This window comes from Micromonospora sp. NPDC049044 (assembly GCF_040649215.1).
Classification (GTDB): Bacteria; Actinomycetota; Actinomycetes; order Mycobacteriales; family Micromonosporaceae; genus Micromonospora.
The window spans coordinates 1-57006 of the sequence record NZ_JBEZFA010000033.1 but is presented as its reverse complement, the minus strand read 5'-3'; the positions used below and the strand labels follow the sequence as shown (position 1 = coordinate 57006).

Here is a 57006-nt window from a genome sequence, read left to right as displayed (position 1 = left end):
GGTATCGGGGCGACCGGGACAGCCCGACTTCCGGGAAGCCGAGTGGATCAGGTCAGGCCGAGTCGATCAGGTCAAGCCGGGTGGGTCAGGTTCAGAAAACACTTCAGGGGCGGCGAACCGCCGCCCCTGAAAGGGTGTCTGCCCGGCCGGTGAACCACCGGTTGGTCGGGCTACCGGCGAACCGCCGGTGTTTGCCGGTGCATCACCGGCGAGCGGAACAGTGCCCGCTAGAAACGATCGACAAACTGTGAGTCAAGCCACTCCCGGAAGCGCTGCACCCAGTCGCCGTCGGTGGTCGGCCAGTCGAACTGCCCGGTCATCGCGAGCACTCCGATCACCACTGCGGCCAGCCCGATCAGCACGCCGAAGAGCGCGTCGGTCTTGCCGGCGACGTGCCGCCGGCGGGTGGCCATCAGGCCGAGCACCGCGAGCACCGCGCCGAAGGCGCCGAGCCCGATGCCGTACCCGGCCAGGGTGCCGGTCAGCACGAACATCGCGCCGGCGACGGAGACGATCAGCCCGAGGGTGGCGAGCAGGCTGGCCCGTGGCTTCGGGCCGCGGGTCACCGACGGCTCGGGCGTGGTCACGCCCGGGGTCGGGTCGACCGGGCGGTCGGTGGTGACCCGGTTTGTCGGGTCGACCGGGCGGTCGGTGGTGACCCGGTCTGTCGGGTCGGGCCGCGTGGTGGTGTTGTCGAGGTCGGCGTCCCGCTCGGTGGTGCGCGCCAGGGTGGGGGCGGTGCCGGCGCGGGACTCGGTCGCCACCGGGGTGGCGGTCCGGGAGTCCGTCTCGACCGGGCCGGCGGTGTCGGTCCGGGTCTCGCTCGTCACCGGGCGGGCGGTGCCGGTCCGGGTCTCGCTCTCGACCGGGCGGGCGGTGGCGGCTCGGGCCACCGCGGCGCGATCGGCGGCCCGCCGCTCGGCCTCGCCGGTCTGCCCGCCGGGCGTGGCGGCGCTGCGGTACGTCGTCTGGTCGGCGTCCCGGTCGGTGACCGTCGGTCGGCCGGCGACATCGTCGGACCGGCCCGGGTCGCTGGCCGCCGTGCTGTCCCGGTCGGCGATCTGGGTGTCGCGGCCGTCAACGCGGCCGTCGAGGTTCTCGTCCCGCGTCGGTGCCGGCTCGGACCGGCGGGACAGCGAAGGAATCCTGACCACTACACACCTCCTGATAAATGCGTGGTGGCCGATGAAGGGGGTGGCACCCACGCGGTTCTGCCCTGAAATACCCACCTGGGCGTTTCCTGACACCAATCCCGGGTACGGGGTCGGGCTCCGATCAACGGCGGGCCGGACCGACCTGCCTGGTGGGCTTTCTCGACCTGCCCGTCGTGGGCGCGGACCTGGGCGTGGGTGTGGGCGCGGCGGGGAGCAACAGCACCCCGGCCTGCTGCACGAACACCTCCCGCTTGTCGACGGCCCGGCCCTTGCCATCGAGTACGTAGCCCGTCAGCCAGACCCATCCCTGGTACGTCGGGCGCGGGTCCACGCTCACCAGCCGGAGGTGGAGCGCCCGCTCACCGGCGAACTGCACCGAGCACGCCGCGCCGATCAGCAGTAGGTCACCGGGTTTCCACTCGGTCATGTCGGCCAGTGGTCGCGTTGATCGGGATGCGGTGGCGGGCCCGGCAGGGCAGGTCGCCGCCGCAGCGGCACACGGTGCGCCAGCGCACCCAACTCCACACCGGTCGGTGCCGGCGGGCGAGGGTCAGCGCGGTGACCAAGAGATATTCGTTGTACGACACGCGCATGGCGGTGTCCTTCCGAGCAATGGTGTTCCGCCGGCCTTGTGCTGACGCTATTCCCGAAATTGTTTTCTGGGAGGGGCCAGCGCGTGACAGCATGTTCCATCCTGGCCCCCTTGTGCAATCCGCACCACCGCCCTAATGTCAGGCCACATTGACGCACGATGAATGGAATGGAATTGCGTGCGGGGCGAAACATTCGGTGTTGCAGGAGGGACGCGGTGATGTTGCATGACGGATGAAACAAGCGGTTCCACGGTCCCTCGGCGGCAGCTCGGACGGCTGCTCACGCAGCTCCGCGTGGATGCCTCGGTCTCGCTGGACGCCGCGGCCGAAGCGCTCGACTGCTCCCGGCAGAAGGTGTGGCGCATCGAGAAGGGCTTGGTCCCGGTGCGGGTGGTGGACGCCCGAGCGATGTGTGCCCTCTATCGGGTGCCCGACGCCATGGGCGAGATCGTGGCCGGGTTGGCGAAGGAGACCCGCGCCAGAGGTTGGTGGCACTCGTACGGCGATGTCGTCCCGTCGTGGTTCTCGCTGTATGTCGGCCTGGAATCCGCCGCAACGCTGATTCGCCGATATGACTCGGAACTGATCCCCGGGCTCCTGCAAACCCGGGAGTACGCAAGCGAGCTGTTCCGTCGGAAGAACCCGACGATGCGCGCGGAGGATCGGGAGAAGCTGGTCGAGGTCCGCCTGCAACGGCAGGGCATCCTCGTGCGCCGGCTGCCCACCGCACCCACCCTGCGGGTCGTCCTGAGCGAGGCGGTGCTGCGACGCACCATCCCCGATCGCCGGGCGATGGCTCAGCAGCTACGGCACCTGCTCGACGTTGCCGCACTGCCGACGGTGAGTTTGCGGGTCCTGCCGCTCGCCGCCGGTCCGCCGTTGGCGAGCGAGACCGGCACCTTCGTCCTCCTGGACTTCCCGCAGGCCTTCGGGAGGGCGTCCACCGAGCCGACCACCGTCTACGTGGAGAACATCACCGGGGCGCTCTATCTGGACAAGCCGGCCGAGGTGGCCGCCTACGAACATGTCTGGTCGGACCTGGAAGCCCTTGCCCCGGGTGAGGCAGAATCAGAGAAATTGATCACTACGATCATCGAGGAGCATCATGACTGACCTTGCCGGTGCGACCTGGCGCAAGAGCACCCGCAGCGGCGGGAGCGGCGGTGACTGCGTCGAGGTGGCCGACAAGCTGCCCGGCGTGGTGGGCGTACGGGACAGCAAGGACCCGGCCGGTCCGGCGCTGACCTTCGCGCCCGCCGCCTGGGCCGCGTTCCTGGTAGACGTCCCGCGCCACCGCCAGGGCTGACCGTCGCGCGGCTCACTCGGCCCGGGCTGGGCGGCTGACTATCCTTGGCACCCGTGCCAGAGGGACACACGATCCACCGCCTGGCGGCCCGGCACGCCGAGTTGTTCGCCGGGGACAAGGTGCACGCCACCAGCCCGCAGGGTCGCTTTGCCGACGGTGCCGCCCGGCTCTCCGGCACCCTGTTGGAGGGCACCGAGGCGTACGGGAAGCACCTGCTGCACCACTACGCCGGTGAACTGACCCTGCACGTGCACCTCGGCTTGTACGGCAAGGTCACCGACGGGCCGGGGGAGCCGCCCGAGCCGGTCGGTCAGGTGCGGCTGCGCCTGGCCAGCGACCGACACTGGCTGGACCTGCGCGGACCCACCGCCTGCGAGCTGCTCACCCCACCCGAGGTGGCCGCACTGCGGGACCGCCTCGGGCCGGATCCGCTGCGGGCCGACGCCGACCCGGAGCGGGCGTACCGGCGGATCTCCCGCAGCCCGACGCCCCTCGCGGCGCTGCTGCTGGACCAGTCGGTGGTGGCCGGCACCGGGCTGATCTTCGTGACCGAGGCGTTGTTCCGGGCCGGGCTGCCGCCGACGATGCCCGGCCGGCGGCTCGGCCGTGCCGGCTGGGACGCGCTCTGGGCCGACCTTGTCGCGCTGATGCGGCTCGCGGTCGAGCACGGCCGGATCGACACCGTGCGGGACGCGCACCTGCCGGAGGCGATGGGCCGGGCGGCGCGGGTGGACCGGCACGGTGGCGAGGTGTACGTCTACCGCCGCCCCGGAGCGCCCTGCCACGTCTGCGGCACCGAGGTCAGCCGCGGTGAGCTGGCCGGGCGCAACCTCTACTGGTGTGGTAGTTGCCAGGCCGGCTGATCCACCGCGGCGGGTGTCCACGCCGTGCCTGATCCCACCGAGGTGGGCGTCCACGCCGTGCCTGATCCCACCGAGGTGGGCGTCCACGCCGGGCTTGATCGTGCTCGATCGTGGTTGTTGTGGTGTTGGGGTGGGTTGGAGGGGACTCGAACCTGGATCGGGCGTGATCATGGGAGGGGCGGCCAGGTCGGTGAGCAGGTCGAGCGCCGCGTCCAGTGCCAGGTCCATCGGCAGTTCGTGCAGGGGCTGCCGGGTCGGCAGCGCTCCACCAGCAGGGCGCGGCGTTCCGGGTCGTGGGCGAGCAGCCGGATCGCGCCGTCGCCGTCCCAGTGGGCCAGCGCGTCTGCTTCGCGTCGGCTGTCGTCGTCCGGGTACTGGAGCTTCAGCACCGCCGCCGTGCCGTCCGGCAGGCCTGCCGGCAGCGCCAGCGAGGCGTAGGCCTGCGGGAAGGGCGGGCCGAGCCGCAGCGACCGCTGCTCGGCGCACTCCGCCAGCCACCCCGGGAGAGTGGCCAGCCAGGCTCGGCCGGTAGATCATGGTGTTCACATGTCGATCCACAGTGGTTAGCGTGGGGACGTGCAGATCGGCGTGAACGTCCCGAACTTCGGCCCGGGCACCGACCCCGACGTGCTGCGACGGTGGGCGCTGACGATCGAGGGTCTCGGGTTCGACCTGCTGATGGTCTCCGACCACATCGCGATCACCCCGGACGTGGCCGAGCAGTATCCTGCGCCGTTCTACGAGCCGTTCACCACGTTGTCCTGGCTGGCCGGGGCGACCCACCGGGTCAAGCTGGGCACCACCGTGCTCATCGTCCCGTACCGGCACCCGCTGCTCACCGCCCGGATGGCGGCGAACCTCAACCGGCTCAGCGGCGGCCGGCTCGTCCTCGGGGTCGGGGTCGGCTGGGCCCGGCAGGAGTTCGAGGCGCTTGGCGTGCCGTTCCAGCGGCGCGGCGCGCTGACCGACGAGTACCTGCGCGTGATGCGCGACGCCTGGCACCACACCGACGACTACGACAGCCCGGCGATCCCGCTCTGGGTCGGCGGCAACAGTGACGCCGGCATGCGGCGCGCGGTCCGACTCGGCGACGCCTGGCACCCGCTGCGGTTCACGCCCGGGAAGCTCACGGAGGCGGTCGGCCGGCTCGGCGCCGTCGCCGACGAACTGGGCCGCCCCAAACCGGCGGTGACGCCGCGCATCGCGCTCCAGGAAACCCGCGAACCGGTCACCGACCCGGACCGGCCAGCCGGTGTCGGCACCATCGACCAGATCATCGCCGACCTTGAGCAGATCCGGCTGCTCGGCGCGGAGGCGGTGGTGCTCGACCCGTTCAACGACGACCTGACCGAGATCCGCCAACCTGAGCGCGCCTGGCGGACCCTCGCGGCCGTTGCCGCCTACGCCAAGACCCAGGAGGTCCGATGACACCAGACGACGAGAGGTTTCTCCGCCGCGCCGTGGAGATCGCCAGCCGGGCCGGTGCGTCAGGCGAACGGCCGTTCGGGTCGCTGCTTGTCGGGGCGGACGGCACCGTGCTGATCGAGGACCACAACACTGTGGTCTCCGACTCGGACATCACCGCGCATCCGGAGCTCAAGCTGGCCCGCTGGGCCGCCCGGGAACTCGCCCCGGAGGTGGCCGCGGGCACCACCATGTTCACAAGCTGCCAGCCCTGCCCGATGTGCGCGACAGCGATCGACCGCTCCGGTCTCGGCCGGGTGGTGTACGCCCTGTCCAGCGAGCAGTTCGAGGAGGTCAAGCCGGCCACCCCGGCGCTGCCTCCGGTCCGCTACGAGGGGCCGGCGTTGTTCGACGAGGCGCGTCAGCCGATCGACAACTACTACTGACCGGGGCGGTGGGGACGGCCGTCGGCCTCTGTCGGCGGCTCAGTCGGGCTTCAATCGGGAACGCAGCCGGGCCGGCCGGACGTGGCTGAGGTCGCGTCAGCGGGGGGATCACCTCAGGCTCGCCTCCTGAGATTGCGGTGTGACGCAAGCGAAATTGACAGTCGACCGCAGCCGGAGCAGGGTTGAGAGGTGACAACGATGTCAACGGGCAAACAGGAGGAAACGCACCGCGTTCCTCCGGTGTGGCTGCGGCCCCACGCCGTACCGTTGACGGTTTTGCGGCGCAGACCCGGTCCGTCCGCCGATCCTGGCCGTATGTCCCTTTCCCCATCCGACGGTGACCAGCTGAAATGAGCGACGTGCCCCGATCCGACGCCACCACCACCCCCGCGCCCGCAGGGTCGCCCGACCTGCCCGACCTGGACGACTTCCTCGCCGGCCAGGCCCGCACACTGCTCGACACGGCTCGTCGCGCGGTCCGGGCCGAGGGCGGCTTCTGGTGGTTGACCGACGACCGCACTCCGGACCGTGGCGAACCGGTGTACACCTGGATCACCTGCCGGATGACCCACGTCGCCGCCCTCGCCCACCGCAACGGCGACCCGGACGCCGCCGCCCTGGTCGACCACGGAATCGCCGCGCTCAGCACCCTGCTGCGGGACAGCCGGTTCGGCGGTTGGTTCAGCGCGGTGGACCAGCAGGGCACGCCCGTCGACGACCACAAGGCCGGCTACGACCACGCGTTCGTGCTGCTCGCCGCGTCCAGCGCCGCCCGCGCCGGGCGGCCCGGCGCGCAGGAGTTGCTCGCCGACGTGCTGAGCGTGGTGCGGGACCGGTTCTGGGACGACGAGGCGGGCGCGGTCCGCGAATCGTGGAACCGGGACTGGACGGTCACCGAGGACTACCGGGGCGCGAACAGCAGCATGCACATGGTCGAGGCGTTCCTCGCCGCTGCCGCCGCCACCGGCGACACCAACTGGACCGACCGCGCCCTGCGGATCGCCCACCACCTGGTGCACACCGAGGCCGCCCGGCACGACTGGCGGCTGCCCGAGCACTTCACCGCCGACTGGGCGCCGCTGCTCGACTACAACCGGGACCAGCCCGCCGACCAGTTCCGGCCGTACGGCTCGACAATGGGCCACTGGCTGGAGTGGGCCCGGCTGCTGCTGGAGTTGGAGGCGGTCCTCCCGCAGCCGCCACGCTGGCTGCTCGCCGACGCCCGTCAGCTGTTCGCCGCCGCCGTACGCCGGGGTTGGGCGGTGGACGGCGCGGACGGCTTCGTCTACACGATCGACTGGGACGACCGGCCGGTGGTGCGCTCCCGGATGCACTGGGTGCTCGCCGAAGCCGTCGGTGCGGCGGTGACCCTGCACCGGCGCACCGGCGACGACGCCTACGCCGACTGGTACCGGGTCTTCTGGGCGTACGCGCGTCGCTACCTGGTCGACGCCACCGGCTGGCGGCACGAGTTGGACCCACAGAACCTGCCCGCCGACACGGTCTGGCACGGTCGGCCGGACGTCTACCACGCATACCAGGCGGTGCTGCTGTCCCGCTCGGCCAACGGGCTCGGTGGCCCCGGCCCGCTCGCGCCGGGCGAGGTGGCCGCATGATCGTGGTCGCGGGTGAGGCGCTCATCGACCTGGTGGTCAGCGCCGACGGGCAGCGCGCCGTGCCGGGTGGGTCCCCGGCCAACGTGGCGGTCACCCTGGCCCGGCTGGACCAGCGGGTACGGCTGCTGGCCCGCTTCGGCGACGACGAGTACGGCCGGCAGCTCGCCGAGCACCTGAGCGCCAACCAGGTGGAGCTGGACTGGGCGGTCCACGCCCCGGAGCCCACCTCGGTGGCGGTGGCCACGTTGGACGCCGCCGGTCAGGCCAGCTACGAGTTCCGGCTGACTGGCACGGCGGACTGGCAGTGGACGCCGGGGGAGTTGCCCGACCTGGCCGGTACGCCGGCGACCGCGCTGCACACCGGGTCCCTCGCGCTCGCGCTGGCGCCCGGGGCGCGGGTGCTGACGGACCTGCTCGCCCGGGAACGCCGCCGCGACGGGCTCACCGTCTCGATCGACCTCAACCTTCGGCCGAGCATCGTCACCGACCGGGCGGCCGAGCAGGCCAGGGTACGACGCCAGGTGCCCCTCGCGAACCTGGTGAAGGCCAGCGACGAGGACCTGGCATGGCTCTACCCGGGCCGCCCGGTGGGTGACGTGCTGGCCGAGTGGCACGACGCCGGGGTGTCCTGCGCTGTGGTGACCCGGGGTGGTGAGGGCGCCTGGCTGCTCGCTCCGAACGGATCGCTGCACGAGCAGCCGGCGGTACGCACCACTGTTGTCGACACCGTCGGGGCCGGTGACTCGTTCACCGGAGGCCTGCTGGCGGCGCTCGCCGACCTCGACGCGCTCGGCGACCGGCCGGCCGACCGGCTCGCCGAGGTCACCGAGCAGCAGTGGGACGCGGTGCTCCGGCAAGCCGCCACGGTTGCCGCGCTCACCTGCGCCCGCCGGGGCGCCGACCCACCCCGCCGTGCCGAGGTCGACGCCCTGCTCTGACACGCGTCGATCATGGAGTTGTGGCGCCTGACTTGACGTGATTCAGGCGCTTTGTCACCCACCACAACTCCATGATCAACGCAGGGGTCGGGGCAGGGGTCGGGGCAAGGGTGGGGCAGGGGTCGGGGCGGGGCGGGGTGGGGATCAGCGCGGGGGGGTTAGGCCTCGGGGGCGCAGGCTGGTGGGGAGCACGATTGTTGACGGCGGGGTGTCGTCGTCGCCGGCGATCCGTTGGAACAACCGCTCGGTGGCGACCCGCGCCAGCTCCCGGGTGTCGTAGGCGACGACGGTCAGCGGCCGGGGCATCAGGTGGGACAGCTCGAAGTCGTCGAAGCCGACAAGCGCGGCGGTGCTGCCCCGGCGGTGCAGCTCCTGAAGCGCGCCGACGGTGAGCCGGTTGTTGGCGCAGAAGAACGCCGTCGGCGGGTCCGCCCGGTCCAGCAGCGCGGCGACCGCCCGCCCGGCCTCCTCGGGCGCGATGAGCCGCTCGCAGACAAGCGACTCGTCAGGTGCGACCCCGGCCGCGGCCAGTGCCGCCCGCGCCCCCGCCAACCGCTCGCGCATCGTGGACACGCTCGGCGCACCGAGCAGCATGCCCACCCGGCGGTGCCCCTCGTCGAGCAACGCGCCGACAGCGGCGTGGCTGCCGCCCCGGTTGTCCAACAGCACGGCGTCGGCGTGCAGCCCCTGCGGCGGCCGGTCCAGGAACACCACAGGCATCCCCAGCTCGACCTCACGCCGCAGGAACGAGTGGTCCAGGCCCGCCGGCACCACAAGCAGCCCGTCGACCCGGCGCTGGGTGAAGTCCTGGAGCAGGGCGCGTTCCCGCTCCGGGTCCTCCTCCGACGAGGCGGTGATCAGCATCGTGCCGTGGGCGGCGGCGATCTCGGCGGCGACGCTGGCGATCGTCGCGTAGAACGGGTTCGCGATCTCCTCGATGAGCAGCCCGACTGTCGCGTTGAGCTGCCGGGAGCGCAGGTTGCGGGCGATGTCGTTGCGCCGGAAGCCCAGCTCGGCGATGGCGGCCAGCACCCGGCCGACCAGCTCCTGACCCACCGGCTCGTCGTTCACCACCCGGGAAACCGTCTTCAGGCTCACCCCGGCGTGCCGGGCCACGTCGACCATTGTCGGGCGCCGACGCGTCGTCGGCCGGGCCGGAGTCTGGGTCACGGATGGTCCTCCACGGCGGGCACCGGTCAGCGGTCGAGGGCAGCGAGCGCGTCGACCGCCTTCCGGGCGGCGACGAGCACCGGATCCCACACCGGCGCGTACGGCGGAGCGTAGCCCAGGTCCAGTGACGTCATATCGTCCACCGTCATGCCGTTCCAGAGTGCCACGGCCAGTGTGTCGATCCGTTTGGCCGCCTCGGACCAACCGACGATCTGCGCGCCGAGCAGCCGGCCGCTGGGCCGCTCCGCGATCAACTTGACGGTCATCGGCCGGGCACCGGGGTAGTAGCCGGCCCGGCTCGTCGACTCGGCGATCACCGACACGAAGTCGAAGCCGGCCAGGGTGGCCTCCCGCTCCCGCAGGCCGGTACGCCCCACCTCCAGGTCGCAGACCTTGGTCACGGCAGTGCCGATCACGCCGGCGAAGGTGGCGTACCCGCCGCCGATGTTGATCCCCGCCGCGCGGCCCTGCTTGTTGGCGTGCGTGCCCAGCGGCACGTGCACCGGCATCCCGCTGACCCGGTGCAACGTCTCCACGCAGTCGCCCGCCGCCCAGACGCCGGACAGCCCGGCCACCCGCATCCGACGATCCACCCGGATCCCGCCGGTCGGCCCGATCGGGAAACCGGCAGCCTCGGCGAGCGCGGTGTTCGGGCGTACTCCCAGGCCCAGGACCACGACGTCGGTCGGGATCGGCCCCTCGGCCGTGACCACCGCGGACACCCGGCCGTCCCGCTGCTCCAGGCCGGTCACCGACAGGCCGGTGCGGATCGTCACCCCCAGGCCACGCATCGCCTCGGCGACCAGCTCGGCCATGTCGCCGTCGACTGTCGCCATGGGCTGGGCGCCCGCCTCGACAAGGGTCACCGACAGGCCCCGCTGGATCAACGCCTCGGCCATCTCGACGCCGATGTAGCCGCCACCGACCACCACGGCCCGGCGCGGCCGGGGCTCACCTTCCAGCCAGTCGCGCAGCGCCGCACCGTCGTCGAGAGTCTGCATGCCGAACACGCCGCCCGCGTCGGTGGCCGCCCAGGGCGGCTGCTTCGGCACCGCGCCGGTGGCGTACATCAGGTCGTCGAAGTGCTCGCGGACCTCGCCGCCGCCCTCCAGGTCCCGGGCGACCACCTCGCGGCGGTCCAGGTCGATGGAGGTGACCTCGTGGCGCAGCCGGACGTCCATCGCGTATTTCGTCCGGAACGTCTCCGGGTCGCGGGCGATCAACACCTCCGGGTCGGGCACCAGACCACTGATCCAGTACGGGATGCCGCACGCCGAGTAGGAGGTGAAGTGACCCCGATCGAAGACCAGGATCTCCAGGTCGTCGCTGTCGCGGCGGCGTCGGGCCTGCGACGCCGCCGACATGCCGGCGGCGTCCCCACCGATGACGATCAACCGTTGCGCCACAGGCTCATCCTGCCACGGTGATCAGCCACGGGTCTGTCGTGCGACGTCCCGCACCACGTCGGTGAGGCGGCCGGTGCGCTCGAACACCGCGCGCTGCCGGGCCGCTCCGCTGCCGTGTCGGCGCAACCCGCCCAGCAGATCGGTCACCTCGGCCCAGTCGCCGTGCTGCTCAAGCGCCGGCCGTAGCCGCTCGACGAACCGGTCCAGCAGCTCCCAGGCCGGGCGCAGCTCGCCGGTGGTGACATCGACGGCGTCGCCCTCCAAGCCGTCGTGTGCGGCCCGCCAGTGCGCGCCGACCAGCAGGTGGTGGTCGGTCCGCAACGCCGGCCGGTCGGCCTCGACATCCGCCATCGCGGTGGCCACCAGGGCCCGGACCAGGGCGGCGACAAGCACCGCGTCGTCCACCGACGGGCAGACGTCACCGATCCGCAGCTCCACCGTCGGGTACTTCGCCGACAGCCGGGCGTACCAGTAGAGCATCCCCTCGTCGAGCATCACCCCACTGGAGATCAACTGTCGGATCAGCCGCTGGTAGTGCTCGTGCGACTCCAGAAACGGCGTCGGCGCCACCGAGGGCCAGCGCTCCCACTCCACCGAGCGCCAACTCGCGTAGCCGGTGTCCTCACCCCCGGCGAACGGGGAGTTGGTGGTCACCGCGTGCAGCATCGGCAGCCAGGGGCGGACGTGGTTGAGGACCTGCACACCGGTGTCCGGATCGGGGACACCGACGTGCACGTGCATGCCGTTGTTACCGGGACCGGGGACGAGCAGCCGGAACCGCTCGATCATCCGGTCGAAGCGGGGCTTGTCCACCACCGGTGGCACCGGACCGTCCACCGGACCCGTGCCGATGGCGAGCAGTCGTACGCCGGCCCGCTCGGCGGCGTCGGACAGAGCCCGACGCAGCACGCCGAGGGAGTGCCGGATCGACGACAACTCCAGCCCAGGTGGGCTGCCGATCTCGATCTGACTGGTCTGGAACTCCCGCTCCACCTGCCCGCGAAGTTCGGCCGGCACCTGCTCCATCACCAGGTCGACGGCCGGGACCGCGGCCCCGGTGTGCGGGTCGACGAGCAGGAACTCCTCCTCGACACCCACGGTGAGCAATCCGGTCGCCGCAGCCATCTCGCCGGGCGCCTCCGCCACCTGACCGGTCATCGACCCCACCGTCCGTTCCTGCCGCCGCGGTCCATCCGCATCGGTCCGTCGTCTGGTTACCCAACGTGGTGGCACCGGGAAACGTGGCGTGCTCGGGCACCCTGGCGGTTTCGCCGGGGCGACGTGACAACGGGTCCTATGCTGGGCCCGTGCCGGTGCCACTGGGGTTTGTCGGGGTCGCGTGGGTTACCGCGTTCGCCCAGCTCACCCTGCTCGCTGCCCGGCCGACCGACCTGCTCGCGAATGCCGCGCTGACCGCCCTGGTGCTGCTCGCCGTGGGGCTCGCGGCGCGGGTGCTCGGCAGGTCCGGCACGCCCGGCCCCGGGCCGCGGTGGGCTGGGCTGCGGGCCCGGTCCCGTGGACGGCGAGTGCCCCGGCAGCTCGACCCGGACGCCCCCGGTCGCCCTCGTCCCCGTGCCCCGGGACACCCCTCGGCCGCGTAGCGCCACGCCGCCGCGCGGCCGATCCCGCCGTCACCGGTTCCCCCGTCGAGCGGACGCCGCCCGGGGAGGACCTCACCGGAATCGGACCGAGGGGTTGTCCATGCTTGCCTTCGCACCACTGCACGACGTTGTCGGCGTTGCCGGCACGGCCCTGTCCTGGCTCACCGACCTGCTCGAACCGCTGGCCGGCGGAACGGCGACCGCCGCCGCCATCGTGCTGTTCACCATCGCCGTCCGGCTGCTGATCTCGCCGCTCACCGTCGCGCAGGTCCGCGGCGAGCGGCGCCGCGCGGCGCTCGCCCCGCAGGTGCGGGACCTCCAGCAGCGGTACGCCGACGACCCGGCGAAGCTCCAGCGCGAGGTGTTCGGGTTGTACCGGGAGGCCGGCGCGAACCCGATCGCCGGCTGCCTGCCGCTGCTGCTCCAGGCGCCGTTCCTGCTGGTGCTGTACCGACTGTTCACCACGAACGAGGGCGGCACCAGGCTGCTCGACGAGCGGCTCGTCGGGGTGCCGCTGGGCCACCATCTCAGCGACGGGGTGGCCGGGGCGGCCGGCCCGCTCTTCGCCGTGCTGCTGGCCGTGCTGCTCGCGGTGGCCTGGTGGTCGTCGCGACGGGCACGGCGGGCGTCGGCGGCCGTCGGCACGGTGGCCGGTACGCCCACCGAGGGGCCGGGGGCGGCCGTGCTCGCCCGGCTGCTGCCCCTGCTGCCGTTCGCGACGGTGCTGGTGGCGCTGGTGCTGCCGCTCGCCGCGGTCATCTACCTGACGACCACGAGCCTGTGGTCGGCGGCCGAGCAGGCGGTGCTGCGCCGGCCACAGGCGACGCCTGCGCCAGCCGACAGGTAGCGGTTCAACGACCGGCGGTCACCGACCGCCGGTCGTCGTGCTCCCGGCGTCGACGGACCTTACGGACCACCCAGGTGACCACCATGACGACGAAGACCGCGACGATCGCGTAGTTGAACCAGTCGCTGTAGCGCGCCACGTCCTGCCAACGGCTTCCCAGCGCGTACCCGGCACCGACGATGAGACCGTTCCAGAGGCCGCTACCGATGGTGGTGAGCAGGATGAACTCGCCGAGCGGCATCCGGTTGGCCCCGGCCGGTACGGAGACCAGGCTGCGGACCACCGGCACCACCCGGCCGAACAGCACCGCCCACCGGCCGTGCCGCTCGAACCACCTGTCGGCCTTCTCCAGGTCGTCCCTGTCGACAAGCGGGATGTGGTCCAGCCACCGCTTCAGTCGCTCCTCGCCGAGTGCCGCGCCGAGCCAGTACAGCACCAACGCGCCGACAAGCGAACCGACAGTCGCGGCCAGGCCCACGAGCAGGACGTTGAACTGACCCTCGTGGGCCAGGAAACCGGCGAGCGCCAACACGATCTCGCTGGGGATCGGCGGGACGATGCTCTCCAACGCCACAAGCAGCGCCACGCCCACCGGGCCCATCGCCTCGATCACGGCGGCCACCCACCCGGTCAGACCGGTGAACTGGGACGGGTCGCCGCTCTGGGCGTACGCCATTGTCGTCCTTCCGCGTCGGTGCTCGGGATCGTACGGTCATACCCCCCGGAGCAGTCGTTACACCTCCGGGTGCAGCGCGGTGTCCGCCGGCCCCTGCCGCCAGCCGGTGAACACCACTGTCAGGCCGGCGCGCGACGGCGCGCAGCAGAACGGGCCGGCCACCGCCTCGGCCGCCGGGTCCAGTGGGGCGAGCCGGACCAGCCGCCACGGTTCGTCGTCGGCGCGGGCGCGGACGGTAAGCGCGTCACCGGCCCGGCTGACCCGGACGGTCACCTCCCGGCCCGACCACTGCGGCACCGGCGCCACCGACCAGTCGGAGAACTCGCGGGTCACCACCGCGCCGAGCTGCGGCTCGCCGTCGCTGAGCTCGACGCCGGCCTTGGTCCAGGTTCGTTCGTCGACCCGGACTAGCGCGCCGGCCTGGTCGAACTGCGCAGCGAAGTCGAGCCGGAAACTCACCTCCATGGCGGTGCCGACCGGCAGCGGTGCCAGCAGCGCCGGGCCGTCGTCGTGGACGAAGCCGTAGCTGGTCTGCCGCCAGAGGTCGCTCTCCGCCGCCGGTTCGACGACGAGGTGGTTGGCCGGGCCCTGCTCGACGCGTACCGGTGGGTGCAGCCAGCTGCCCGCGGACCAGTCCAGCGGCTCGCTCGGCGGTACGAGGTCGTTTTCCATGACCGGCACGATAACCAAGGGTTTGCCGCGGTGATCGATCGGAGATGTTCCTCCGGCATGGGTGACCGTTGGTATTCCGAAGCCGTCGTCTACTGCCTCGACATCGACACGTACGCCGACTCCGACGGCGACGGGGTCGGTGACATCCGGGGGCTGATCGGGAGACTCGACTATCTGGCCCGGCTCGGGGTGACCTGCCTGTGGCTGCACCCGATCCACCCGTCGCCCAACCGCGACGACGGCTACGACGTCACCGACTTCTACAACGTCGACCCGCGCTTCGGCACCCTCGGCGACTTCGCCGAGCTGCTGCACCAGGCCCAGAACCGGGGCATCCGGGTGATCATCGACCTGGTGGTCAACCACACCTCCGACGAGCACCCGTGGTTCCAGTCCGCCCGCTCGTCGCCGGACTCGCCGTACCGGGACTGGTTCGTCTGGTCCGACACCGAGCCGGACGACCGGCACCAGGGCATGGTCTTCCCCGGCGAGCAGAAGGAGACCTGGAGCTACGACCGGACCGCCAAGGCGTGGTTCTACCACCGGTTCTACAAGTTCCAGCCGGACCTCAACTTCGCCAACCCGCAGGTCCGGGCCGAGGTCAAGAAGATCATGTCGTTCTGGCTCCAGCTCGGGGTCTCCGGCTTCCGGATGGACGCGGTGCCGTTCATCATCGAGCTGACCGAGCCGGGCAACCCGAACTCGCCGAAGGACTTCGAGTTCCTCTCCGACCTGCGCCAGCACGTGCAGTGGCGGCGCGGCGACGCCGTCCTGCTGGCCGAGGCCAACGTCGAGCCCGATGCGCTCCCGACGTTCTTCGGCGACGGCAGCGGTTCCGGCAACCGGATCCACATGCTCTTCGACTTCATGCTCAACGGCCGGCTCATTCTCGCCCTGGCCCGCCAGGACCCGGAGTCGCTCATCGAGGCGTTGCGCGACACCCCGAAGCTGCCCGTCGGCGGGCAGTGGGCCACCTTCCTGCGCAACCACGACGAGATCGACCTGTCCCGGTTGACGACCGAACAACGCAACCAGGTGTACGAGCAGTTCGGCCCGGACGAGAACATGCGCATCTACGACCGGGGCATCCGTCGCCGGCTCGCCCCGATGCTCGGCAACGACCGGCGGCGCATCGAGCTGGCGTACGCGCTGCAGTTCTCCATGCGCGGCACGCCGGTGCTGCGCTACGGCGAGGAGATCGGGATGGGCGAGGACCTGTCGCTGCACGGCCGGGATGCGATCCGTACCCCGATGCAGTGGTCGTACCAGCCGAACGCCGGCTTCTCCACCGCCGACCCGGAGAAGCTGGTCCGCCCGGTGATCGACAAGGGTGAGTTCGGCTACCAGAACGTCAACGTCACCGCCCAGCGCGGCGACCCGAAGTCGCTGCTGGCCTGGTTCGAGCGCATGATCCGTACCCTGCGGGAGGCCCCCGAGATCGGCTCCGGCTCGACCACCCACATCGACGTGGCGATGCCGGCCGGGGTGCTGGCGCACCGGGCCGACGGGCCGACCGGGACGATGGTCTTCGTGCACAACCTGGGCACCGACGACGTCGAGGTGGACCTGAGCAGTCTCGAACCGGAGGCCGACATGCCTATCGACGTGCTCACCGACCGCGGCTACGGCGAGTTGGGCAAGCTCGGCGCGGTGAAGGTTTCCGGGCACGGATACCGGTGGATTCGCCTATGCCGGGGTCGGGGGTTCTGACGTTAAGCTCCTCCGATCGACCCCACGTTACCGGGAGGTAATCATGTCGGAGGAGCCCCGCGTCGCCATCGTCACCGGAGCCGCGCGCGGCATCGGCGCGGCCACCGCCCGGCGGTTGGCCGCCGACGGAATGGCCGTCGCCGTGGTCGACATCGAGGAGGCCGCCACCAAGGAGACGGTGGACGCCATCGCCGGTGCGGGCGGCCGGGCGCTCGGGGTGGGCGCCGACGTGTCCGACCGGGACCAGGTCGAGGCCGCCGTCGAGCGGGTCGCCGCCGAACTGGGCGCGCCCACGGTGCTTGTCAACAACGCCGGTGTGCTCCGCGACAACCTGCTGTTCAAGATGACGAACGCCGACTGGGACACGGTGATGGGGGTGCACCTGCGCGGCGCGTTCCTGTTCAGCCAGGCCGCCCAGAAGCACATGGTGGACCGCAAGTGGGGGCGGATCGTCAACCTGTCCAGCACCTCCGCGCTGGGCAACCGGGGGCAGGCGAACTACGCCGCCGCCAAGGCCGGCCTCCAGGGCTTCACCAAGACGCTCGCCATCGAGCTGGGGCCGTTCGGGGTGACAGTCAACGCGGTCGCGCCCGGGTTCATCGTCACCGACATGACAGCGGCCACCGCCGCCCGGATGAAGGTCGACTTCGAGGACTTCAAGAAGCACGCGGCGGCCGAGATCCCGGTGCGTCGCCCCGGGTTCCCGGAGGACGTCGCGCACACCATCTCGTTCCTGACCAGCGAGGGTGCCGGGTTCGTCTCCGGTCAGGTCATCTACGTCGCCGGCGGCCCACGGGACTGACGCGCGCCCTCGTCACGCGGCCCGGCCGGTCAGGCCGGGTCGCGGCGGGTGCGCCAGAGCCAGATCAGGCCGAGCACCGGCAACACCAGCGGGATGTAGCCGTACCCGCTGCCGAACTGCGACCAGACCGTCTCGTCCGGGAAGAGTTCCTTGTCGACAAGGCTCAGGACGCCGACCGCGACCACCCCGACCAGCTCCACCGAGCAGCACGCCAGCGCGACCCGTCGGCCGGTGTGCCCGGCGCGGGCCAACCCCACCGCCGCCACGATGTAGATGAGCGCGGCCACCCCGGAGAGCAGGTACGCCACCGGCGCCTCGTCGAACTTGGTGGCGATCTGCAGCCCCGCCCGACTCGTGGCCGCGATGGCGAAGAGCAGGTAGACCGCGATCAGCAGCCGACCGGGGCCGGAGTTCGTACGCCGGGGGGCCGGCTCTGTCTCAACCACCGAGCATCTCCCAGGTCTGCTGCAACCGGACCACCACCACCGGGGTCACCAGGCAGACCGCGCAGACGATCGCCGAGCCCCAGCGGGTCGGTTCCATCCGGGCCAGCACCCAGGCCAACGGTGGCAGGCACACAAGCGTGACCAGGTAGCCGAAGAAGGCGCCGGGCTCGCCGGGCCGGTCCCCGCCGCCGACCGCGACCAGGGCCAGCACGCTCAACACCAGCAACGCCAGTTCGAGTACGGCCAGACCGACGAACTGCACCCGGTCCGGTGGCCGGTGGCGTACCGCCGCCACCAGCGCCCACACCGCCACGAGCAGGGACAGCACGATCGGCACTGTCGCGACGATCCCATCCACCGGCGAGTTGGCGCCCACGCTGGTCACCGGCACCACCCGGTCGTTGCCTCGGTCACCGGCACAGCCTACTAACCGTCGTAGTAAACGGGTGCTCTGCCTCTCCGCGTGTGACGCGCGCCGGCTGCCGCTGTCCGCGGAGGCGTCAGTCGCCTGCTCGCATCCAGTAGACGGAGACGGCACTCAACGGATCCGGCCCGTCGTTGCGAATCCGGTGCGGCACCCTGCTGTCGAACGCCACGACGTCGCCGGCCCGCAACACGGCCGTCTGGTCGCCGAACGTCACGGTGCCGGTTCCGGACACGATGATCCACACCTCGCGGGACCGGTGGACATCGAGGTCGTTGGAGGTGTGCGGGGCGACCGACCAACGAGCGAGCTCGAACGGCGCGGGGTCCGTCGCCGGAAACGGCAGCAGCGCACTGTGCACGGGGCCGCCCTCGGTGAAGTCGTACCAGTGTTCAAACGTCGCGACACCGCTGGTCATCGCCGGATTCGTGGTTGGCATGCGTCGAGACTCCCTCGCCGCACCGGGGGTGTCTGGCGGCATTCGGACCTGACGTTGCGGCGGGCCCGGAACGGCGGTGAGCTGCTTCGATTGGTCCAACCCGCCGCCGTCGTGACCACCGGGGCGACTAGCGTGGATCAGGCCCGTGGCGTTGCCGCGGTGCGGGAAAAAACGGCGGAGGTACACGTGCTGCGATTCGGCTTGTTCGGCACCGGTCACTGGGCGATCGAGACGCACGGGAAGGCGTTGCACGCCCATCCGGACGCGGAGTTGGTCGGGGTGTGGGGCCGCAACCCGGAGCGGGCCTCCGCGCTGGCCGAGCGGTACGGCGTGCCGGCGTACGCCGACGTCGACGCGCTGATCGAGCAGTGCGAGGCGGTCGCTGTCGCGCTGCCGCCGGACGTCCAGGCCGACATCGCGGTCCGGGCCGCCTCGGCCGGGCGGCACCTGCTGCTGGACAAGCCGCTGGCGCTCAGCGTGGAGGACGCCGACCGGGTGGTGGCCGCCGCCGACGAGTCCGGGGTCGCCTCGGTCGTCTTCTTCACCCAACGGTTCCAGCCGAACGTGACAGCGTTCCTCGCCGCCACCGCTGCCGCCGGCGGTTGGCAGCACGGTCGGACCACCGCGTTCGCCTCGATCTTCCAGGACGGCAGCCCGTACGGCGGCTCGTTGTGGCGTCGGGAGCACGGTGCGCTCTGGGACATCGCCCCGCACGCGCTGTCCATTCTCCTGCCGGTGCTGGGCCGGGTGACCCAGGTGGCGGCGATGGACGGGCCGAACGGCATGGTGCACCTGCTGCTCACCCACGAGGGCGGCGCCACGAGCAGCGCCTCGCTCGCCCTGGACGCCCCGCCGGAGTCGATGGCCAGGGAGTTCGTGTTCTACGGCGAGAACGGCATCGAGACCGTCCCGTTCGGCGAGAACGACGCCGCCACGGCGTTCGGCGTCGCGATCGACCAGCTCGTCGAGCAGGTCCGGGCCGGCACCCGCGACCACCGCTGTGACGTGCACTTCGGCCGTGAGATCGTCGGCATCCTCGCCGCCGCCGAAACCGCCCGAACCGAATCCCGCACAATTCCCCTCCCCTGACCCCCGGCCCCCTTAGACCCTGGTGATCATGAAGTTAGCGCCGTCCGGCCCGGCGTGTCGCGCCGCTAACTTCATGATCACCGAGGTCAGGTGGGGGTGGTCAGGGCGGCGTTCAACTCGTCGGGGGAGTTGAACTGCTCCGGCGGTAGGGCCTGCAACATCTGCAACAGGGCGGTGCTGGCCCCGTTCTCCTGGCCCCAGCGGACCAGGTCCTCTCGGGAGACCGGGTAGTCGAGCCCGGCCAGGTACTCCTGCAACTGAACGCCGGTGACGGTCATGTCGGCCGGCTACCCGCTCGCGGTGGACGTACACCGTCCTGGCCGGTGCCTGAGACGGTCCGGCGGTCGGCGTGTCGGCCCGCGACGCGCCCACGGTTTGTGCCAGCGGCGGTCGGGTAGCCGCTTGCATGCTGGTTCAGCGGCTCGGCGCGCCGAGCGACTTCGACCCGTTGCTGGAACGCGTCCGGGACGCCCGGGTGGTGATGATCGGCGAGTCCACCCACGGCAGCTACGACTACTACCGGCTGCGGGAGCAGCTCACCCGCCGCTTGATCGCGGAGTGCGGCTTCTCCTTCGTCGCCGTGGAGGGCGACTGGCCCGACTGTGACCGGGTGCACCGGTCGGTGACCGCCGCACCCGACGGCGCGCTCCAGCCACAGCTCGCCCTCGACCAGTTCGAGCGGTGGCCGACCTGGATGTGGGCCAACGCCGAGGTGGCCCGGTTCGCCAACTGGTTGCGGGCCTGGAATCTGGAGCGGCCGGAGGAACGACGCGCCGGGTTCCACGGGCTCGACGTGTACAGCCTCTGGGAGTCGATGCAGGCGATCTTCGACTACCTGGGGGAGGAGGACCCGAAGTCGCTTGAGGCGGCGCAGGACGCGTACCGCTGCTTCGAGCCGTACGGCAAGCGGGTCGAGGAGTACGGCGCGGCGTCCAGGTTCGTCTCCGCCCGGTGCGAGGAGGAGGTGGTCCGGCTGCTCGCCCGGACCCGCGAGCATGCCCTCTCCGACGGGCCGGATCGCTTCTCGGCCTGGCAGAACGCCGAGGTGGTGGCCGGCGCGGAACGGTACTACCGGGCGATGGTCGCCGGCGGGCCCGACTCGTGGAACATCCGGGACACCCACATGCAGGACACCCTGGACCGGCTGCTCGACCGGTACGGCCCGGACGCCCGGGGCATCGTCTGGGCCCACAACACGCACGTCGGGGATGCGCGGGCCACCGACATGGCCGCGGACGGGATGGTCAACATTGGTCAGTTGGCCCGGGAACGGCACGGCGACGACGCGGTGGCGCTGATCGGCTTCGGCAGCTACCGGGGCACGGTGATCGCCGCCCCCCGGTGGGGCTCACCGCCGGAGCCGATGGTCGTACCACCGGCTCGGGAGGGCTCCGTTGAGCGGCGGCTGCACGAGCTGATGCCGGACCGGGCTGTGCTGATCTTCGGCGGTGACGACCAGCCGGGCTGGGTGACCGACACGGTGGACCACCGGGCGATCGGGGTCGTCTACGACCCGTCCTTCGAGTCCTGGGGCAACTACGTGCCGACGCGGCTGGGCGACAGGTACGACGCCTTCATCTGGTGCGACGAGACGAGCGCGCTGCACCCGCTGCCGGTGCCGGCCACCCCGGGCGAGATGGAAACGTACCCGGCCGGGGTCTGACCGCATCGGCCCGCGCCGATCATGGAGTTGTGGTGCCGGACCAACGCCCCGGGCCGGGGCAATCCGGACACCACAACTCCATGATCGACCGGGTGGGCCTCAGACCCGCGTGGGGCTCCGGTCCTCCAGGTGCTCGCGCAGGCCCTCGCCCTCGATGTCCACGTTGGGCAGGGCGCGGTTGAGCCAGCGGGGGAGCCACCAGGCACGGTCGCCGAGCAGGGACATCACCGCCGGCACGATGGTCATCCGGACCACGAACGCGTCGATGGCCACGCCGATGGCGAGCGCGAAGCCCATCGACTTGATGATCGGGTCGTCGAGGAACACGAAGCCGCCGAAGACGGACATCATGATCAGCGCGGCGGCGGTGACCACCCGGGCACCGTGGCCCATGCCGCTGATCGTGGCTTCACGCGCGGTGTCGCCGTGGACGAAGTCCTCCCGCATCCGGGAGACCAGGAACACCTCGTAGTCCATGGCCAGCCCGAACAGGATGCCGATCAGCAGGATGGGCAGGAAGCTGACCAGCGGGGCCGGCGTGTCCAGGCCGACCAGGTCGGCGAGGTGACCCTGCTGGAAGATCGCCACCGTGATGCCGAACGTGGCGGCCACGGTGAGCAGGAAGCCCAGCGCCGCCTTGAGCGGCACCAGCAGCGAGCGGAACACCAGCATCAGCAGCAGCACCGACAGCCCGACGACCAGCAGCAGGTAGATCGGCAGCGCGTCCGAGAGCTTCTCCGAGACGTCGATACCGACCGCTGTGGCACCGGTGAGCAGCACCTCGACGCCCTTGACCCCGCCGACCGCGTCGCGCACGTCGTGCACCAGGGTCTCGGTGGCCTCGTCGGTCGGGCCGGTCTTCGGAATCACGCCGAGCAGGGCGGTCTTACCGTCCGGGCTCAGCTGCGGCGGCGCCACGGCCAGGACGTTCTCGGTGCGCTGGATCATCGCGGTCACCTGCGGCACGGCAGCCGCTGTCGCCTGCGCGTCGTCGCCCGCGACGACCACCGCGAGTCGGCCGGTGAAGCCCGGACCGAAGCCCTCGGTGGTGAGGTCGCTCGCCACCCGGGCCGGTGAGCCCTCCGTCGCCGTGCTGGCGTCCGGCAGGGCCAGCCGCATGTCCGGCGTGGGCAGCGCGAGCAGCCCCAGGCCGAGCAACGAGACCAGGATGACCGGCACCCGGAAGCGGGTGACGAACCGCGCCCAGCGGAAGCCGAACCCGGAGCGGTCCTCGGCCGGCAGCGTCTCTTCGCCCACGGGCTCGCCCGGGGCGGCGGCGGCAACCGTGGAACGCAGCCGGCGCGGCAGTACCCGGTTGCCGGCGAAGCCGAGCAGTGCCGGCTGGAGGGTGATCGCGACGAGCACGGCGATCGTGACGGTGCCGGCGGCGGCGAGACCCATCACGGTGAGGAACGGAATGTTCACCACGGCCAGCCCGGCGAGGGCGATGACCACTGTGGCGCCCGCGAAGACCACTGCGGAACCGGCGGTGCCCACCGCGCGGCCGACCGCCTCCTCCGGGGACAGGCCTTCGAGCAGGTTCTGTCGGTGCCGGGAGGTGATGAACAACGAGTAGTCGATGCCGACGGCGAGGCCGAGCATCAGCGCCAGGATCGGCGCGGTGCTGGTCAACTCGATGACGCCGCTCAGCGCGAACAGACCGGCCATGCCGACGCCCACGCCGATCAGCGCGTTGAGCATTGTCATTCCGGCGGCGACCAGTGAACCGAACGTGATGATCAGGACGATCGCGGCAACCAGTACGCCGATCGCCTCGGTCGAACCGATCTCCGGCTCACCACCGAGCACCTCGCCGCCCGGGGCAACCTGCCAGCCCTTCGCCTCGACGGAAGCGCCGACCTCCTCGTACGCGGTGCGCTGCTCGTCGGTCACCTCGTCGCCGCCGGTCGCGAACTGGACCTGGACCAGCGCGTACCGGCCGTTGGGCGAGACCGCGCCGACCTGGAACGGGTTGACCGCGCCGACCACGCCGGGCAGTGTCGAGGCCTCCTGGACCAGCTCCTGCACCACGGCCTGCCCCTCGGGGGTGGCCAATTGACCGTCGGCCGGTGCCTTGACCGCGATGGTGCCGGTGGCGCCGCTGGCCGCGGGGAACTGCTCGCTGAGCAGGTCGAGCGCGCGCTGGCTCTCGGTACCGGGCATTGTGAAGTTGCTCGCCGTCGGGCCGCGCAGGGTCGCCGCGGCCAGGCCGGCGACGACGAGTACGACGAGCCAGAGCGCGACGACGAGCCGTCGCCGGCGCAACGCGCCCCGGCCGAGCCGGTAGAGCAGGGTGGCCATCAGGAGTCCTTGTCCTCGGTCGTGGGTTGTTGGGGCAGGGCTGCGTCGACGGGTTCGACGGCCCGCCGGACCAGGGTGAGCAGGGCGGATCGCAGGTCGTCGTCGGCGATGTCGGCGAACTCGCCGCACGCCTCGGAGATCCCGGCGAGCAGCACCAGTGCGGCGATCCGCGCGCCGGGCCGTTCGGAGTGCCCGGCCAACGCGTCCCGCAGCCGGTCGGAGATCTGCTGGATGTGCGCGAAGGCCGGCTGGCACAGCAGTTCCGGGAACTCGCCGCGCAGCACGGCGATCTCCCGCCGGAACCGGACCGCGAGGTCGACGAAGCCCTGTGCGGCGACCTCCTGGGCGGCTGAGCCGGTCAGGCCGGTGAGTCGGTCGTCGAGGTCCCGCAGTACGCCGATCGCCGGAGCCATCAGCTCGGCGAGCAGGGCTTCCTTGTTGGCGAAGTGGTAGAGCACCGTGGCCTTGGAGCAACCGACCTCACGGGCGATGTCCTGCAGGGAGGTGCCCCGGTAGCCGGTCACCGTGAACTGCCGAGCCGCCGCGGCGAGAATCTCACCGTGCGTGTCGGACACCGCTCTGACCATGGCCGGTCCACCTCCCGCAACCAGCATGCCTGACCGATCGGTCAGACCCTGACCGATCGGTCAGAGGGAAGCGGTGGCGTTCACCACACCACTGTCGGGTTTATCCGGCGTGCTCGGCGTCGTACCTGGTCCGCGCCTCGGCGATGGCGCGTCGGTGCCGCTCGGCCCAAGCGGTCAGCGCCACCAGCGACTCGTAGAGCTCCAGCGCCATCGGGGTCGCGGTGTACTCGACCTTGGGCGGAACTGTCGGATAGACGGTGCGGTGCAGCAGGCCGTCGCGCTCCAGGTTGCGCAGCGTCAGGGTGAGCATCCGGCGACTGATCCCCTCGATGTGCCGCTCCAGCTCGGTGAAGCGCACCGGACCGTGCGAGGCGGCCACCAGGATGCTGATGCTCCACTTGCCGCCGACCCGGTCGAGCACCTCCCGGACGGTGCAGGCCCGAGCCTGCCCGGGGGTGAACGGGATGTTCTCGGCCGCGCAGGCCACCTCGGCCGCTACCAGCGCGGACACATCGCTGTTCCCCTGGGACATCAGAGTGCCTCCTTCCGCTCCGGTTCATGGTCACAGACCATGGCCTCGGTAACAAACCGTGCACCAAGGAGGAGTTTCATGGAACGGGTCGTCCCCTCCCGCTGGCCCGCGCTGCTCGTGCTCTGCGCCGGCAGCCTGATGATCATTCTGGACGGCACCGTCGTGGCGGTGGCACTGCCGGCCGTCCAACGCGATCTGGGCTTCACCGCCGCCGGCCTGGCCTGGGTGGTCAACGCGTACCTTGTCGCGTTCGGCGGGCTGCTGCTGCTCGCCGGCCGACTCGGCGACCTGCTCGGCCGGCGGACGGTCTTCCTGGCCGGCGTCGCGCTGTTCACGGTGGCCTCGCTTGCCTGCGCGCTCGCCACCGGCCCGACGTTGCTCGTCGCCGCCCGCTTCGGTCAGGGTGTCGGTGGAGCGCTGGCCATGGCGGTAAGCCTTGGCATGATCGTCCGGCTGTACCCCGAACCCGCCGAACGGGCCCGGGCGATCGCCGTGTTCAGCTTCACCGGCGCGGCCGGCGCGTCGGTCGGCACCGTCGCCGGCGGAGTGCTCACCGAGGCGGCCGGATGGCGGGCGATCTTCCTGGTCAACCTGCCGATCGGGGCGGCCATCCTGCTCGCGGCCATCCGCCGGCTCCCGGCCGAACGGGGCAGCGGCCTGCGGGCCGGCCTGGACCTGCCCGGCGCGCTGCTCGTCACCGCCGGCCTGATGGCCGCCGTGCTGGGCATCGTGGGCACCGGCGAACACGGCTGGACCAGTCCGCGTACCCTCGGCGCCCTCGCCCTCGCGGCGCTGCTGCTCGGCGCGTTCGTGCTGCGCCAACGGACGGCGGCGACCCCGCTGGTGCCGGCCCGGGTGCTGCGCGTCCCGGGTCTGGTGGCGGCGAACGCCGTGCAGTTCCTCATGGTCTGCGCGTACTTCGGCTTCCAGTTCCTGCTCGCCGTGGAGCTGCAACTGGTGCACGGCCTGGACGCCGCCGCTACCGGCTGGGCCTTCCTGCCCACCCCGGTGGTGATCGCGGTGGTGTCGCTCGGCCTGGCCGGTCGGCTGATCGCCGGCTGGGGCGCCCGGACCGTGCTGCTGACCGGGCTCGGCTTCGCCGTCGTCGGCTTCCTGCTGCTCGCCCGGTTGCCCGCCGACGGGGCCTACCTCACCGCAGTGCTCCCGGCGATGCTGATCTTCGGTATGGCCGGCGGCCTGACCCTGCCGGCCGTCACCACACTGGCCATGGTCGGTGCTACCGACACGGACGCCGGGCTCGCCTCCGGTCTGGCCAACACCACCCAGCAGGTGGGTGGGGCGGTCGGCCTGGCCGCGCTGGCCACCCTGGCCGCCGCCCGCAGCGACGGGCTGCGGGCCGCCGGCTGGGCTGAGAGCGCCGCGCTCGCCGGTGGCTACCGGACCGCGTTCGCCGTGGCCGCCGGTCTGGTGGTCGCCGCCTGGCTGGTGGCGCTCACCACCCTGCCCGGACGGCCAACCACCCTGCCCGGACGCCCGACCGGACCGTTGTCGACGGCCGATCCGTCGGGTCCGGCCGCGGTGGGCGCCGAAGTCGATCCGTACCGAAGCGCCGCGTCCGGTTGACCGACGGCACCGGGGCCGGGAGGGTGGTCGGGTGAGTGAGGCCGACGAAACCCGGGACGGCGTGGCCCTGACCAACCTGGACCAGCCGCTGTCCGACCGCGACGACGCGACGAAGCGAGACCTGGTCGACTACCTCGACGCCGTCAGCGGGCGGATCCTTCCCCAGTTGCGGGACCGCCCGCTGTCGGTGATCCGGGTCCGCCCCGGCCAGCCGCCCTTCATGCAGAAGAACCTGCCTCGCTACACCCCGGACTGGGTGCGCCGGGTGCCGGTGTGGGCGGAGGCGTCGCACCGGGAGATCTCGTACGCCCTCTGCGACGACCGGCGCACCCTGCTCTGGTTCGCCAACCAGCGGGCTGTGGAGTACCACCCGACGCTGGCCACCACCGCCGACCTGCACCGTCCGACGCACCTGGTGATCGACCTGGACCCGCCGGAGGGTGACGGCTTCCGGGCGGCTGTCGAGGCGGCCCTGCTGGTCCGCCAGGCACTCGCCGACGCCGGCCTGGCCGGTGCGGTCAAGACCAGCGGCGCCAAGGGGGTGCACGTCTTCGTCCCGGTCGCCGACGGACCCGGCGCGGAGGAGTTGGCCGCCGCCACCCGGGCGCTCGCGGTTCGCGCCGAGCGGCTCGACCCGGCGCTGGCCACCACCGCGTACATCAAGGAGGACCGGGGTGGCCGGGTCTTCGTGGACGCCACCCGCGCGGGTGGCGCGACGGTGGTGGCGACGTACAGCCCTCGGCTGCGCCCCGGGATGCCGGTCTCCTTCCCGGTCGACTGGGCCGACCTGACCGAGGTGACCCCTGCCGACTTCACCATCCGGACCGCGCCGTCGCTGCTCGGCGACGGTGATCCGTGGGCCGCGCTGATGCCGGCGCCGCAGCCGCTCCCGGCCGACCTGGTCGCCGAGGGCCGGACCATCCCGGTGGCCCGGGTGCAGGCCATGCACGAAGGGAGGCGCCGGGCCCGCGCCCGCCGCGAGGCCGGCTGACCAGGCTCCCCGGCCCCCGCCCGGGCCCGGCGACCGGCTGGTTGTCGGTGGGTTGTGGCACGATTTCCCAGGTGAGCACCAAAGCCGATGCGACCCAGCGCCTCGCCGACCTGGCGCGGCTGCGCCGGGTCCGCGACCGGATCGACAGGGAATACGCGCAGCCGCTCGACGTCGAGGCGCTCGCCCGGGGCGCGCACATGTCGGCCGGGCACCTCAGCCGGGAGTTCCGCCTCGCCTACGGCGAATCTCCCTACAGCTACCTGATGACCCGGCGCATCGAGCGGGCGATGGCTCTGCTGCGTCGTGGCGACCTCAGCGTCACCGCTGTCTGTTTCGCGGTCGGCTGTTCGTCGTTGGGCACCTTCAGCACCCGCTTCACCGAGCTGGTCGGCGTGCCACCGAGCGTCTACCGACGGCAGGTGGGGCAGGCGACGGCGGGAATGCCGTCGTGCGTGGAGAAGCAGGTGACCAGACCGATCAGGAATCGAGAAGCGCAGGTCACCGAAGCGCAACTAGCGTGACGGCCATGGACATCACCATTCACTCAAGCTTCCTTCCGCACACCGACCCGGAGGCCTCGCTGGCCTTCTACCGCGACATCCTCGGCTTCGAGGTCCGCCTCGACGTCGGGTACGAGGGGATGCGGTGGATCACGGTCGGGCCGGTGGGCCAGCCCAGCACCGCCATCGTCCTGCACCCGCCGGCCGCCAATCCCGGCATCACCGACGACGAGCGGCAGACCATCCTCGAGCTGATGGCCAAGGGCAGCTACTTCGGCGTCAACCTGGCCACCACCGACCTGGACGCCACCTTCGACAAGCTGGCGGCCAGCGACGCCGAGGTCGTCCAGGAGCCGACCGAGCAGCCGTACGGCGTACGCGACTGTGCCTTCCGGGACCCGGCGGGCAATATGATCCGCATCCAGCAAGTGCGCTGAGCCGTCCGGCCCGACAGATGGAGACACGATGAGCACGGCCCCCCAGCCGTCCGCGCCGCACGTTGCCGACAGCCACGACCTGATCCGCGTGCAGGGCGCACGCGTCAACAACCTCAGGGATGTCAGCGTCGAGATCCCGAAGCGGCGGCTGACGGTGTTCACCGGTGTCTCCGGCTCCGGCAAGAGCTCGCTGGTGTTCGGCACCATCGCCGCCGAGTCGCAGCGGATGATCAACGAGACGTACAGCGCGTTCGTGCAGGGCTTCATGCCGACGCTGGCACGGCCCGACGTCGACCTGCTGGACGGCCTGACCACGGCGATCATCGTGGACCAGGAGCGGATGGGGGCCAACGCCCGGTCCACAGTGGGCACCGCCACCGACGCCAACGCGATGCTGCGCATCCTGTTCAGCCGCCTCGCGCAGCCGCAGATCGGCTCGCCCAACGCGTACTCCTTCAACGTCCCGTCGGTGAAGGCCACCGGTGCGATCACGGTCGAGCGGGGTGCCGGCAGGACGAAGACCGAGAAGGCGACGTTCACCCGGCTCGGCGGGATGTGCCCGCGCTGCGAGGGCATGGGGTCGGTCACCGACATCGACCTGTCGGCGCTCTACGACGACAGCCGCTCGCTGAACGAGGGCGCGATCACGATCCCGGGTTACAGCATGGAGGGTTGGTACGGCCGGATCTTCCGCGGCTGCGGCTACTTCGACCCGGACAAGCCGATCGCCAAGTACACCAAGCGGGAGCAGCACGACCTGCTGTACCGGGAGCCCACCAAGATCAAGGTCGACGGGATCAACCTGACGTACTCCGGGCTGATCCCGTCGATCCAGAAGTCCTTCCTCGCCAAGGACATCGACGCGTTGCAGCCGCACATCCGCGCCTTCGTGGAGCGGGCGGTGACCTTCACGACCTGCCCCGACTGCGCCGGCACCCGGCTCGGCCCGGAGGCCCGGTCGTCGAAGATCAAGGGAAAGAACATCGCCGACGCCTGTGCGATGCAGATAAGTGATCTCGCCGCCTGGGTCCGGGAGATCGAGGACCCGTCGGTGGCCCCGCTGCTGGCGGGGCTGCAACACCTCCTCGACTCGTTCGAGGCGATCGGGCTGGGTTACCTCTCGCTCGACCGGCCGTCGGGCACCCTCTCCGGTGGCGAGGCGCAGCGCACCAAGATGATCCGCCACCTCGGCTCCTCACTCACCGACGTCACCTACGTCTTCGACGAGCCGACGATCGGGCTGCACCCGCACGACATCCAGCGGATGAACAAGCTTCTGCTCCAACTGCGCGACAAGGGCAACACGGTCCTGGTCGTGGAGCACAAGCCGGAGGCCATCGCCATCGCCGACCACGTCGTCGACCTCGGGCCCGGCGCCGGCACGGACGGCGGCACCGTCTGCTACGAGGGCGACCTGGAGGGTCTGCGGGCCAGCGGCACCAGCACCGGTCGCCACCTGGACGACCGGGCCGCTCTCAAGCAGACGGTACGCACACCCACCGGCAAACTGGAGATCCGCGGCGCGACCGCCAACAACCTCCAGGACGTGAATGTCGACGTACCGCTCGGGGTGCTCGTCGTCGTCACAGGTGTCGCCGGGTCCGGCAAGAGTTCACTCGTACGCGGGTCGATCCCCGCCGGTGCCGGCGTGGTGTCGATCGACCAGGGCGCGATCCGTGGCTCGCGGCGCAGCAACCCGGCCACGTACACCGGGTTGCTCGACCCGATCCGCAAGGCGTTCGCGAAGGCCAACGGGGTGAAGCCGGCGCTGTTCAGCGCCAACTCCGAGGGCGCCTGCCCGAGCTGCAACGGCGCCGGTGTCATCTACACCGACCTGGGGATGATGGCCGGTGTCGCCGCCCCCTGCGAGGACTGCGAGGGCAGGCGGTTCCAGGCGTCGGTGCTGGAATACCGCTTCGGCGGTCGCGACATCAGCGAGGTGCTCGCCATGTCGGTGACCGAGGCCGAGAAGTTCTTCGGTGCCGGCGAGGCGCGTACGCCAGCCGCGCACGCCATCCTCGACCGGCTCGCCGACGTCGGGCTCGGCTACCTCAGCCTGGGCCAACCGCTCACCACCCTGTCCGGCGGCGAGCGGCAGCGCCTCAAGCTGGCCACCCACATGGCCGAGAAGGGCGGCGTCTACGTCCTCGACGAGCCGACCACCGGCCTGCACCTGGCCGACGTCGAGCAACTGCTCGGGCTGCTCGACCGCCTCGTCGACGCCGGCAAGTCGGTGATCGTCATCGAGCACCACCAGGCGGTCATGGCCCACGCCGACTGGATCATCGACCTCGGTCCCGGGGCCGGCCACGACGGAGGCCGGATCGTCTTCGAAGGCACCCCCGCCGACCTCGTCGCCGGTCGCTCCACCCTCACCGGCGAACACCTGGCGGCGTACGTCAGCAACTGAGAGCGTTCTTCCCTGGACAGGAGGAATGATCGATCAAGGGCTGTCCTCATGATCAGCCGGCTCGGTGCCACCGCCTCGCAGGTTGAAGCTAGTCGGGGTCGGCGCAGAGTTGGGAGGTCAAGGTGGTGCGGGCCCACTCTTCCCACCTGTCCGGCGACCAGTCGCGGTCGCGGACGAAGATCAGGTACAGCTCCGGGCTGAGCAGGCCGAACAGCAGGTCCGCCGCCACCTCGACGGAGAGGCCGGGGCGGGTGTCGGGCTTTTCGGTCAGGGCCTTGGCCGCCGCGTACTGCACCGTGTAACGCGGGTCGGGGCCGTCCGGCCACTGTGCGGCGATCTCCGGGTCGGTGGCTGCGGCGGCCGCGATCAGCGGCATGATCGGGGCGACTCGGCCCAGGACCTCGCCGGTGCCGTGGACGTGCGCGCGTAGTTGCCCAGCCGCGGTGGGTTCGGCGCACGCGGCGCGAAACCACTCACGATCCATTGTGGCGACCGGCTCGCTGTCCCCGGCGATGGACGTGTCGACGACGGCCTTGAAGAGGCTGCGCTTGTTGTGGAAGACGAAGTAGACCGTCTGGACGGCCACGCCCGCCCGGTCCGCGACCTCCTGCAGGCTCGTCGCCCCGTAACCCTGCGCGACGAACAGCTCGCGAGCCGCGTCGACGACCTTGTCCCGGGTGCGGCGTGAGCGTTCGGCTCGCTTGTCCGGCCGCTTGACCTTGTCCATGTTGCGAGTCTACATCTAGAGTATGTAACTAGAGTTCCACTCTAAACTCTTGGAGGAGACGATGGACCAGCCAAACGCCACCCGGAAGCCGGAGCCGGACCTGGCCCCAACGCAGCGAGACGTGGCGGAGGAGGAGGCCGTCCGCCACGCACTGGAAAGCTATTACGGCACCGGCAAGCCGCCGTGGGACACCGGCGTGACGCCGCCCGAGCTGGTCGATCTGGTCGAAGGACACGGCGCGCTGGCGCCCGGCCGCGCCCTCGAACTCGGCTGCGGCACCGGAACCAACGCCACCTACCTCGCTCGGCACGGCTGGGAGGTGGCGGCCGTCGACCTGATCGACAGCGCCGTCGACCTGGCCCGGGAGAAGGCTGCGGCGGCGGGAGTCTCGGTACGACTGCTACACGGAGACGCCACCCGCCTCGACGAACTGGACGTGCCGGGCCCCTTCGACCTGTTCTTCGACCTGAGCTGCTACTGCGGGGTCCCGCTGCACCGCCGCGACGCCTACGCCGCCGGGCTCACGCACCGCGCTGCGCCCGGCGCCCGGCTGCTGATGTTCGGGTACGGCCCCGAACCACTCGGCAGTTCGACCACCGAGATCACGTCGTGGGTGGCGGGCGTCACCGCCGACGAACTCCGCGCCAGGTTTCTCGGCTGGGAACTCGTCGACGTGACGCCGGGCACCAACTCGGTGCCGACCTTCTGGTTCACGCTGCACCGCCGCTGACGGCCGGACAACTCCTCATCGGGTCGGCTGGCCGACCTGTCGTCGATCCACGCCCGCCGACAGTGCGCCGCGCGTTCCGCCTCCAGGTGCCACCACCGGCGGCAGCGCCGCCGCCATGCGCTCGCGGAAGTCGGCATCGCTTGCGGTACGGCCGGTCGCCGCCCACTCCGTGTCCGGGACGGTTCCTGTCGTCTGCGGCAGCAACTCGCGGCGCAGCCGCTGTAGCGACTGAGCCGCCGCGCTGCTGTCCGTGGCGCCCGCCACGGAGACGGTGGCCAGGAAGGCTGGTTTCAGAGTGGGGCATGGCCCGAGTGTTCGTGCAAATGGTGCCCCCGGCAGGATTCGAACCTGCGCCCCCGCCTCCGGAGGGCGGTGCTCTATCCCCTGAGCTACGGGGGCTCAGCGACTGGAGAAGACTAGCAAACCTGCTCCGCGTACGCCGAATCGGTATCGGGTGAGCCGCTCGTGTCGGCAACCGGCCCACCCGGTGCTCAGGCCGCGACGACCCGCCCGCAGCTGGGCAGCGGGTGCAGGACGATGCGCCGGGGAAGCCGGCGTGGCCACTCGTTGCGCGGCCAGGAGCCGTCCACGATCAGATGCACGGTGCGCTGTTCCTCGCCGCTCAGCCGCAGCACGAAGTCGCGGGGGAGCGGCGGGTCCACGGTCGGTGTGGTGATCATGAAACGCACCCGGCCGCGGGACGAGACGGCGGAGATCACGTCCGCTGCCGGCATGGTGCCCCGCAGCCGGATCCGGCCGAGCCAGTAGACCTCCGCGAGGTGCTCCTGGGCGGCCCGGGTGATCGCCGGGTACTCGCTGCGGACCCAGCGTTCGACAGCGCTGACGCAGAGCCCACAGGCACGCTCGCGCGGCTCGCGCGGACCCAGTCCCCAGGCCCGCAGGTACGCCCCGACCGTCCCGGAGTCCAACGGCAGATCAAACCGGCGCTGGATGAGCGTGGTGAGGCTCTGCCTCGTCCACAGCTCCTCGTCCAGGCCGAACTCGTCGGGGTGGACGCCCCGCAGCGTGTCGATCAGCTCGAGTTCCTGTTCGCGGCTGAGCATTCCCGGCTCGCTCTGCCGCTGTCCGCGACGGACGGCTGCCACCGCCCCGTCACCGCCGATGGTGTGGCGTCGGCACCAGCTGGTGACCGAACGCCGTGCGTCTCTGAGTGCAACCCCCACGTCTTGGGCAACGAGCACGAATCGCAACTGGTCACGATATGTGGGGAGAAAACTCTCTAAGCAACGTAATCGCCCGTGCCTCGCGAAACTCCCCAAAGGGACATAACCCCGCGTAAGGGGTGCCTGCTCGCCAGCGCGCACCTTGATCGACTCGGATTCATGAAAGTCGCGGGGTCTTGCTGGCGCGGACAGCGCATTTTCACGAAGGTCGAGTCGATCACGGCTGCGCAGGGCCGCGCGAGGCCCTGCGGGGCCTGCGGTCCTCGCGCCGCGGCCCGGCTTGGTGGTGTGGCCGGGCTTGGTGGTGTGGCCCGGCTTGGTGGTGTGGCCGGGCTTGGTGGTGTGGCCGGGCTTGCTGGTGTGGCCCGGCGGTTTCCGGTGCCCTGGTCAGTATGGGGGCGAGGTCTGTTGCGTGAGGGCCCACCTTGTTTCGGAGCCTGGCCCGCCCGGTCCGCCTGTTGCGGTCCGCTGGACTTCGCCGGTCGCATGATCGCGCTCGAACCTGGAAGTAGTGGCCTCCGCACTCATGGATACCACTCGATCCTGGATCGAGCGCGTTCTTGCGGCACTGAGGGTTCACCCGACGAGCAAGATCCGCGCAACATCGCGGATGCTGCTGTCTCGCGCGCGTCGGAGGCAGCAACGTTGGGGAACTTGCGCAGATTTCGGGCGCGGGGTGCAGGGTGCGGAACGCGAGGTACGGGGCGTGGTGGGTATCGACTCGGGTTCCTGGAAGTTGCGGGGTCTTGTCTGTGGACGCCGTTTCCTGGAGGCCGAGCCCGATCACGGCACAGCGGGCTGGTCTGGTGGCTCGGCCTGGCGGCTTTGACCCTGGTGGCCTGGCGCGGCCTGGTGGTCCGGGTCGATGGGGCTGATGGGGGCTGATGGGGCTGATGGGCCGACGGGGCCGGCGGGCCAGGGCGCGGGCGACTGTGGGGCGGGACATGGGGCGGGCCCGCGTCCCGCCGAGGTGTGGCGGTGACGCGGGCCCGGGGTGCCTGCTCCGGTCGGTCAGCCCTTGGCTGCCTGGGCCTGGAGTTGCCGGAGGTTGTTCAGCTCGCTCTGCTGGGTGTTCTTCATGGTCTGGGCCATCCGCACGACCTCGTCGTTGTCGGTCTCGTCGAGTGCCGCGTCGATCATGTGGATGCCGCCGAGGTGGTGGGCGTACATCAGGGTCAGGAACTGCATGTCGACCTCGATGCCCTTGGCGTCGCGCAGGGTGGTCATCTGTTGCGGGGTGGCCATCCCCGGCATCAGACCGTCCTTGACGGTGGCTCCGTCGGACATCCACGACATGGGGGGCTTCGACCCGGTCGGGCTGAGGCCCCATTCGCGCAGCCAGGTCTGCATGGCACCGATCTCGCCCTGCTGGCCGGTGGCGATGTCGACGGCGATCTGCCGCACCTCGGGCAGGGTCGCCGAGCGGTACGCGATGAGGCTCATCTCCACCGCCTGCGCGTGGTGGGTCGTCATGTCCCGGGCGAAGCCCGCTTCGACGGACGCGTCACCGGGTCGGGTGAGCCGCGGGGTGAGCAGACCGCCCGCGTAGCCGAGGAGCAGCCCCACCACCACCATGACGGCGAGCGCCGGTACGCCGTAGCGCGACGCCGGGCGCCGGGCGTCCTCGTCCGGGACGGCCGAGGAGTCGTCGTACTCGCTGTCGGTGGTGGCGGGGGCGGTCATTGGCGTCCTTACTGCTGGGCCGGCTGCTGCTGCGGAAGCTCACGCGGCGTGGTGCCGGTGGCGGTGATCCCGGTGTTGCACAGCGCCGTCGGGCCCTCGACGGAGGCGTTCACCCGCAGGTCCTTGATGAACTCGTCGATCCGCGAGTCGTCAGCGTTGTCGAGCTTGAGCTGGTAACCCCAGGCCTGCAGCGAGATCGGCTTGTCCAGACCCTCGTACGGGCTCATCAGCATCTTCTCGACGCCGCGCACCTTGCCGGCGAGCTTCTCGACCTGGTCCGCGGGCAGGTCGGGCCGGTAGGTGATCCACACGGCGCCGTGCTCCAGGCTGTGCACCGCGTGCTCGTTGGCGATCGGGGCGTCGTAGACGTCGCCCATGCAGTTCTGCCACGCGGCGTTGTGCACCCCGCCCACCGGCGGCGAGTAGTTCCAGGTCAGCGGGCCCGACTTGTGCGACTCGTACTTGAGGCTGTCGGGGTCGGACTTGCGGATGTTGGCGATGCCGTCGATGGCGTTGGCCCGCTTGTCCCACGGCTTGGAGCCCTGGAACGACGCCCAGGCGCCGTACCCGATGATGCCGGCCGCGAGCACGCCCACCGCGACGAAGAGCGCGATCGGGCCCCAGGCGCGGCCCTGGCTCACCTTGACCGGGGTGACCGGCTTGCGCGGGCCCTTGCCACCGGCCCGGGGGGAGCCAGCCGGCTTGCCGGAACCGGCCTTGGCGCCGGACGCAGGCCGGCCCGCTGCCGGCTTCTTGCCGGTGCTGACCACGGTCTGGCGGCGCTCAGGGCCACCCGGGGTGCTGATGCTCATCGTGCCTCGTCAAGTCGGTCGGTCAGGGGAGTGGCGGGCCGGTAGACGCGCAGGGGAGCCGCCGAGTGCCCGAGTCTACCCCCGATAACATGGTTGGGTGACTCCTGCAGAACTAGCCTCGGTCGTCCTTGCCGCCGCCCACGCCGTCTTCGAGCAGCGCGGGCTCGACCGCGCCGCGCTGCCGGCGAGCACTGTGGTGGAGCGACCGCGCAACCCCGAGCACGGCGACTACGCGTCGACGCTCGCGCTGCAGTTGAGCAAGAAGGTGGGCGTTCCGCCCCGGGAACTGGCGGGTGCCCTGGCCGACGAACTGGGCCGGGCAGCGGGTGTCAAATCGGTGGAAATCGCCGGGCCGGGCTTCCTGAACATCCGGCTCGACGCGGCCGCCGCCGGTCAGCTCGCCCGGGTGATCGTCGAGGCCGGCGCGAAGTACGGCCGCAGCGACCGGCTGGCCGGCGAGAAGATCAACCTGGAGTTCGTCTCGGCCAACCCGACCGGCCCGGTGCACATCGGCGGGGTCCGCTGGGCGGCCGTCGGTGACGCGCTGAGCCGGCTGCTGCGGGCCACCGGTGCCGACGTCGGCACGGAGTACTACTTCAACGACGCCGGTTCGCAGATCGACAGGTTCGCCAGGTCGCTGCTCGCCGCCGCCAAGGGTGAGGCCGCGCCGGAGGACGGCTACGGCGGGGCGTACATCGCCGAGATCGCCACCGAGGTGCAGGCCCGCCGGCCGGAGGTGCGCTCGCTCGACGACGACGCCGCCCAGGAGGTCTTCCGGGTCGAGGGCGTCGCGTTGATGTTCGACGAGATCCGCTCCTCGCTGCGCGACTTCGGGGTGGAGTTCGACACCTACTTCAACGAGAAGGACCTGCACGACCGGGGTGAGCTGGACCTCGCGTTGAACCGGCTGCGTCAGCAGGGGCACCTCTACGAGTCCGAGGGCGCGACCTGGCTGCGCACCACCGACTTCGGTGACGACAAGGACCGGGTGCTGCGCAAGTCCAACGGCGAGTGGACGTACTTCGCCGCGGACTGCGCCTACTACCTGGACAAGCGCGAGCGCGGCTTCGAGCGGGTCGTGATCATGCTGGGCGCCGACCACCACGGCTACATCGGCCGGATGAAGGCGATGGCCGCGTGCTTCGGCGACGACCCGGACCGCAACCTGGAGATCCTCATCGGGCAGCTGGTCAACCTGCTGCGCGACGGCGCCCCGATGCGGATGAGCAAGCGGGCCGGCACTGTCATCACCCTGGAGGACCTGGTCGAGGCGATCGGCGTGGACGCCTCCCGGTACGCGTTGGCCCGCTACTCCAGCGACTCGCCGATCGACATCGACATCGAGCTGTGGACCCGGGCGACCCGCGACAACCCGGTCTACTACGTGCAGTACGTGGCCGCCCGGACGGCGGGTGTGGCCCGTAACGCCGCCGAGGTGGGGCTGGTCCCGGGTGACGCCGACGCGTTCCGGCCCGAGCTGCTCGACCACGAGAAGGAGAACGAGCTGCTCAAGGCGCTCGCCGAGTTCCCCGCGGTGGTGGCCACGGCCGCCGAGTTGCGCGAGCCGCACCGGGTGGCCCGTTACCTGGAGGAGAGCGTCGCCGCCTCCTACCACCGCTTCTACGACAACTGCCGGGTGCTGCCGCTGGGCGACGAGAAGGTCACCGACCTGCACCGCGCCCGGCTGTGGCTCAACAACGCCACCCGCACGGTGATCGCCAACGGCCTGCACCTGCTCGGCGTCTCCGCTCCCGAGAGGATGTGACATGAGGGCTCATGAGGCGGGTGCGCTGCACGCGGACATCAGCAACCGGGGGCCGGCCTGGCTGCGTACCCCGGAGGACGTCAACGCCCTGCTGCCGACGCTGTGGCCGCGCAGCGTCACCCGCGGTGCGGACGGCGCGGTCGCCGTCGCGGGCCTGAGCGTCCGCGACATCGCGGCCGAGTTCGGCACCCCGGTGTACGTCCTGGACGAGGCCGACCTGCGCTCGCGCTGCCGCGACTTCCGGGCGGCCTTCCCGACCGAGGACATCTTCTACGCGGGTAAGGCGTTCCTCTGCCGCGCGGTGGTCCGGATGATCGCCGAGGAGGGCCTGCACCTGGACGTCTGCACCGGGGGTGAGCTGGCCACCGCGCTGTCGGCCGGGATGCCGCCGGAGCGGATCGGCTTCCACGGCAACAACAAGTCGGTAGCCGAGTTGGGCCGGGCGCTCGACGCCGGGGTCGGCCGGATCATCGTCGACTCGTTCACCGAGATCGACAGGCTCACCGCGCTGGCCCGCGAGCGCGGGGTCCGGCCCCGGGTGCTGGTCCGGGTCACTGTCGGCGTGGAGGCGCACACCCACGAGTTCATCGCCACCGCCCACGAGGACCAGAAGTTCGGCTTCTCCCTCGCTGGTGGTGCCGCGGCGACCGCCGCCTTCAAGATCCTCGACGAGGGTGTGCTGGAGCTGCGTGGCCTGCACTCGCACATCGGCTCGCAGATCTTCGACGCCAGCGGCTTCGAGGTCTCGGCCCGTCGGGTGCTCGCCCTCCAGGCGCAGATCCGCGACGCGCGCGGGGTGGAACTGCCCGAGCTGGACCTCGGCGGCGGCTTCGGCATCGCGTACACCACCCAGGACGACCCGGCCACCCCGCAGGACCTGGCCAAGCGACTGCGCAAGATCGTCGACTCGGAGTGCGCGGCGGAGAACCTGGCAGTGCCGCACCTGTCCATCGAGCCGGGCCGGGCCATCGTCGGGCCTGCCGTGTTCACCCTCTACGAGGTCGGCACGGTCAAGAACCTCGACGGCCTCCGGACGTACGTCAGCGTCGACGGCGGGATGAGCGACAACATCCGTACCGCGCTCTACGACGCCTCCTACTCGGCGACGCTCGCCTCGCGGGCCTCGGGCGCGCAGCCGTTGCTCGCCCGCGTGGTGGGAAAGCACTGTGAGTCCGGGGACATCGTGGTGAAGGATGAATTCCTGCCCGCCGACGTGCAGCCCGGAGATCTTGTCGCGGTGCCCGGCACCGGTGCGTACTGCCGGAGCATGGCCAGCAACTACAACCACGTGCCGCGTCCACCTGTGGTCGCGGTGCGCGACGGCCAGGCACGCCTGATCGTCCGGCGGGAAACCGAAGAGGACCTGCTCGCATTGGATGTTGGATGACGTCACCTGTGCGCTTGGCGCTGCTCGGCTGTGGCACGGTCGGCCAGGAGGTGGTCCGGCTGCTGCACGAGCAGTCGGCCGACCTGGCCGCCCGGATCGGCGCTCCGCTGGAGATCGCCGGCATCGCCGTGCGGCGACTCGGCCGCGACCGGGGTGACCTGCCGGTCGACGAGGACCTGTTCACCACAGACGCGCTCGGCCTGATCAAGCGCGACGACGTGGACGTGGTCATCGAGGTGGTCGGCGGCATCGAGCCGGCCCGGAGTTGGCTGGTCGAGGCGCTGCGGGCCGGCAAGAGCGTCGTCACCGCCAACAAGGCGCTGCTGGCCGAGGACGGCGTGGCCCTGCACGAGGCGGCCGCCGAGGGCGGCGGCGACCTCTACTACGAGGCGTCGGTGGCCGGGGCCATCCCGCTGCTGCGCCCGCTGCGGGAGTCGCTGCACGGGGACCGGATCAACCGGGTCACCGGCATCGTCAACGGCACCACCAACTTCATCCTCTCCGCGATGGACGCGACAGGTGCCGGGTTCGCCGAGGCCCTGGAGGAGGCCACCGCCCTGGGGTACGCGGAGGCCGACCCGACCGCCGACGTCGAGGGCTTCGACGCGGCGGCGAAGGCGGCGATCCTCGCCTCGCTGGCGTTCCACACCCGGGTCGGCGCCGCCGACGTGCACCGTGAGGGCATCACCGAGGTGACCGCCGCGGACATGGCCAGCGCCCAGGCGATGGGCTGCACGATCAAGCTGCTCTGCATCGCGGCCCGGGGCGTCGACAGCACCGGCCGGGAGACGGTGAGCGTCCGGGTGCACCCGGCGATGATCCCGCGCAGCCACCCGCTGGCCAGCGTGGGCGACGCGTTCAACGCGGTCTTCGTGGAGGCGGACGCCGCCGGGCAGCTGATGTTCTACGGCCGGGGCGCGGGTGGGGCGCCCACCGCCAGCGCGGTGCTCGGTGACGTGGTCGCGGTGTCCCGCAACCGGCTCGCCGGGGTGCGCGCGGCCAGCGAGAGCGCGTACGCGGACCTGTCGGTGCGGCCGATGGGTGAGGCGCTCACCCGCTACCACGTGAGCCTGGAGGTGGCCGACCGTCCGGGTGTGCTGGCCGCCGTGGCGAGCGTGTTCGCCCGCCACGACGTGTCGATCGCGACGGTGCGGCAGGGCTCCGCGGGTGGGGCGCCCGGCCGTGACGACGACGCCGAGTTGGTGATCGTCACCCACGTGGCACCGGACGCCGCGCTCGCCACGACCGTCAGCGAGCTGCGCGGCCTGGACATTGTCCGCTCCGTGACAAGTGTGCTGCGGGTCGAGGGCGGCGCCTGAGTCGTTGACCCCATCGATGGGCGGGTTCGCGCGTCCCGCCAGGTGGGTAAGCCGGGGGTGTGCCGTTGACCACTCCGGCAGGTTGGTCCAAGGTGGCTCCCGATGCTCGGGTCGGTGCGGCGGTAGAGGCGAGGAGAGCGACATGTGGCGGGGTCTGATCGAGGCGTACCGGGATCGGCTGCCGGTCACCGCGGCCACGCCTGTCGTCACGCTGCACGAGGGGAACACCCCGCTGTTGCCCGCGCCGGTGCTGTCCGCCCGGATCGGGTGCGACGTGCACCTCAAGGTGGAGGGCGCCAACCCGACCGGCTCGTTCAAGGACCGGGGGATGACCCTGGCGGTGTCGAAGGCGGTCGAGGCCGGCAACAAGGCGATCATCTGCGCCTCCACCGGCAACACCAGCGCCTCCGCCGCCGCGTACGCGGCCCGCGCCGGGCTTACCTGCGCGGTGCTGGTGCCGCAGGGCAAGATCGCGTTGGGCAAGCTGGCCCAGGCGCTTGTGCACGGCGCGAAGCTGCTCCAGGTCAGTGGCAACTTCGACGACTGCCTGTCGCTCGCCGCGAAGCTGGCTCAGGACCACCCGGTCGCGCTCGTCAACTCGGTGAACATCGACCGGCTGCACGGCCAGAAGACCGCCGCCTTCGAGATCGTCGAGGCGCTCGGTGACGCCCCCGACATCCACTGCCTGCCGGTCGGCAACGCCGGCAACATCTCCGCCTACTGGATGGGCTACGCCGAGGAGCGGGACGCCGGCACCACCACCCGGACGCCGAAGATGTACGGCTTCCAGGCCGCCGGGGCGGCCCCGATCGTGACCGGCCAGGTCGTGCCGGAGCCGTCGACGATCGCCACGGCGATCCGGATCGGCAACCCGGCGAGCTGGACCAAGGCGTTGGACGCCCGGGACACCTCCGGTGGCCTGATCGCCGCCGTGACCGACCGGGAGATCCTCTCCGCGTACCGGCTGCTCGCCCGCGAGGTGGGGGTCTTCGTGGAGTTGGGCAGCGCGGCCAGCGTGGCCGGCCTGCTCCAGCAGGCCGCGGCAGGCGCGGTGCCGGCCGGTTCGACGGTGGTGTGCACGGTGACCGGCCACGGCCTGAAGGACCCGGAGTGGGCGATTTCCACAGCCCCGGCGCCGCTCACCATCGCCAACGACCCGATGGCCGCGGCTCGCGCCCTCGACCTGGCCTGACTGCGCGCCGCCGGTCGCCCGCCTGGGGCGGGCCGGCGGTCGGCGTGGGACCGCGCCGGGGGCGGCGGGGGTTCCGGAGATCGAATCCGGCACACTTTCACGTATCCCCGCCCGCATCTCGTTCAGGAGTGAACCAGGCCGATGTCGCTGCTCGCCAGATTCAGCCTCGCCAACCGAGGGCTGATCGCCCTCATCGCGGTGGTGACCACGGTGTTCGGAGTGTTCGCCGTGCCGTCGCTGAAGCAGCAACTGCTGCCGTCGCTCGAGTTCCCGGCCGCGTTCATCGTGGCCCCCTACCCCGGTGCCGGCCCCGAGATCGTCGAGTCGCAGGTAACCGAGCCGATCGAGAATGCCCTCCAGGGCATCCCGGGCCTGGACAAGATCACCTCCACGTCCCGCGAGGGCTCGGCCACCGTCCAGGTGATGTACGAGTTCGGCACCGACCTGGACGACGTGGTCAACAAGATGCAGACCGCGCTGAGCCGGATCGACGCCCAACTGCCGGACAGCGTCGACCCGCAGGTCATCGCGGGCAGCACCGACGACCTGCCGGCGGTGGTGCTGGCCGCGACCGGCGCGGCGGACGAGCGGGCGCTCGCCGAGAAGCTCCAGGCGACAGTGGTGCCGGAGCTGGAGGGCATCGAGGGGGTACGCACTGTCGAGGTGACCGGCACCCGCGACGACGTCGTGGTGGTCACCCCGGACCCGGCGAAGCTTGCCGCGGCGCAGGTGCAGCCGACGGCGATCGGCGCGGCGCTGAAGACGAACGGTGTGACAGTGCCGGCCGGCGCGGTCACCGACGGCGGGCTGGCCCTGCCGGTGCAGGTGGGTACGCCGATCGCCAGCCTGGAGGACCTGCGCGGCATCGTGGTCACCCCGGGCCCGACACCGGTCCGCCTCGCTGATGTGGCGACTGTCGAGCAGCAGCTCGCGCCGGCCACCGCGATCACCCGCACCAACGGCAAGGACAGCCTCGGCATCGCGGTCACCGCCGCGCCGGACGGCAACGCCGTGCAGATCTCGCACGAGATCCGCGACCGGCTGGCCGACCTGAAGGACGCCTCCGGTGCGGAGCTGACAGTCGTCTTCGACCAGGCGCCGTTCGTCGAGAAGTCGATCGAGTCGCTGACCACCGAAGGCCTGCTCGGCCTGGTGATGGCGGTCATCGTCATCTTGGTCTTCCTGCTGTCGGTGCGCTCGACGGTGGTCACCGCGGTCTCCATCCCGCTGTCCGTGCTGGTGGCGCTCATCGCCCTGTGGATCGGCGACTACTCGCTCAACCTGCTCACCCTCGGCGCGTTGACGATCGCGGTCGGCCGGGTGGTGGACGACTCGATCGTGGTGTTGGAGAACATCAAACGACACCTGGAGTACGGCGAGGAGAAGCGGCACGCCATCGTCACCGGTGTCCGTGAGGTGGCCGGGGCGGTGACCGCGTCCACCCTCACCACGGTGGCGGTGTTCGCGCCGATCGCGTTGGTCGGCGGGTTCGTGGGCCAGCTCTTCGCACCGTTCGCGATCACCGTCACGGTGGCGCTGCTCGCCTCGCTGCTGGTGTCGCTGACCGTGATCCCGGTGCTCGCGTACTGGTTCCTGAAGCCGCGTGGTGGCACCGCTGACGACGAGGCGGTGCGGCGCGGCGCGGAGGAGAAGGAGCTGCGCAGCCCGTTGCAGCGGGCGTACCTGCCGGTGGTCGGGTTCGCCACCCGTAAGCGGTCGACCCGGTGGATCACCGTGGGGCTCGGCCTGCTGGTGCTCTTCGGCACCTTCGGGCTTTCCCAGAAGCTGGAGACCAACTTCCTGGACGACTCCGGCCAGGACACCCTCAACATGCGCCAGGAGCTGCCGGCCGGGAGTGGCCTGGCGGCCACCGACGCGGCGGCCAAGCAGGTCGAGTCGGTGTTGGCGGGCACGAAGGGCGTCGAGACGTACCAGGTGACCGCCGGTGCCGGGGACAACCCGTGGGCCGGTGGCGGCGGCAACAACGTCGCCAGTTGGTCGCTGGCGCTCAACGGTGACAGCGACGCGAAGCAGATGCGTGAGGTGTTGCGCAAGGAGTTCGACAAGCTCGGCGCGGGTGCCGGCGAGATCAGCTTCGGTGGTGGGCAGGAGGCGTCGACGAGCCAGCTGGAGGTGATCGTCCAGGCCAGCGACCCGGAGGTGCTGACCCGGGCCGCCGAGGAGGCCCGGGCGGCGATGGCCGGTGTCCCGGACGTCGAGGACGTCTCCACCAGCCTGGCTGCGCGGGTGCCGCGGGTCGACGTGACTGTCGACCGGGCCGCCGCCGGCCGGGTCGGGCTCACCGAGGCCGCCGTGGGGCAGCTCGTGTCGCAGGCGTTCCGGGGAGCGCCGCTGGGTCAGGTCACGCTCGACGGTCAGCAGCAGAACGTGGTGTTGCGGCTGGGCTCGCAGCCACCGACGACGGTGGAGCAGCTGCGGGCGCTGCCGGTGGGTCCGGTCAAGCTCGACGACATCGCGGACGTCACCCAGGGCGAGGGGCCGCAGCAGGTCGCGCGGATCGACGGTGAGCGCAGCGTGTCGGTGACCGGTGCGGCGACCGGGTCGAACCTGGGCGCGACGAGCAAGGAGTTGCAGAAGCGGCTGGACGCCATCGACGTGCCGGGTGCGAGCTTCACTATCGGTGGCGTCAGCGCGGATCAGGCGGATGCCTTCGGTGATCTGGGCCTGGCGGTGCTGGTGGCCATCGCGATCGTCTTCCTGATCATGGTGGCCACGTTCCGCAGCCTCACCCAGGCGCTGATCCTGCTGATCTCCATCCCGTTCGCGTCGACAGGTGCGATCGGCCTGCTGCTGATCACCGGTACGCCGCTCGGTGTGCCCGCGCTGATCGGTGTGCTGATGCTTGTCGGCATCGTGGTGACGAACGCGATCGTGCTGCTCGACCTGATCAACCAGTACCGGGCGCAGGGCATGGGGGTTCGGGAGGCGGTGGTCGAGGGTGGCCGGCGTCGACTGCGCCCCATCCTGATGACCGCGGTGGCGACCATCTTCGCGCTGCTGCCGATGGCGTTCGGGTTGACCGGTGAGGGCGGCTTCATCTCGCAGCCGCTGGCGGTGGTGGTGATCGGCGGTCTGCTCAGCTCCACGCTGCTCACCCTGATCCTGGTGCCGACGCTCTACACGATGGTGGAGCACACCAAGGAGTCGCTGCGGGACCGTCGCGACCGGCGGCGCTCCGGCACGCCGGCGGTGACCGCGGCGGAGACGGACGAGGTGTCGGCCCCGAACCAGGTGGCGGTGCCGAGCAGCGCAGCCGCCCCGGCTACGGCCGACGGTGCGCAGCCGGCCCGACGCCCCGCTCCGTCGGCCGCGCTGGTGGAGGGGACGGACCAGTTCGAGGTGCTGCGGCTGCCCCGTAGCCGCACCTCGCCGCTGCCCCCGTCGGAGCCGACCGAGTAGATCGGACCGCGATGCGGAAACGCCCCCGGCAGGGTTCTGCCGGGGGCGTTCCACGTGTACCTGCCGAAACACTCCGATCCGACCGGACACACACTTTGTGTAACTTCTTGCATACTCCTCGTAGATGGATGAGGTGCGGGTGACGCAAGGGTGGTCGGATGGTCGAGGGCACGCGAGGGTGGGGGCGGCGCGATGTGTTCCGCCGTGGACTGCTGATCGTCGGCGGGGTGGCCATCGGCGGCGGCGCGTCCGAGGCCTGGCAGAGCACGCAGCGTCGGCTGCCGATCGCCGGCGGCCCCGCCAGCGCCACCCTCGGCAGTGGCCAGCAGGATGTCGGCGCCGGCACTGTCGACGTGTTCTGGTCGGGACGGACCAGCAGCCGTCTGGTGGCCCTCACCTTCGACGACGGGCCCGCACCACAGTGGACCCCGATGGTGCTCGACACCCTGGCCCGGCACCAGGTCCCGGCCACCTTCTTCATGGTCGGCGCGCAGGTCCGCCGGCACGGCGACGTCGTCCGCGGCCGGCTCGCGGGGCACGAGGTAGGAAACCACAGCTGGGAGCACCGGGACCTGGCCGAGCTGGACGCCGCCGAGGCGTACGACGACCTGCGCCGCAGCCACGACGCGATAGCCGAGGTGACCGGGACGCAGCCCACGCTGCTACGCCCGCCGTACGGTCACCTGGGCGGCGCGGTGCTGCACGCGGCGGCCCGGCTGGACTACCGGCTGGTGCTCTGGTCGCTGCAGATGGTGGAGCGTGAGTTTCCCGACGATCCGGCCGGCCACGCCCGGCGGATCGTGGCTGAGGTTCGACCGGGAACGATAGTGCTCGGCCACGACGTGGGGGCGCATCGACGGCTGGTCGCGCTGCGGGGCCTGACGGATATGATCAACGGGTTACGGTCGCGGGGTTACACCTTCGTCACGGTTTCGGCGCTGCTGAGAGCGAGCGTGACCCCGGCCCCGACCAGGTAAGGTCCCGCTCCGTGGCGTCCACCCTCTCGGTCCTCACCGGCAATCGGAGCTTCCGCAATCTCTTCCTGGCCGAACTGGTGGTCTTCGGTGCCGACTGGTTCGTCATGGTGCCGCTGCTGGTGCTGTTGCCGCAGTTGACCGGCAGCGGGGTCTGGGGCGCGCTGGTGTTGGCGGTGGACACCGGCATCGTGGCGCTGCTGCTGCCGTACACCGGCACGATCGCCGACCGCTTCGACCGCCGGAAGGTCATGATCGCGTCCAACGTGGCCGCGCTGGCGGGCGTGTTGCTGCTGCTCGGGGTGCGGGGCGCCAGCACGGCGTGGCTGGCGCTCGTCGCGATCGGGGTGGTCGCGGTGGCCAAGGCGTTCTACTCGCCGGCCGCCCAGGCCGCGCTGCCCAACGTGCTGGAGCCGCACGAACTGGCCGCCGGTAACGCGGTCGCCGGCTCGGCCTGGGGCACCATGACCGTCGTCGGTGCCTCGCTCGGTGGCGTACTCAGCACCGCTGCCGGCCCGTACGCCTGCTTCTGGGTGGCGGCGGTGGGCCTGGCGCTGGCCGCGGGCCTCGCCACCCGGATCCGCCGGCCGTTGCAGGCGCCACGGGACACCGACCAACCGGCCCAGCGGACTTGGGCCGCGGTCCGTGAGGCGCTCGGCTACATCGGCCACCGCCCCCGGGTGCTCGCGCTGGTCACCGTGAAATCGGCGGTGGGCCTGGGCAACGGTGTGCTCACCGTGTTCCCGTTGCTGGCCGGCGTGTACGGCGTCGGCCCGCTCGGCGCCGGCCTGCTCTTCGCGGTGCGCGGTGCCGGTGCGTTGGTGGGGCCGATCCTGATGCGTCGGGTGCTCACCAACCGGGCCTGGCTGCTGCCCGGGCTCGCGCTGTCGATGTCGCTCTACGGGCTGTCCTATCTGGGCACATCTGTGGTCCGCTGGTTTCCGCTGGTGCTGCTGTTGGTCTTCGTGGCGCACTTCGCCGGCGGCAGCAACTGGGTGATGTCGAACTTCGCCCTCCAGGGCGAGGTCCCGGACCGGTTGCGGGGGCGGGTCTTCGCCACCGACATGATGCTCGCGACGCTGGCCATCTCGATCAGTCAGCTGGCGGTCGCCCTGGTCGTGGACGTGGTGGACGAACGGGTAGTGCTCGCCGGCTGCGGTTTGATCACGCTCGTGTACGCGGTCGGCTGGCGGATCGCCACCCGACGGCTCACGCTCAGCGATCCGGTCGCGGAGCCGGTCCCGGACCCGGCCGGCTGAGTCTGCTGATCCCAGGCTGCGGGCAGCGGACCGGATAGTCGGTGCCGAGCCCTAGCATGAGCGCGTGCCGACGAACTTCACCGCCGGGCCGGTCCGTGTCCGGGTCCCCGCGACAAGCGCCAATCTGGGCCCGGGCTTCGACGCGTTGGGTCTCGCCCTCGGGCTGCACGACGACGTGTCCGCCGAGGTCGCGCCGGGTCGGGTCCGGGTGGCGGTGACCGGGCAGGGTGCCGGTGAGCTGCCGGACGACGACCAGCACCTGGTGGTGCGGGCGATGCGGGCCGCGTTCGACGTGCTCGGTGCCCACCCGGAGGGCCTGCGCGTCGAGTGCGTCAACCGGATCCCGCAGGCGCGCGGGCTGGGCTCCTCGTCCGCCGCGATCGTCGCCGGCGTGCTGTTGGCCCGTGCCCTGGTCACCGACGGGGAGCACCGGCTGGACGACCCGGCCGTGCTCCGGCTGGCCGCCGAGATCGAGGGCCATCCCGACAACGTCGCGCCGTGTCTGCTCGGCGGCTTCACCGTGGCCTGGTCCGAGCCGACCGGGGCGCGGGCGGTTTCCCTGCCGGTCGCCGACGGGGTGCGGCCCACTGTTTTCGTCCCGGCGGAGCGGGGGTTGACCGCCGCCGCCCGGGCCGCGTTGCCGGCCACCGTGCCGCACGGCGACGCCGCGTTTACCGCCGGGCGGGCGGCCCTGCTGGTGCACGCGCTCACCACCGAGCCGGGGTTGCTGCTGCCGGCGACCGTCGACCGACTCCACCAGGATTACCGCTCATCCGGGATGCCAGGCACAATTGCGCTGGTCAGGGCGTTGCGAGCGGCTGGTGTGGCGGCTGTGGTCAGTGGGGCAGGCCCCACCGTGCTGGCGTTCGGCGAGCCTCCGGCGCGCTTCCCGGTGGGAACAGACTGGGAGATCTGGCAGTTACCGATAGACGTCAGCGGCGCGCGGGTTGCTCGGGGTAGACTTGGACACGCCGAGCGGGACCCTGTTGCCGCAGGTCGGAAGAGTTGATTACGCTCTAGACCTAGCACAGCCGCGAAGCACGCGATCTCCTGCGAGGCGGCGCACCCCCGGAAGCTCTCGGCGGTCAGCCCGTCACACCCCTGCCAAAGGCCCACGCCGCACCGCAGATTCCACAGGTCGCCGCAGACGGCGAGACCTGCTCACCGACGTTGGTGAGTCGGGATACCGACCGGCTGCTGTGTCACAGACTCCCGCGACGCGTCCTTGCGAGGCGGGTGCACCGAGGCCGCCCGGCCACCTGAGTTCCGACTCCGGGCAGTCCCGGCCTTTATCGAGGGAAGGAATCCATTGAGCGACACCACCGACGTGACGTCGGATGTTTCCAACGTCGCTGGCGATGCCACCGCCGCCGCTCCCGCCCGTCGTCGGCGTAGCGGCACCGGTCTGTCGGCGATGCTGCTGCCAGAGCTGCAGAGCCTGGCTGCGTCGCTCGGCATCTCCGGCACGGCTCGCATGCGCAAGGGCGAGCTGATCGCCGCGATCTCCGAGCGGCAGGGCGGCAACGCCGCCGGGACCCCTCGACCGCGTGCCGAAGTCGCGGCCGCGGCCGCCCCGACCCGGGAGGGGGTGCGCGCCGAGGTGCGGGAGACCGCCGACCGGCCGGCCGCCGAAGGGCGCGGCGCCGAGCCGGCATCGGCCGAACCAGCCACCGAAACCGAGGGTCGTGGTCGCACCCGGCGGAGCCGGGCCGCAGCAGCGGAGACGCGTCCGACCGAGGCGCGTTCGACCGAAGCGGCACGTTCGAGCGAGCCGGCACGTTCGACCGAGCCGCGTAGCGACGAGGCCGAAGCCGGCGAGCGGGCCGACCGTGCCGAGAACCGCCGCGAGCGGGCCGAGCGCACCGAGCGGGCCGAGCGTCCGGATCGGGTCGAGCGGGCCGAGCGGGCCGACCGTCCGGAGCGGGCCGAGCGGGCCGACCGTCCGGAGCGGGCCGAGCGGGCCGAGCGGGCCGAGCGCACCGAGCGCGCGGACCGGGGCGAGCGTTCCGACCGGGCCGAGCGGAACGACCGCGGTGAGCGGAACGACCGCGGTGAGCGGGCCGAGCGCGGCGAGCGGAACGAGCGCACGGAGCGCTCCGACCGGGGCGATCGCAATGATCGCAACGACCGGGGCGACCGGGGCGACCGCAACGATCGTGGTCAGCGTGCCGAGCGGGACAACGACGACGACGACGGCGAGGGCGGCGGCCGGCGCGGCCGGCGCAGCCGGTTCCGGGACCGTCGTCGCGGCCGCGGCGAGCGCACCGAGACCGGCACCGACACCGGTGGGCGTGAGCCGCAGGTAAGCGAGGACGACGTGCTCGTCCCGGTGGCCGGCATCATCGACGTGCTCGACAACTACGCCTTCGTGCGGACCACCGGCTACCTGGCCGGCCCGAACGACGTGTACGTCTCGATGTCCCAGATCAAGAAGTACGGCCTGCGTCGCGGTGACGCGATCACCGGTGCGGTGCGGGCGGCCCGCGAGGGCGGCAACAGCGGTGACCAGCGGCGCGACAAGTACAACCCGTTGATGCGGCTGGACACGATCAACGGGATGGAGCCGGAGGAGGCCCGGCGTCGTCCGGAGTTCTACAAGCTCACTCCGCTCTACCCGCAGGAGCGCCTGCGGCTGGAGACCGAGCCGCACATCCTGACCACCCGGGTCATCGACCTGGTCATGCCGATCGGCAAGGGCCAACGGGCACTCATCCAGTCGCCGCCGAAGGCGGGTAAGACGATGGTGCTGCAGGCGATCGCGAACGCGATCACCCGCAACAACCCGGAGTGCCACCTGATGGTCGTGCTTGTCGACGAGCGGCCCGAAGAGGTCACCGACATGCAGCGGTCGATCAAGGGCGAGGTCATCGCGGCCACGTTCGACCGTCCGCCGCAGGACCACACCACGGTTGCCGAGCTGGCGATCGAGCGGGCCAAGCGCCTGGTCGAGCTGGGGCACGACGTGGTCGTGCTTCTCGACTCGGTGACCCGGCTCGGTCGGTCGTACAACCTGGCGGCGCCGGCCAGCGGCCGGATCATGTCGGGTGGTATCGACTCCACCGCGCTCTACCCGCCGAAGCGCTTCCTCGGCGCGGCCCGCAACATCGAGAACGGCGGGTCGCTGACCATCATCGCCACGGCGCTTGTGGAGACCGGGTCGATGGCGGACACGGTCATCTTCGAGGAGTTCAAGGGCACCGGTAACGCGGAGCTGAAGCTGGACCGGAAGATCGCCGACAAGCGGACCTTCCCGGCCATCGACATCAACCCGTCCGGCACCCGTAAGGAAGAGGTCCTGCTCGCACCCGAGGAGCTGGCCATCATCCACAAGCTCCGCAAGGTGCTGCACTCGCTGGACTCGCAGGCGGCGATGGACCTCCTGCTGGACCGGCTCAAGCAGTCCCGCACCAACATCGAGTTCCTGATGCAGATCGCGAAGTCGACGCCGGGGGAGTGACCCTCCCCGGGTGAGGCACGACGAAGGGGCGCGGCCGCAACGGCCGCGCCCCTTCGTCATGTCCGTCCAACGCCCTTTGCTCTGCTTCAACCGGCGCAACACTCCGGGCCCCTTCGTGTTGCTTCCGTTGAAGCAGAGCAAAGGGGGATCGGGAGGCATGGTCGACCCTGTGTGCACGCCACCAGCGGTGCTCCAGCGGCGGCCGGAGCAGCCGAGTTTGGTGGAATTTTCCTTCGGTTCAGTCGATAGGTCTTGAAACTTCTATTCACTGCCGGGTTGACTGTCGTCCATGCGTACCCGCAGACGATCCGCCCGTCGCACCGGCGTCCTGCTGCTGACACCGCTGCTCGCCCTGGCCGTGTCGCCACCGGCCACAGCCGCGCCCGCGGCCCCACCCACCGTCGCCGCGCCGTCCCTGACCACGGAAACCATCGCGGAGGACGCGCCGCGCGCGTCGTCCGGGCCGGCCAGCGCGGTCAGCCTGGCCGCCGACCCGGCAGCCGCGACCGCAGCGGCAGCCGCCGCCGGCGGGCTGGAGCCGGCCGGTGGCCTGGACACCACGAAGGTCACCCGGCCGGTCGCGCCGGGCGTGCAGCTCACCTCCTTCGACAGGTACGACGCCGACGGCTGGCTGCGCGCCGACGCGCTCACCACCGACCTCGCCGGCGGGTCGACTGTCGACTACGTCAACTCCGGCGCGGTCAGCCGGGCCGAGCCGCTGCGCGGGGCGGTGGACGACTCGCGGGCGGTCGCCGCGGTCAACGGCGACTTCTTCGACATCAACAACTCGGGGGCCGCGCAGGGCGTCGGCATCCGCGACGGCAAGCTGATCCAGTCGGCGGTCGACGGTCACCGCAACGCCGTGGCGGTGACCGCCACCGGGATCGGTCGGGTGGTCGAGGTGAACTTCGACGGCAGCGCCACCCTGCCCACCGGGCCGGTGGCGTTGACCCAGTTCAACAACATGGTGCAGGCCGACGGCATCGGCGCGTTCACCGAGCTGTGGGGGACGTACTCCCGCCAGCGTGCCGTGGAGGGCGCGGCCCGGGTGGTCGAGGTGACAGTGACCGGCGGCCGGGTGGCGGCGGTGGCCGGCGTGGCCGGCAGCGGCCCGGTCGTGGCCGGCAGCACGGTGCTGCTCGGCCGCGACGCCGGCGCGGACGCACTGGCCGGGCTGCACGTCGGTGACCCGGTCTCGGTGACCTGGCGGCCGAAGTCGTCAGACGGGAACGACCTGCACGCGGCGGTCGGCGGCGGCAACGTCCTGGTCCGCGACGGCGTCGTGCAGAGCATCGCCGATGCGACCCTCGCCCCGCGTACCGCGGTCGGCTTCAGCGCCGACGGGCAAAAAATGATCATGCTGACGGTGGACGGTCGGCAGGTCGACAGCCGCGGCGTGACGCAGACCGAGATGGGCCGGATGATGGCCGAATTGGGTGCCCGAGACGCGCTCAACCTCGACGGTGGCGGCTCGTCCACGCTGCTGGCCCGGGAGCCGGGCGCCACGGCCGTGCAGGTGGAGAACGGCCCCTCCGACGGCAGCGAACGGGCGGTGCCCAACGGCCTGGCCATCTACGCGCCCAGGGGCAGCGGCCGGCTCACCGGCTACTGGGTCGAGACGGCCAGCGACCCCACCGCCGCCCCGGGCGTCTCCCCGGTGCGCGGCGGCCGGCCCGACCGGGTCTTCCCCGGACTGACCCGCACCCTCACCGCGGCCGGCTACGACGAGACGTACGGCCCGGCGGCGGGTACGCCCACCTGGCGGGCGACCCCGGCGGTACGCGGCCGCGTCGACCGCGACGGGGTCTTCCACGCCGGCACGCCGGGAACCAGCACGGTCACCGCCGCACGGGGGCGGGCGACCGGCTCGCTGGGCCTGACCGTCCTGGGCCCGCTGACCCGGCTCGGCGCCACGGTGCCACGGGTCGGGCTGACCGGCCGGGACGGCAACGCCCTGGTCGGAGTGGTCGGCTACGACGCCGAGGGCAACACCGCGCCGATCGAGCCGGCGGACCTCGCAGTCGACTACGACCACGACCTGCTGCGGATCACCCCGAACCGGGACGGCAACCTCACCGTCACCGCGCTGCGCGACACCGGCTCCGCAGTGGTGACCGTCCGTGTCGGACGGACGAGCACGGTCCTGCCGGTCACTGTCGGGCTGACCGACGTGCCGGTCGCCGGCTTCGACGACGCGGCGTCCTGGCGGTTCAGCCAGGCCCGCGCCAGCGGCTCGGTAGCGCCGGCGCCGGGTCACACCGGCACCGGCCTGAAGATGTCGTACGACTTCAGCCAGTCCACCGGCACCCGGGCCGCGTACGCCGACCCGCCCGCCTGGATCGAGGTGCCCGGCCAGCCGCAGGCCTTCGGCATGTGGATCCACGGCAACGGCACCGGGGAGTGGCCGAGCCTGCACCTGCACGACGCCCAGGACACCCAGCACGTGCTGCGCGGCCCGCTGATCACCTGGACCGGCTGGCGGTACGTGGAGTTCGCGGTGCCGGCCGGGGTGCAGTACCCGGTACGGGTGCGCCGCTTCTACGTGGCCGAGACCAACGCCGCCGCGCAGTACACCAGCGAAGTGATCATCGATGACCTGGTGGCGAAGGTGCCGCCGACGGTCGACGTGCCGGCGGTGGCCCCGCGTACCGACCGGGTGGTGGTCCGCGACGGCACTGTGGACGGTGCCCCCTGGCGGTTCGCGGTGCTCTCCGACGCCCAGTTCGTCGCCGCCGACCCGGACAGCGACCTGGTCGCCCAGGCCCGGCGGACGCTGCGCGAGGTGAAGGCCGCCCGGCCGGACTTCCTGCTGATCAACGGTGACTTCGTGGACACTGCCTATCCGGCCGACTTCGCGCTGGCCCGGCGCATCCTCGACGAGGAGCTCGGCGACGCGCTGCCCTGGTACTACGTCCCCGGCAACCACGAGATAATGGGCGCCCCGATCAGCAACTTCGCTGCCGCGTTCGGCGCCACCTCACGGGTGTTCGACCACGCCGGCACCCGGTTCGTCACGCTGAACTCGTCCACCGGGACGCTGCGGGGTGGCGGGTTCGACCAGGTGCGGATGCTGCGCGAGACGCTGGACGCGGCGGCCACCGACAGGCGCGTCGGCTCGGTCGTCGTCCTGCACCACCACCCGGCGCGGGATCCGAGCCCGGCGCAGGCCAGCCAGCTCGGTGACCGCAAGGAGGCGGCGCTGCTGGAACAGTGGCTGGCCGACTTCCAGCACCGCACCGGCAAGGGTGCGCTGTTCGTGGGCGGGCACGTCGGCACCTTCCACGCCGACCGGGTCGACGGGGTGCCGTACGTGATCAACGGCAACTCGGGCAAGACGCCGTCGACCCCCGCCGACCAGGGCGGCTTCACGGGCTGGACGGAGTTCGGTGTGGACCCGGTGACACCGGCCGAGGCCGACCGGGCCCGTCGTGACCCGCTCGCCGAGGGGCCACGCTGGGTGGACGCGGAGTTCCACGCCCACACCGACCGGCTCGCGCTGAACGCCCCGGCCAGCGTGGCGGTCGGCACCCCGGCTACGGTCACCGCCACGCTCACCCAGCCCGGCGGGCGCACGGTCCCGGTCGCCGCACCGGTGAGCGCCGACTGGTCCGCCTCGCCCGGGGTGCACATCGGCGGGGCGGCCGGGGTGCGCCAGTGGCACACCGCCCGATTCGACCCGGCCACCGGCACCCTGACGGCACTGCGGCCCGGCGCCCCGGTACGCCTCACCGTCGCCGTCAACGGCGTCCTCGCCGAGGCCACCGTCGCCGTCACCCGGTGAACCGTCCGGACGGCCCCCCGCACGCGCCAGGGGGCCGTCCGGACGTACCTCAGAAGTCGCCCTCGGCCACCTGGAACACGGTGAGCCCGAGGGCCCGCCACATCTGGACCACCTGGACCCGGTCGTCGAAGACGCCGGCCACCCGGTACCGGTCCCGGATCTCCCGGTCGTAGATCTCCCGCTTCACCATCGAGTCCTTCCGAGAGTCGCCGACGGCCCGCAGGTGCAGGCCGAGGTAGGGCACCCGGACGTGCCGGGCCAGCCATTCCTCGGTGGCCTCCCGCGCGGAGGCGTCCCGCCCGGAGCAGAAGACCACCCCGTACCCGGCCGCGTGCATCGCCCGGACCGCCGCGATCACCGCAGCGTTCGGCTCGTCCTCGCCCACCCGGGTCATGTCGTACGGGCTGCGGGACACGGCCAACGCGACGGTGCCGTCGATGTCCACCAGGACGATCTCGGTTGGCTCGGTCGACGGCGGGTGCACGGCGGCGGGGCGTCCGGTGCGGGCCGTCGGCACCGGCAACGGCAGGGCGCGCCCCGCAAGGTACCGCTCGTGCAGCCGGCGGATCGCGTCCGCGCCGACCTGGTCGGCCTCCGGACGGGCGGCGTCGCGGCGCAGGCACTCGTCAAGGGGTACGTCGGTGAAGTCGTGCACCTCGAAGTCGGCGCCGTGCCGGGCGGCCAGCTCAGCCCAGTCGCGCAGGGTCCGCGAGCGCAAATTGGTGTCGTCCACACAGACGTCCGCCCGGGCCCGCAGCAACGCCTCGACCTGGGCCCGCTGGACGACTGTCACCTGGGCCTCGGCCCACTGGGTGAAGAGCCGCGCACCGTGCAGCATCCGACGCAGGTCGTCCCGGTTGACCCGGACCACCGACGGCTGGAGTGTGCTGGCGAAGGTCGTCTTGCCCGAGGCGGGCAGTCCCCGGGTGGCGATCAGGCGGGTCATCGGCACCTCTGCGGCGGCTGGGGCGTACCCCCGGCGGGGTACGCGGCGACGGCCCGCCGGGTGGGCGAATGCCTCGCCGGACGGCGGGAATGCGGAGGAGGGAGCACGTGTTGACGATGCCGGACGAGGTGTGCCGCCCGATTACCGGGTCGGTTCAGGCCCATGGCACACTGGTCAATCGGCCACCGGTTCCGGTTCACGCCCGAGCCCGTCGTGTACGGCGCGACGAGCGATGACGGCGACCCGGCGACCACCAACGAGAGGACCGAGGCGATGAAGGCAAACATCCACCCGGAGTACGTGACCACCGAGGTCAGCTGCTCCTGTGGCAACACGTTCACGACCCGCAGCACCGCCAAGGGCGGGGCGATCCACGTCGAGACCTGCAGCGCCTGCCACCCGTTCTACACCGGTAAGCAGCGCGTTCTCGACACCGCCGGCCGGGTCGCGAAGTTCCAGCAGAAGTACGCCAAGGTTCAGGCCAAGAAGGCCAAGTAACTCCCCGTTCGGCGCCCGCGTCCGGTTTTCCACCGGACGCGGGCGCCGTCCGCGTTTCGCCTGTCTTCCACGCGCCGCCGGCTCCCGGGCCGGCCCGGTGTCGCACCGTCGAAGGAGCTTCCGCAGCATGAGCAGCGAGCGTCTGGCCGCCCTCCTCGACGAGTACGCGGAGCTGGAGAAGCGGTTGGCCGATCCGGCCATCCACGCCGACCAGGCCACCGCGCGCAGGGTGGGTCGCCGCTACGCGGAGCTGGTGCCGCTGCACAAGGCCGCCGCCGAGCTGGAGCAGGTCCGGGCCGACCTGGCCGCCGCGCGCGAGTTGGCCGCCGAGGACCCGTCCTTCGCGGACGAGGCGGACTCCATCGCCGGCTCGGTGCCGATGCTGGAGGAGCGCCTCGCCGAACTGCTCATCCCGCGCGACCCGCACGACGCCAAGGACGTGATCGTCGAGATCAAGGCCGGTGAGGGTGGCGAGGAGTCGGCGCTGTTCGCCGCCGACCTGCTGCGGATGTACACCCGCTACGCCGAGCGGCACGGCTGGATCACCGAGGTGATCGACGCCCAGGACTCCGACCTCGGTGGGGTCAAGGACGTCTCGCTGGCGATCAAGACGAAGGGTGTGCCGGAGGGCGGCAACGGTGTCTGGTCGCGACTCAAGTGGGAGGGCGGCGTGCACCGGGTGCAGCGGGTCCCGGTCACCGAGTCGCAGGGTCGCATCCACACCAGCGCCGCCGGGGTGCTGGTGCTGCCCGAGGCCGAGGACGTCGACGTCACCCTCGATCAGAACGATCTGCGCATCGACGTGTTCCGGTCGTCCGGCCCGGGTGGCCAGTCGGTGAACACCACAGACTCGGCGGTACGGATCACCCACCTGCCGACCGGCATCGTCGTCTCCTGCCAGAACGAGAAGTCCCAGTTGCAGAACCGGGAGCAGGCCATGCGCATCCTGCGGGCCCGGCTGCTCGCCGCCGCGCAGGAGCAGGCCGACGCCGCCGCCTCCGACGCCCGTAAGGCGCAGGTGCGCACCGTGGACCGCTCGGAGCGGATCCGCACCTACAACTTCCCGCAGAACCGGATCAGCGACCACCGGATCGGTTACACGGCGTACAACCTGGACCTGGCACTCGCCGGTGACCTCGACGGGGTGCTGGACGCGCTCGCCGAAGCCGACCGCGCAGCCCGCCTCGCCGGCGACACCGAACTAACCCGCCGCTAACACACCCCCACCCACCCACCCACCCACCCACCCACCCACCCACCCCCGG

Annotated in this window: 52 protein-coding genes and 1 tRNA gene; 31 read left to right on the top strand and 22 right to left on the bottom strand. The window is 71.5% G+C overall.

Annotated features, from left to right (window positions below; all coding sequences use genetic code 11):
- Positions 1-227 precede the first annotated feature (227 nt).
- Together AB0B85_RS24695 and AB0B85_RS24690 are read right to left on the bottom strand one after the other, a co-directional pair.
- Positions 228-1154, bottom strand: a complete 927-nt coding sequence (locus AB0B85_RS24695; protein WP_357411121.1) for a thrombospondin — start codon at positions 1152-1154, stop codon at positions 228-230.
- A 121-nt stretch (positions 1155-1275) separates the two neighbouring features.
- Positions 1276-1581, bottom strand: a complete 306-nt coding sequence (locus AB0B85_RS24690) for a hypothetical protein (RefSeq protein WP_357411119.1) — start codon at positions 1579-1581, stop codon at positions 1276-1278.
- 391 nt (positions 1582-1972) lie between these two features.
- Here AB0B85_RS24690 and AB0B85_RS24685 point away from each other — a divergent pair, with 391 nt between their 5' ends.
- Genes AB0B85_RS24685 through AB0B85_RS24675 form a run of 3 tightly spaced genes read left to right on the top strand, consistent with a single transcriptional unit; the run spans position 1973 to position 3916 of the window.
- Positions 1973-2860 (top strand): helix-turn-helix transcriptional regulator, encoded by an 888-nt coding sequence (locus AB0B85_RS24685; RefSeq protein ID WP_357411117.1) that lies wholly within the window; start codon positions 1973-1975, stop codon positions 2858-2860.
- On the top strand, positions 2853-3053 hold the full coding sequence (locus AB0B85_RS24680) for a DUF397 domain-containing protein (RefSeq protein ID WP_357411115.1): 201 nt from the start codon (positions 2853-2855) through the stop codon (positions 3051-3053). The genes AB0B85_RS24685 and AB0B85_RS24680 overlap by 8 nt, the downstream gene beginning before the upstream one ends.
- Before the next feature lie 53 nt (positions 3054-3106).
- Positions 3107-3916 carry a DNA-formamidopyrimidine glycosylase family protein gene (locus AB0B85_RS24675; protein ID WP_357411113.1) on the top strand — a complete coding sequence of 270 codons (810 nt, stop codon included), beginning with the start codon at positions 3107-3109 and terminating at the stop codon, positions 3914-3916.
- 167 nt (positions 3917-4083) lie between these two features.
- On the opposite strand, the gene AB0B85_RS24670 is transcribed toward AB0B85_RS24675, so the two are convergent.
- Positions 4084-4305 (bottom strand): aminoglycoside phosphotransferase family protein, encoded by a 222-nt coding sequence (locus tag AB0B85_RS24670; RefSeq protein WP_357411111.1) that lies wholly within the window; start codon positions 4303-4305, stop codon positions 4084-4086.
- A gap of 187 nt (positions 4306-4492) precedes the next feature.
- Here AB0B85_RS24670 and AB0B85_RS24665 point away from each other — a divergent pair, with 187 nt between their 5' ends.
- From AB0B85_RS24665 to AB0B85_RS24650, 4 genes are all read left to right on the top strand, one after another.
- Positions 4493-5344 (top strand): LLM class flavin-dependent oxidoreductase, encoded by an 852-nt coding sequence (locus tag AB0B85_RS24665; RefSeq protein WP_357411108.1) that lies wholly within the window; start codon positions 4493-4495, stop codon positions 5342-5344.
- Positions 5341-5766 (top strand): nucleoside deaminase, encoded by a 426-nt coding sequence (locus AB0B85_RS24660; protein ID WP_357411106.1) that lies wholly within the window; start codon positions 5341-5343, stop codon positions 5764-5766. The genes AB0B85_RS24665 and AB0B85_RS24660 overlap by 4 nt, the downstream gene beginning before the upstream one ends.
- Before the next feature lie 350 nt (positions 5767-6116).
- Positions 6117-7382 (top strand): AGE family epimerase/isomerase, encoded by a 1266-nt coding sequence (locus tag AB0B85_RS24655; RefSeq protein ID WP_357411104.1) that lies wholly within the window; start codon positions 6117-6119, stop codon positions 7380-7382.
- Entirely contained in the window at positions 7379-8320 is a 942-nt protein-coding gene (locus AB0B85_RS24650) for a carbohydrate kinase (protein WP_357411102.1), read from the top strand. Before AB0B85_RS24655 ends, AB0B85_RS24650 begins: the two co-directional genes overlap by 4 nt.
- A gap of 144 nt (positions 8321-8464) precedes the next feature.
- On the opposite strand, the gene AB0B85_RS24645 is transcribed toward AB0B85_RS24650, so the two are convergent.
- From AB0B85_RS24645 to AB0B85_RS24635, 3 genes are read right to left on the bottom strand one after another with little or no spacing between them, the layout of a single operon-like run.
- A complete protein-coding gene (locus tag AB0B85_RS24645) occupies positions 8465-9490 on the bottom strand; it encodes a LacI family DNA-binding transcriptional regulator (protein WP_357411100.1) in 1026 nt (341 codons plus the stop codon).
- 26 nt (positions 9491-9516) lie between these two features.
- Positions 9517-10896 carry an FAD-dependent oxidoreductase gene (locus AB0B85_RS24640; RefSeq protein WP_357411098.1) on the bottom strand — a complete coding sequence of 460 codons (1380 nt, stop codon included), beginning with the start codon at positions 10894-10896 and terminating at the stop codon, positions 9517-9519.
- A 21-nt stretch (positions 10897-10917) separates the two neighbouring features.
- Positions 10918-12054: a glutamate--cysteine ligase gene (locus AB0B85_RS24635; RefSeq protein WP_357411096.1), complete on the bottom strand. Its 1137-nt coding sequence runs from the start codon at positions 12052-12054 to the stop codon at positions 10918-10920.
- Between the two features lie 149 nt (positions 12055-12203).
- On the opposite strand from AB0B85_RS24635, the gene AB0B85_RS24630 reads away from it, so the two are divergent.
- Positions 12204-12497 carry a DUF6412 domain-containing protein gene (locus tag AB0B85_RS24630; RefSeq protein WP_357411094.1) on the top strand — a complete coding sequence of 98 codons (294 nt, stop codon included), beginning with the start codon at positions 12204-12206 and terminating at the stop codon, positions 12495-12497.
- A 100-nt stretch (positions 12498-12597) separates the two neighbouring features.
- On the top strand, positions 12598-13344 hold the full coding sequence (locus AB0B85_RS24625; RefSeq protein WP_357411092.1) for a membrane protein insertase YidC: 747 nt from the start codon (positions 12598-12600) through the stop codon (positions 13342-13344).
- A gap of 4 nt (positions 13345-13348) precedes the next feature.
- Here AB0B85_RS24625 and AB0B85_RS24620 read toward each other — a convergent pair whose 3' ends face one another.
- Positions 13349-14020, bottom strand: a complete 672-nt coding sequence (locus tag AB0B85_RS24620) for a DedA family protein (RefSeq protein WP_357411090.1) — start codon at positions 14018-14020, stop codon at positions 13349-13351.
- Positions 14021-14077: 57 nt separating this feature from the next.
- On the bottom strand, positions 14078-14692 hold the full coding sequence (locus AB0B85_RS24615; protein WP_357411088.1) for a DUF1349 domain-containing protein: 615 nt from the start codon (positions 14690-14692) through the stop codon (positions 14078-14080).
- 57 nt (positions 14693-14749) lie between these two features.
- On the opposite strand from AB0B85_RS24615, the gene AB0B85_RS24610 reads away from it, so the two are divergent.
- Both AB0B85_RS24610 and fabG read left to right on the top strand, forming a co-directional pair.
- Positions 14750-16402: an alpha-amylase family protein gene (locus AB0B85_RS24610; protein ID WP_357411175.1), complete on the top strand. Its 1653-nt coding sequence runs from the start codon at positions 14750-14752 to the stop codon at positions 16400-16402.
- 43 nt (positions 16403-16445) lie between these two features.
- Positions 16446-17204, top strand: a complete 759-nt coding sequence (gene fabG / locus AB0B85_RS24605) for a 3-oxoacyl-ACP reductase FabG (RefSeq protein ID WP_357411086.1) — start codon at positions 16446-16448, stop codon at positions 17202-17204.
- Between the two features lie 29 nt (positions 17205-17233).
- Here the strand turns inward: fabG and AB0B85_RS24600 are convergent, their stop codons facing one another.
- From AB0B85_RS24600 to AB0B85_RS24590, 3 genes are all read right to left on the bottom strand, one after another.
- A complete protein-coding gene (locus tag AB0B85_RS24600; RefSeq protein WP_357411084.1) occupies positions 17234-17650 on the bottom strand; it encodes a hypothetical protein in 417 nt (138 codons plus the stop codon).
- The gene (locus tag AB0B85_RS24595) at positions 17643-18035 is read right to left on the bottom strand and encodes a hypothetical protein (protein ID WP_357411082.1); all 393 of its coding nucleotides are present in this window, start codon (positions 18033-18035) and stop codon (positions 17643-17645) included. Before AB0B85_RS24595 ends, AB0B85_RS24600 begins: the two co-directional genes overlap by 8 nt.
- A gap of 115 nt (positions 18036-18150) precedes the next feature.
- On the bottom strand, positions 18151-18513 hold the full coding sequence (locus tag AB0B85_RS24590) for a cupin domain-containing protein (protein WP_357411080.1): 363 nt from the start codon (positions 18511-18513) through the stop codon (positions 18151-18153).
- Between the two features lie 186 nt (positions 18514-18699).
- Here AB0B85_RS24590 and AB0B85_RS24585 point away from each other — a divergent pair, with 186 nt between their 5' ends.
- On the top strand, positions 18700-19602 hold the full coding sequence (locus tag AB0B85_RS24585) for a Gfo/Idh/MocA family oxidoreductase (RefSeq protein WP_357411078.1): 903 nt from the start codon (positions 18700-18702) through the stop codon (positions 19600-19602).
- An 86-nt stretch (positions 19603-19688) separates the two neighbouring features.
- Here the strand turns inward: AB0B85_RS24585 and AB0B85_RS24580 are convergent, their stop codons facing one another.
- Complete coding sequence (locus tag AB0B85_RS24580) at positions 19689-19880, bottom strand: DUF2795 domain-containing protein (protein ID WP_357411076.1); 192 nt, start codon at positions 19878-19880, stop codon at positions 19689-19691.
- Positions 19881-20008: 128 nt separating this feature from the next.
- Between AB0B85_RS24580 and AB0B85_RS24575 the strand changes: the two genes are divergently transcribed.
- Positions 20009-21265, top strand: a complete 1257-nt coding sequence (locus AB0B85_RS24575) for an erythromycin esterase family protein (RefSeq protein ID WP_357411074.1) — start codon at positions 20009-20011, stop codon at positions 21263-21265.
- A 99-nt stretch (positions 21266-21364) separates the two neighbouring features.
- On the opposite strand, the gene AB0B85_RS24570 is transcribed toward AB0B85_RS24575, so the two are convergent.
- The 3 genes from AB0B85_RS24570 to AB0B85_RS24560 form a co-directional block, all read right to left on the bottom strand.
- Positions 21365-23566 (bottom strand): MMPL family transporter, encoded by a 2202-nt coding sequence (locus AB0B85_RS24570; protein ID WP_357411072.1) that lies wholly within the window; start codon positions 23564-23566, stop codon positions 21365-21367.
- Complete coding sequence (locus AB0B85_RS24565; protein ID WP_357411069.1) at positions 23566-24153, bottom strand: TetR/AcrR family transcriptional regulator; 588 nt, start codon at positions 24151-24153, stop codon at positions 23566-23568. Before AB0B85_RS24565 ends, AB0B85_RS24570 begins: the two co-directional genes overlap by 1 nt.
- A 100-nt stretch (positions 24154-24253) precedes the next feature.
- Positions 24254-24688, bottom strand: coding sequence for a helix-turn-helix domain-containing protein (locus AB0B85_RS24560; RefSeq protein WP_357411174.1), 435 nt, complete (start codon positions 24686-24688; stop codon positions 24254-24256).
- A gap of 75 nt (positions 24689-24763) precedes the next feature.
- Between AB0B85_RS24560 and AB0B85_RS24555 the strand changes: the two genes are divergently transcribed.
- The 5 genes from AB0B85_RS24555 (at position 24764) to AB0B85_RS24535 (ending at position 30607) form a co-directional block, all read left to right on the top strand.
- The gene (locus tag AB0B85_RS24555; protein WP_357411067.1) at positions 24764-26269 is read left to right on the top strand and encodes an MFS transporter; all 1506 of its coding nucleotides are present in this window, start codon (positions 24764-24766) and stop codon (positions 26267-26269) included.
- A gap of 31 nt (positions 26270-26300) precedes the next feature.
- Positions 26301-27260, top strand: a complete 960-nt coding sequence (locus AB0B85_RS24550; RefSeq protein WP_357411065.1) for an ATP-dependent DNA ligase — start codon at positions 26301-26303, stop codon at positions 27258-27260.
- A 71-nt stretch (positions 27261-27331) separates the two neighbouring features.
- A complete protein-coding gene (locus AB0B85_RS24545) occupies positions 27332-27781 on the top strand; it encodes a helix-turn-helix transcriptional regulator (RefSeq protein WP_357411063.1) in 450 nt (149 codons plus the stop codon).
- A gap of 5 nt (positions 27782-27786) precedes the next feature.
- A complete protein-coding gene (locus AB0B85_RS24540; RefSeq protein WP_357411061.1) occupies positions 27787-28197 on the top strand; it encodes a VOC family protein in 411 nt (136 codons plus the stop codon).
- Positions 28198-28225: 28 nt separating this feature from the next.
- Positions 28226-30607, top strand: coding sequence for an excinuclease ABC subunit UvrA (locus AB0B85_RS24535; RefSeq protein WP_357411059.1), 2382 nt, complete (start codon positions 28226-28228; stop codon positions 30605-30607).
- Between the two features lie 88 nt (positions 30608-30695).
- On the opposite strand, the gene AB0B85_RS24530 is transcribed toward AB0B85_RS24535, so the two are convergent.
- Positions 30696-31334: a helix-turn-helix domain-containing protein gene (locus AB0B85_RS24530; RefSeq protein WP_357411057.1), complete on the bottom strand. Its 639-nt coding sequence runs from the start codon at positions 31332-31334 to the stop codon at positions 30696-30698.
- Positions 31335-31395: 61 nt separating this feature from the next.
- Between AB0B85_RS24530 and AB0B85_RS24525 the strand changes: the two genes are divergently transcribed.
- On the top strand, positions 31396-32064 hold the full coding sequence (locus AB0B85_RS24525; protein WP_357411055.1) for a class I SAM-dependent methyltransferase: 669 nt from the start codon (positions 31396-31398) through the stop codon (positions 32062-32064).
- 15 nt (positions 32065-32079) lie between these two features.
- On the opposite strand, the gene AB0B85_RS24520 is transcribed toward AB0B85_RS24525, so the two are convergent.
- The 5 genes from AB0B85_RS24520 to AB0B85_RS24500 form a co-directional block, all read right to left on the bottom strand.
- Positions 32080-32328 (bottom strand): hypothetical protein, encoded by a 249-nt coding sequence (locus AB0B85_RS24520; protein ID WP_357411053.1) that lies wholly within the window; start codon positions 32326-32328, stop codon positions 32080-32082.
- Positions 32329-32388: 60 nt separating this feature from the next.
- Positions 32389-32463, bottom strand: a tRNA-Arg gene (locus tag AB0B85_RS24515).
- 92 nt (positions 32464-32555) lie between these two features.
- Positions 32556-33248: a winged helix-turn-helix domain-containing protein gene (locus AB0B85_RS24510; protein ID WP_357411171.1), complete on the bottom strand. Its 693-nt coding sequence runs from the start codon at positions 33246-33248 to the stop codon at positions 32556-32558.
- 1011 nt (positions 33249-34259) lie between these two features.
- Complete coding sequence (locus AB0B85_RS24505; RefSeq protein WP_357411051.1) at positions 34260-34931, bottom strand: DUF305 domain-containing protein; 672 nt, start codon at positions 34929-34931, stop codon at positions 34260-34262.
- Between the two features lie 8 nt (positions 34932-34939).
- Positions 34940-35743 (bottom strand): DUF3105 domain-containing protein, encoded by an 804-nt coding sequence (locus tag AB0B85_RS24500; RefSeq protein ID WP_357411048.1) that lies wholly within the window; start codon positions 35741-35743, stop codon positions 34940-34942.
- A gap of 97 nt (positions 35744-35840) precedes the next feature.
- Between AB0B85_RS24500 and argS the strand changes: the two genes are divergently transcribed.
- The 10 genes from argS (at position 35841) to AB0B85_RS24450 (ending at position 54297) form a co-directional block, all read left to right on the top strand.
- The gene (gene argS, locus AB0B85_RS24495; RefSeq protein WP_357411046.1) at positions 35841-37508 is read left to right on the top strand and encodes an arginine--tRNA ligase; all 1668 of its coding nucleotides are present in this window, start codon (positions 35841-35843) and stop codon (positions 37506-37508) included.
- 1 nt (position 37509) lies between these two features.
- A complete protein-coding gene (lysA, locus tag AB0B85_RS24490; RefSeq protein WP_357411044.1) occupies positions 37510-38895 on the top strand; it encodes a diaminopimelate decarboxylase in 1386 nt (461 codons plus the stop codon).
- An 8-nt stretch (positions 38896-38903) separates the two neighbouring features.
- On the top strand, positions 38904-40214 hold the full coding sequence (locus tag AB0B85_RS24485) for a homoserine dehydrogenase (protein ID WP_357411169.1): 1311 nt from the start codon (positions 38904-38906) through the stop codon (positions 40212-40214).
- A gap of 142 nt (positions 40215-40356) precedes the next feature.
- Positions 40357-41406: a threonine synthase gene (gene thrC / locus AB0B85_RS24480; RefSeq protein ID WP_357411042.1), complete on the top strand. Its 1050-nt coding sequence runs from the start codon at positions 40357-40359 to the stop codon at positions 41404-41406.
- A 141-nt stretch (positions 41407-41547) separates the two neighbouring features.
- A complete protein-coding gene (locus tag AB0B85_RS24475; RefSeq protein ID WP_357411040.1) occupies positions 41548-44826 on the top strand; it encodes an efflux RND transporter permease subunit in 3279 nt (1092 codons plus the stop codon).
- 158 nt (positions 44827-44984) lie between these two features.
- A complete protein-coding gene (locus AB0B85_RS24470; RefSeq protein WP_357411038.1) occupies positions 44985-45803 on the top strand; it encodes a polysaccharide deacetylase family protein in 819 nt (272 codons plus the stop codon).
- A gap of 11 nt (positions 45804-45814) precedes the next feature.
- On the top strand, positions 45815-47059 hold the full coding sequence (locus tag AB0B85_RS24465) for an MFS transporter (RefSeq protein WP_357411036.1): 1245 nt from the start codon (positions 45815-45817) through the stop codon (positions 47057-47059).
- 64 nt (positions 47060-47123) lie between these two features.
- On the top strand, positions 47124-48068 hold the full coding sequence (gene thrB / locus AB0B85_RS24460) for a homoserine kinase (RefSeq protein WP_357411034.1): 945 nt from the start codon (positions 47124-47126) through the stop codon (positions 48066-48068).
- A 300-nt stretch (positions 48069-48368) separates the two neighbouring features.
- Positions 48369-50516, top strand: a complete 2148-nt coding sequence (gene rho, locus AB0B85_RS24455; protein ID WP_357411031.1) for a transcription termination factor Rho — start codon at positions 48369-48371, stop codon at positions 50514-50516.
- A gap of 289 nt (positions 50517-50805) precedes the next feature.
- Positions 50806-54297, top strand: coding sequence for a phosphodiester glycosidase family protein (locus tag AB0B85_RS24450; protein ID WP_357411029.1), 3492 nt, complete (start codon positions 50806-50808; stop codon positions 54295-54297).
- A gap of 49 nt (positions 54298-54346) precedes the next feature.
- Here the strand turns inward: AB0B85_RS24450 and AB0B85_RS24445 are convergent, their stop codons facing one another.
- Positions 54347-55243, bottom strand: coding sequence for an AAA family ATPase (locus AB0B85_RS24445; RefSeq protein ID WP_357411027.1), 897 nt, complete (start codon positions 55241-55243; stop codon positions 54347-54349).
- A gap of 273 nt (positions 55244-55516) precedes the next feature.
- Between AB0B85_RS24445 and rpmE the strand changes: the two genes are divergently transcribed.
- Both rpmE and prfA read left to right on the top strand, forming a co-directional pair.
- Positions 55517-55741 (top strand): 50S ribosomal protein L31, encoded by a 225-nt coding sequence (gene rpmE, locus AB0B85_RS24440; RefSeq protein ID WP_007464546.1) that lies wholly within the window; start codon positions 55517-55519, stop codon positions 55739-55741.
- A 127-nt stretch (positions 55742-55868) separates the two neighbouring features.
- Complete coding sequence (gene prfA, locus AB0B85_RS24435) at positions 55869-56957, top strand: peptide chain release factor 1 (RefSeq protein WP_357411025.1); 1089 nt, start codon at positions 55869-55871, stop codon at positions 56955-56957.
- Positions 56958-57006 lie beyond the last annotated feature (49 nt).

Excerpts from the sequence above, each read along its gene's own strand:
- AB0B85_RS24690 (WP_357411119.1), bottom strand. The coding sequence starts at position 1,581 with ATGACCGAGTGGAAACCCGGTGACCTACTGCTGATCGGCGCGGCGTGC.
- AB0B85_RS24685 (WP_357411117.1), top strand. The coding sequence starts at position 1,973 with ATGACGGATGAAACAAGCGGTTCCACGGTCCCTCGGCGGCAGCTCGGA.
- AB0B85_RS24680 (WP_357411115.1), top strand. The coding sequence starts at position 2,853 with ATGACTGACCTTGCCGGTGCGACCTGGCGCAAGAGCACCCGCAGCGGC.
- AB0B85_RS24660 (WP_357411106.1), top strand. The coding sequence starts at position 5,341 with ATGACACCAGACGACGAGAGGTTTCTCCGCCGCGCCGTGGAGATCGCC.
- AB0B85_RS24655 (WP_357411104.1), top strand. The coding sequence starts at position 6,117 with ATGAGCGACGTGCCCCGATCCGACGCCACCACCACCCCCGCGCCCGCA.
- AB0B85_RS24650 (WP_357411102.1), top strand. The coding sequence starts at position 7,379 with ATGATCGTGGTCGCGGGTGAGGCGCTCATCGACCTGGTGGTCAGCGCC.
- AB0B85_RS24635 (WP_357411096.1), bottom strand. The coding sequence starts at position 12,054 with ATGACCGGTCAGGTGGCGGAGGCGCCCGGCGAGATGGCTGCGGCGACC.
- AB0B85_RS24625 (WP_357411092.1), top strand. The coding sequence starts at position 12,598 with ATGCTTGCCTTCGCACCACTGCACGACGTTGTCGGCGTTGCCGGCACG.
- AB0B85_RS24620 (WP_357411090.1), bottom strand. The coding sequence starts at position 14,020 with ATGGCGTACGCCCAGAGCGGCGACCCGTCCCAGTTCACCGGTCTGACC.
- AB0B85_RS24615 (WP_357411088.1), bottom strand. The coding sequence starts at position 14,692 with ATGGAAAACGACCTCGTACCGCCGAGCGAGCCGCTGGACTGGTCCGCG.
- AB0B85_RS24610 (WP_357411175.1), top strand. The coding sequence starts at position 14,750 with ATGGGTGACCGTTGGTATTCCGAAGCCGTCGTCTACTGCCTCGACATC.
- fabG (WP_357411086.1), top strand. The coding sequence starts at position 16,446 with ATGTCGGAGGAGCCCCGCGTCGCCATCGTCACCGGAGCCGCGCGCGGC.
- AB0B85_RS24590 (WP_357411080.1), bottom strand. The coding sequence starts at position 18,513 with ATGCCAACCACGAATCCGGCGATGACCAGCGGTGTCGCGACGTTTGAA.
- AB0B85_RS24580 (WP_357411076.1), bottom strand. The coding sequence starts at position 19,880 with ATGACCGTCACCGGCGTTCAGTTGCAGGAGTACCTGGCCGGGCTCGAC.
- AB0B85_RS24575 (WP_357411074.1), top strand. The coding sequence starts at position 20,009 with ATGCTGGTTCAGCGGCTCGGCGCGCCGAGCGACTTCGACCCGTTGCTG.
- AB0B85_RS24570 (WP_357411072.1), bottom strand. The coding sequence starts at position 23,566 with ATGGCCACCCTGCTCTACCGGCTCGGCCGGGGCGCGTTGCGCCGGCGA.
- AB0B85_RS24565 (WP_357411069.1), bottom strand. The coding sequence starts at position 24,153 with ATGGTCAGAGCGGTGTCCGACACGCACGGTGAGATTCTCGCCGCGGCG.
- AB0B85_RS24555 (WP_357411067.1), top strand. The coding sequence starts at position 24,764 with ATGGAACGGGTCGTCCCCTCCCGCTGGCCCGCGCTGCTCGTGCTCTGC.
- AB0B85_RS24540 (WP_357411061.1), top strand. The coding sequence starts at position 27,787 with ATGGACATCACCATTCACTCAAGCTTCCTTCCGCACACCGACCCGGAG.
- AB0B85_RS24535 (WP_357411059.1), top strand. The coding sequence starts at position 28,226 with ATGAGCACGGCCCCCCAGCCGTCCGCGCCGCACGTTGCCGACAGCCAC.
- AB0B85_RS24530 (WP_357411057.1), bottom strand. The coding sequence starts at position 31,334 with ATGGACAAGGTCAAGCGGCCGGACAAGCGAGCCGAACGCTCACGCCGC.
- AB0B85_RS24525 (WP_357411055.1), top strand. The coding sequence starts at position 31,396 with ATGGACCAGCCAAACGCCACCCGGAAGCCGGAGCCGGACCTGGCCCCA.
- AB0B85_RS24505 (WP_357411051.1), bottom strand. The coding sequence starts at position 34,931 with ATGACCGCCCCCGCCACCACCGACAGCGAGTACGACGACTCCTCGGCC.
- AB0B85_RS24500 (WP_357411048.1), bottom strand. The coding sequence starts at position 35,743 with ATGAGCATCAGCACCCCGGGTGGCCCTGAGCGCCGCCAGACCGTGGTC.
- lysA (WP_357411044.1), top strand. The coding sequence starts at position 37,510 with ATGAGGGCTCATGAGGCGGGTGCGCTGCACGCGGACATCAGCAACCGG.
- thrC (WP_357411042.1), top strand. The coding sequence starts at position 40,357 with ATGTGGCGGGGTCTGATCGAGGCGTACCGGGATCGGCTGCCGGTCACC.
- AB0B85_RS24475 (WP_357411040.1), top strand. The coding sequence starts at position 41,548 with ATGTCGCTGCTCGCCAGATTCAGCCTCGCCAACCGAGGGCTGATCGCC.
- AB0B85_RS24470 (WP_357411038.1), top strand. The coding sequence starts at position 44,985 with ATGGTCGAGGGCACGCGAGGGTGGGGGCGGCGCGATGTGTTCCGCCGT.
- AB0B85_RS24450 (WP_357411029.1), top strand. The coding sequence starts at position 50,806 with ATGCGTACCCGCAGACGATCCGCCCGTCGCACCGGCGTCCTGCTGCTG.
- AB0B85_RS24445 (WP_357411027.1), bottom strand. The coding sequence starts at position 55,243 with ATGACCCGCCTGATCGCCACCCGGGGACTGCCCGCCTCGGGCAAGACG.
- rpmE (WP_007464546.1), top strand. The coding sequence starts at position 55,517 with ATGAAGGCAAACATCCACCCGGAGTACGTGACCACCGAGGTCAGCTGC.
- prfA (WP_357411025.1), top strand. The coding sequence starts at position 55,869 with ATGAGCAGCGAGCGTCTGGCCGCCCTCCTCGACGAGTACGCGGAGCTG.